Raw genomic sequence first — 57,671 nt, forward strand, 5'->3', positions numbered from 1 at the left:
ACACGTGGCTGATTCATCGCCGTCAACATACCGCCATACACGGTATTCAAAGCAGCCAGGTTCTTAGCCAACTTGTTCACTTCTTCCTTAAATACCTTCGAGTCATCTAGGGATTCATTGAAGTTTTTCATCGTATAACTTAAGCTTTCATAGAATTGATTCATGGATTGCAGATGGGATGCCGAATCACGTAATTCCCGCTCGTACATCTCGTTCAACGATTTCAGGTTGTTTGTGAGATTCTGTACCTGCTGGTGATAACCGGCGGTATCCATATTACTATTGGACATGGCTACGAGATTAGCCGATGCTTTGTCAAAAGCTATGCTGAGATTATCAAATTTTGAACTCGCATGCTTTAACTTTTCCGTAAACTCATTTGCTGCGAACGACACATCTGATATTTGGTTGATAGCCGAAACTTTATCACTGAAATCACGCAGGCCTCTTCCTAGATTTTCAATCATAACAGGCTCTATCTTCGCGTCGGCAAACATTTTATCTAATGTAGCTGTAGCTGACGGTCCCGCCACTTGATTTTTCTCAGCAAAAGACCGTTGCGGCAACTCTCCAGCGTAATTCTCATCCAACTCAGGATATACCCTCTCCCATGCGGGCTCTTTTGGAGGTGGATTGAACCCCATCAAGAAAAACAGAAAGGCTTCCACTGCCAAACCAATACCGATCATATAGTTGGCAAACGAGCCTCCTATATAAAGTATTTTAAACAGAACACCAACAATAACGATACTAGCTCCCCAAGAGATAGCAACGTGTAACCATCTTGAATTGTCTTTTTTCTTTACGCTCATATTTTTATTAATTTTTAGTAGCATGATATTGACACGATCCCAAAGTACTAGCAATAAAAATACCACAAATTACGAGCAGCGAGATTTAAGTATTTTTCACGACCTGCAGCATATCAGATAAAAACAGCACCTTATGTATCGTTAGAACGTACTCAATTTAATAGGTAATGTATATTTTACCCGAACATGGCGTCCATTTTGAACGCCCGGTTTCCATTTTGCTGCTTTTTTCAACACGCGGATAGCCTCATCTCCTGTACCGAAACCGATATCCCTCAAAATCGTAATATCCGTTAGAGAGCCATCTGTTTCCACGACAAACGTCGCGATTACACTCCCTTTAATCCCTTGTTCCAACGCTCTATCGGGATATGTGTAGTTCTTTCCTACCCAATTGACAAATGCAGCCATACCGCCCATGGGTTCTGGCATCACCTGCACCGACACAAAGGGCTCCCCATTATTTAACGCGCCACCATCAGGATCACCTGTAGCTGTTCCGGTGATGTTTCCTAGTTCTTTTGTCGGACCAAATTCTCCTTTTGCAACAAAAGAACCACCGTTTACTGGTTTAAGCGTAAGTCGGGCACTGACCTTATCTTTTAGATCATCTTGCGAAGCCACATCTTCGACGGCTCTATTACGATCTGTTACGACAGGTTCTACAAAACGGATCAGTTCCTGCGCAGGTGGGTCTTGTGCAATCTTTTGGATAGGTTGTTCTGCAGGAAGAATCACTTCCTCTTCTTTCGGCGTTTCGGGAATTGCCAATTGTTCAATTGTGACGGGCGTATGGTTTTCAATCATTGGAGCCGAGGTATTACCTGGCATTCGGTCGTAAGCATATTTTCCACCTACCAGTAAGGCAACAGCGAGCATAACTGTAAACAATGCCTTATTCGTAGCTGTCGCAGCATAGCGTCTTAATTCGTACGCACCATACGCTTGGTTCCGGGAAGAAAAAACAACGTCCAGCCATTCTTTCTCATAAATATCTAATTTGTTGTTCCACATAACGAAAAGTGTTAAGGTTTACATCTTTTCTTTTAGGATGACAACAAATAAAAAATTCCATAATTTATTTTGTAACGCTAAACATGCATCCGTGCCAAAGGTGCGATATCTTGACCGACAAATTCTTTGCGCAGATATTTATGATATCCCGCGATAGCAATCATAGCGGCGTTGTCAGTACAGTATTCAAATTTGGGAATGAATACGTTCCAATGGTGTTGTTTTCCCATGGCTAACAAGCCTTGACGAAGCCCTGAATTGGCAGATACCCCTCCTGCAATCGCTATATCCCGTACGCCAGTTTGTTTCGTTGCTTTCTTTAGCTTATTCAATAAAATCGAAACGATACGCTGTTGTACTGAAGCACATACATCAGTTATATTTTCCATTAAAAAATTGGAATTCTTCTTTTCTTCGGCCTGTACCATATATAAAATGGCGGTTTTGAGACCTGAAAAACTGAAATTCAATCCGGAAATCTGCGGTTCGGGCAATTTATATGCGTCTGGATTTCCCTCCTGTGCATATTTATCGATTAACGGTCCTCCGGGATACGGTAAGTTCAATATTTTAGCTGTTTTGTCGAAGGCTTCTCCGGCTGCATCATCGAGCGTCTGCCCAAGGAGCTCCATTTCAAAATAGTTTTTCACCAAGACAATCTGCGTATGTCCGCCTGATACGGTAAGACAAAGAAAGGGAAAACTGGGTTTCGGTTCCTCTATAAAATGAGCAAGGATATGTGCTTGCATGTGATTGACTTCAATCAGTGGAATCTGACGAGCCAGCGCAAACGATTTAGCGAAAGACGTCCCGACTAAAAGTGACCCTAAAAGTCCGGGGCCTCGTGTAAAAGCTACCGCATCCACATCATTTTTATGTATTTTTGCCTGTTGAATGGCTTCATCCACCGTCGGGATGATATGTAGTTGATGTGCACGTGATGCTAATTCGGGTACCACACCTCCATATTTTGCATGAATTGCTTGACCAGCAATAATATTTGATTTAATTTCACCGTCTATACAGATAGCGGCGGAAGTTTCATCACAGGAAGACTCGATACCGAGGATAACAGCCATTGTAGAATATTTAAATAGAACACAAAAATATCAAAAAAATACTTAAAATAACGGCGATTACCTTGCTTAGCATCATGTTGCTAACGGTATTGGCTATTTTCTTATTACGCTATCCTGCTATACAAACTTACGTTACGAAAAAGGTCGCAAACTACTTAAGTGAAGAGCTTCAAACGGACATTTCGTTAGAAAGCGTGTATTTCACACCCTTTCGCTCGTTGGAGCTGCATAATTTTTTCATCAACGATCGTAATGGTAAAACCTTGTTATCAGCCAAAAGTGCAACTGCCCGCATTTCCCTGGTAAAATTATGGAACAAGCAGATCGGGATTCAACATATCACATTGGACAGCGCCTTTATTAACTACGAAATATATAAGGACAGCACTAATGTTAGTTTCCTGATTAATTATTTCTCACCAAAGAGGGAGGACCAAATTTCGAAATCAACCAAAATGCAATTGGATTTGCAACGGGTCACCCTGCACGGCAACCATTTTAAACTAACCGATCATCGTTTTAATCACCATAACCGCGGTGTTGATTTTAGTAATCTGGATTTAACGGATATTTCGGGTGACTTTAGAACCATCCGTTATACAGATACAACCATACAAGCAGATGTTCAGGATTTTACATTCAAAGAAAAAAGTGGATTGTACCTCCAAGAATTCAGCGCGCAATCTTATATATCCAACACGAAAATGGAATTTATCGATCTCGTGTTGCACACCAATCGCTCCAAAGTAGGCGACTACCTCGCTTTCTATTACGATAGTTTTGCAGACTTCTCGGATTTCATCAAAAAAGTAAGCATTGAAGGCGCACTCAATGATGCATTCGTGGATTCGCGCGATATTGAATTTTTCGCACCTGATATGGAAAATGTTCGATTCACGACAGATGTGGTTCAAGCATCGGTATCTGGAACAGTCGAACACCTAAAGGCACGCGACGTGCACTTAAAGACAGGGATGCAAACCAGTTTGCAAGGGGACTTTACCATCGATGGTTTACCCAATATTGAGCAAACGAGATTTCGATTTGCCTTGGCAAATTTTCAAACCTCAGCAAAAGATGCCGAGGAGCTGGTATCCGCACTATCCAATCAATCTTCATTTTCTTTACCGGACCAACTTCACCTTTTGGAAACGGTGGGATATCAAGGCATACTTAGCGGATATTATTATCTATTTGATGTCAATGGAAGGGCCACAACAGCCCTAGGCGCACTTTCTACCGAAAGTACCGTCGTCATAAAACCCACATTGCAATATACTGGTACCGTCACAGCAACTTCCTTTGACTTAGGAACGTTCATACGTTCCAAAGAAATCGGGGCGACGGGATTCGACCTTCAATATGATGGTAAAGGAACAGATGCAAAATCATTACATTTAACCACACACGGTCATTTGTCCGATCTTCAATTCAAAAATTACCCTTATCGACACGTGGAATTTGAAGGCGAGATACTGGACGGTATTTTATTTGCACATGGCGAGATTGATGATCGAAACGCTGTTTTGGCCTTTAACGGGGAGGTTAATTGGCAAGATTCCATCCCGATGTACGAATTTAATTCTACGATAGCGCACCTAGACCTAAAAAGATTGCACCTCTATTCTAGAGATAGTATCGTCGTTAGTCAATCCAATATCCAGACAAGGCTACATGGAAACTCGTTGAATTCTTTAAATGGTCATATTACCGCTGACCATCTACAGTTTAGCACAACAAGAGGCGATTTTATGATGAACTATTTAGATTTTGAATCAGAAGGAGACGAGCAATCTAAAAAGTTGACCCTTAAATCCGATGTCGTCGATGGCGTGATGTCGGGGCAAATCGATTTATCCAGTATAGGTGCCTATTTTCGCTCTCTTGCTATGCGGTATGCTCCTGCAATCAATCTCGAAAGCCGACCTTATAATCCTCAAAACTTCGATCTACATATCAACGTGAAAACCTTTGCTCCCATATCCGCATTATTCGACCCCGACTTGGAACTGGAAAATGGTGCGCATTTAACAGCAAATTTTTCATCCGATAACTATACCGCAAACTTTGACGCTTTTAGTCCCGTAGTTTCCTACAAGGGCATGAAAATCACCAATCTCTCCCTTACGGAAAAAGCCGACAACCAAGCGTTTTCTTTAGATGTAACGGCCGACCGCTTTAGTTTCTCTGACTCTGCCTACGTGGACCAAATTGCCATCAACAACGTATTGGCAAATGACAGCTTGACCTTTCATGTCTCTCTTTCGGAATCAAACCGTCCAAACTATCTTAAATTAAATGGTAATATACATTTCGCCCATAATCAACCGGCCAATATCCGTTTTGAGCAGTCGGAAATTATTTTAAACAACGAATCATGGGCGATAAATAAAGACGCAGATCTCCGTGTCTCCAAAGGCAAGTTTTATCTAAACAACATGCGTATTGCTAAAGACCGTCAAGAGGTAACTCTAAATGGGATCCTTTCCAATGAAGACGACAAGCTTGATATTGCATTTAAAGACTTTAGCTTGGCCTCATTATCGGGAATTACGCGGCCGTTAGGCATTGACTTAATTGGACACCTAAGTGGGGAGATGCAAATCTATTCGGTTTTTGGCTCACCGACGCTGTCCGCAAACATTTCAACTACCCCAATTATTTACAACGACCTCCCTATAGGGAATCTACAGGTGAATGCTAATTTTGATCCGCAGACCGGGCTCATACAACTCCGTTCCCAATTATTGGATGTAGACGGCGACGGCATTACGGTTAGTGGTTCATATGACGTTAATTCCGAAGATGAAGCGCTACATCTAAAAGGAGCCGTCAAAAATATAGACCTTGGTATTGTGCAACCTTTCCTACGGACACTTGTTTCCAATTTATATGGAACCATGAGTGGCGAGGTGACGATAAACGGTACGATCCGGCAACCAAAAATCAGTGGAACAACCCATATCAAGGACGCGTCATTTCTTGTTAACTATTTACAAACTAGATACCATATTTCCGATCAACATTCCGTCATCCAACAGAATACAATCATTTTAGACAATTTGTTATTAAATGATATTCGAAATGCCACCGCGAGCGCAAACGGAGAAATCAATCTCAATATGCTGCGTGACCCAACATTGACCATCGATGTAACAGCGGATAACTTCCAGATCCTAAATACGGCCCGAAAAGATAATGAACTGTTTTTCGGCACGGCCTACGCCTCAGGTACTTTCCGTTTTAACGGTCCAACCAGCGCGATGGTCATGGATATTGACGCACGTCCAGATCCCAATACCGTTATTACCCTTCCTTTTAATACGTCGTTGAAAGTAAGCGATAACGACTTCATCTATTTTGTCAATCCGAATTCCGCTGAACAGGAAACACCTATCTCTAAACGGCTTTTTCAGGGTTTAACCATGAATATGAATATTACGGTTACACCGGATGCTGAAATTAATTTGGAAAACAACATTGGTTCCTTAACAGGCGTTGGCACGGGCGATATTTCGCTACGTATATCGAGTTTGGGTGACTTTGAGATGTTTGGTGATTACCATATCATTTCCGGAAAATTCCATTTTACCGCCCAAGATTTTTTTAACAAGTTCTTTGATCTAAAAGAAGGCGGAACCATTCGATGGGCAGGCAATCCAGCAGAAGCAATCATCAATCTGAGCGCAACCTATCAGCAACGGACGTCGATTGCACCTTTATATAATGCGGCTGGTCGAGCCGAAAACAATGACCGCATCTTGGCGCAAGCCGACATGATACTAAAAGGCACTTTATCACAGCCAGACGTTTCGTTCGATCTTAATTTCCCACAGACACCGTATATTAAAGATGAGCTTCAGGGCTATTTGAGTGACATCAACAACGTCAATCAACAAGCCATCAGTCTTATTGTTCGTAGAAGCTTCACGCCGGCATCGACACAAGAGTTTGGACGAGAAGTGAACAATACATTGTTATCGGCCGGAACCGAGATTGCGTTCAATCAGCTGAACAGCATCATCTCCCACTCGCTCAACATGAACTTTCTGGATCTCAATATACGGTCGTTTAACGATGCTTCTGCTTCTCTACGTTTTTTCGATGACCGTCTGGTATTTACGGGAGGGGTTACCGATCGCAGTCAAAGCCAGCTCAATGACCTCACACTCTTCTCAGACCAGATAGCCACCGATGCGGAGGTAACATTCCGCTTACGCCAGGACGGAAACCTCGTATTAAGAGCATACAATAGGCTTAACACCCGAAATTTCTTATTTACACCCTATAGCGACTACATCAGTGCGGTAGGTGTCGTTTACCGACAAGAATTCAATTCGTTATCCGAATTTTGGAGAAAATTATGGCTGTGGAATGAACGTAAAAAGCGCGAAGATGAATAAATATTATAATAACATTTTCACTAGCTGCTCCCACTCTTCCTTCAGACTACCTTTATATTCGGGTTGTTTAGCTTGGTTGTACCAATAACGGGCATTCCATAGATCCCCTTCCACACGATGTAGATAAGCATGTACATGCGCGGAGGTGACGTCCTCCAAATGATCAATCAAATCATGCGCAATTTTCCAATCTCCTTTTGCGTCATACCAAAGTGCCTGTAAATGGACGTTTAATTTATCCGGAACGCCATCTCTGTTCCCGATCGAAGATATAAATTCACTGTAGGTCATAGTTGTTTTACTTACAAATACACAATCACATACTATAGACAAGTTACATATTTCATCTAAAACTAATACTATTTCTGTCTAAAATGACGTTACTATTCTAAATTGTAACAAAAATATTATAAATCATAAACTTTTAAAACTAGTTGCGTGTTATACCAAAGAGACAGAAATAAACGTAAATAGATACTTTATATGAAACACATCCTGTATGCCATTCCCTTATTATTGTTTAGTCCCTATTGGGCCTTCACTTCAAACGATGCTCTACTCTCTTCAAAAAAAAAAATCGATAATCCTAATTTGTTTTCCGAAGCGGTTTTTAACTTGCAAGACTCCATGATCACCGTCCAAGGTTCCGTCAAAGACGAGCGCAACCAAGCCCTCCCAGGCAGTATCGTTTCCGTAAAAGGAGAAACCATCAATACCGTATCTGACGAGCAAGGTCTATTTACACTAGAGACAAAACCAGATGCCACTTTGATTTTTAATAAAACAGATTTTGCTCGGCACGAGGAACCTGTGAATAACCGAAGTGAGATACATGTTATATTAAAAATAGCGGAAGCGGATTCATCGGCTGCAATGGATTCCGTATCCCGCACTGCGGATGCCACCGTTACAGATACGACCGTTACGGATACTACTACCGCACAGCTGACATCCCCGGTTTCTCCGACAACACCCATGACATCAACTGATTCTACTGCGAATCCACAAAACGTCGTTCAAGGTACGGTAAGCGACAAAAATGGACCAATAGCAGGTGTTACGGTATCAGTAAAAGGACAACCGACTTCCGCAGCTACGGATGAACAAGGTCGGTTTAGCATCCCAGCCAATACCGGCGATATACTGGTGTTTAGTGTTGTTGGTTATAAGGAATATGAGGAACCGCTAAACAACAGAGAAAAAATAGATGTGCTGCTGCGTGAAGAATCAAAGACTATTGAATCTGTACAAGTGGTCGCCGTCGGTTATGGCACGATGGAGCGCGCTACCTTAGCCAGTTCGGTGTCCAGTATAGGAGCTGATGAAATCGAAAACGAAGTACTTCCCAGTATTCCGCAAGCTATCCAAGGAAAAGCCGGCGGCGTACATGTGACACAGAAATCCGGTTCGCCAGGGGGCGGGCTTAACATCCGAGTACGGGGTACCACTTCGATAAACGCTAGCTCCGATCCGCTGTACGTTGTAGATGGTATTCCGGTAAACAGTACAACGAACTTTACAGGTGGTTCAGATTTCAATTTTGGTGGAGGTACACAGGGTATCAACGTTCTTTCTTCATTAAATCCTTCCGATGTACAGTCTATCGAGGTATTGAAAGATGCCGCATCTTCGTCAATTTACGGCGCAAGAGCAGCTAATGGTGTCGTCCTTATCACCACAAAAAAAGGTGAAGCCGGAACAAGCAATTTTCATTTTAATATGTATGAGGGGTATTCGGAGATGCCATCCGAACGCAAGTATGAGATGATGAATACAGCTCAATACCAGGACTACATGCGGGATTATTATTTTTTTAGAGAACAGGACGACCCTACATCTACTATGCCCGGCCAAATTTTAGCTAATCCCGATATCAACACGGATTGGCAAGATGCCATGTTCCGGAAAGCCGGCACGAGAAGCTATGAACTTTCTGCTAGTGGGGGCAGTGAAAACACACAATATTACACCTCATTGGGCTATATGCGACAAGGGGGAATCATGCTCAACTCTGATTTCAACAGAATCAGCGGTCGCATAAACCTTAACCACCAACACAATGAAAAACTAAGGTTTGCAACGGCGATTAATGTGACACGTGCGGAAAATGATCGCATACAGGAAGAAAATTCAAAGGAAGGTCCAACGAAAACAGGTATTTTCTCTCCTCCCAATATACCCGTGTACGACAATAATGGAGATTACGCGTATGACCAAGTCAGCCTGTCACGGGAAAATCCCATAGCTATGCTCAATTTACCGGTAAACAATGCGCAGACCTGGCGCGTGTTGGCAAATGCAAGTGCGGAATACCAATTTGTCCCGTCATTAACATTGAAAACAAGTTTTGGAACCGACATCAGTTTTATCGACGAGACATTTTTTATGCCCCCGAATGGCATCCGCTCCTTTGCAAGTCAGGGGGGTATCGGTGCACGTCGCAATACACGCGACCAGCTTTGGATCAACGAAACAACGTTGACATTTGACAAGCTATTTGGCGACCACCAACTCAATGCGTTGGGTGGATTCTCTGTGCAGGAATCCCGACTGGAATTTGTCCATGGACAACGTTCCAACTTTCCCTCCAATGATATCGAGCATATCAATGCAGGTGGTGTTATCACACGGGCAGATGCGTATCCCGAAGAGTGGGCTATCGCCTCCGCTTTTACGCGTGTAAATTATAATTATAAAAAGAAATATATCTTAACAGCCAATTTGCGTACGGATGGATCATCCCGTTTTGGTAGGGATAACCGATGGGCGACATTTCCTTCTCTTGCCGCGGCATGGCGTCTATCGGAGGAAGACTTTATACAAAATCTTCCCGTTATTAGTGATTTGAAACTGCGGGCTAGTTGGGGTATTACCGGTAATCAAAATATCGGCAATTATGCCAGCTATTCCCTTTACGCGGGTGGAAACAATTACTTGGGGATGCCAGGTTTTATTCCATCGGTTCTAGGCGACAGAAACTTAAAATGGGAAACAACGGCGCAGACCGACGTCGGAATTGACGTTGGATTATTTGATGACCGAATTATATTTTTAGCAGACTATTACCATAAGAAAACTTCGGACCTTCTTATTGGTGTGCCTATTCTGACCAACTCTGGCTACATAAACCGATTTACTAACTCCGGCGACATTGAAAACAAAGGGTTCGAATTTGAGCTGACTACGCGCAACTTGGTCGGCGATTTTAAATGGACCACGTCTTTAAACATGACATTCAACCGCAACAAAGTTTTGGCGCTACCCGACGGAGTCGACCAAATTTTAGGAGGAGTAGGCAATCTGAATATCGCTATGGCGGGATTACCCTTAGGTTCTTTTTATGGATGGAAAATGATTGGTGTTAATCCCCAGACCGGTATGATCGACTACATGGGACAAGACGGTCAACCGACGACACCTACGAGTGATCAAGACAGACAGATCATCGGCAATCCGCACCCGGACTTCTTCGGGGGTATCACGAACACCTTCCAGTATAAAAACTTCGATTTTAGCGTGATGGGGCAATTTAGTTACGGCAATGAGATGTTCAACTATACGTTAGCTTCGGGACTGGAGGGCTATAATGCCAGTTCAAATGCTTTCATTGATTGGGTAGATCGCTGGCGTCAACCGGGTGATATTACTGACATGCCTCGTCCGAGCCCGGGTAGTTTCGATAACGGTGCCATCTCCGATCGGTTTGTGCAGGACGGTTCTTTTTTCCGTATACGTAACATCACCCTAGGTTATACGCTTCCCCAAGCGGTGACAGAACGGATGAAGGTAGACAGACTTCGGGCATACGTCACTGTGCAAAACGCGTATGTATTCACCAAATACCGCGGTTTCGACCCGGAAGTAAGCTCCAGCCATGGCGGAGCCAACACTGGTCTTATCTACGGATATGACTATGGAAGTTATCCGCAGCCACGCATATTTACTGCCGGCGTCAATTTATCTTTCTGATCTATTAAATGAAATATACTTATGAACACGATACATAAATTATTCTTATCCGCTTTACTGCTTTCTAGTTTTACATCCTGCGAAAGTTTTCTTGATCGGGAGCCACTTGCGCAAGTCACTCAAGACGATTATTTCCATTCAGAAACCAATGCTAATTCCGCTGCAATAGGGATGTACCGCACCATGACCAGCTCGTTTACCTATGGACAGACGATGGTTATTGTACCCGAGTTTTCAGCGGGCCATGTTTCCCATGCCGCGATATTTCCCGAATACGAAAATTTCAAAACACACGAGGTTACCGCAACCAACCCGTGGATCGCGAATGTATGGCAAGGAGTATACGCTACTATCAATGCGGCCAATAACATCATCGCTCGCGTAGCTGAAATGCCCGAAAACACCATTTCCGACGAAAAGAGAGCACAATTTATCGGCGAAGCTAAATTTGTTCGTGCTTTGAACTATTTCTTCTTAGTACGCGCTTTTGGTCGTGTGCCCTTAAAATTGACAGCGACTACGGAAGACGAAGATGTAGCTATTCCGCAGTCTGAACCTTCTGCCATTTATGAGCAACTGGTAAAAGATCTTGCCGAAAGCGTCACAGAACTTCCTGATACACACGAAACTACCGAAGCAACCAAAGGTAGAGCGACAAAGGCCGCGGCACAAGCTTTATTAGCTAAGGTTTATCTTTACCAAGCATCTATTACAAACGATTATGCCTTAGCTGCAAGTACAGCCGCGGAAATAGTTAATGCTGAGAACTTTCAATTGGCAGACGATTTCGGCAGTATTTGGGCTTCCGAAAATTCAGCCGAATCTATTTTTGAATTGCAATTTGATGATCAAACAACCAATACCCTGGCATCGGTAAGTAATGATAATGCCAGTATGCTTTTCTATGTAAAAGACGAGTCTATCCGAGAACTATTTGAAACCGGCGATAAAAGACAAGATTTCTCCATTTTTCAGGGATCAAATGATCGTTACTATATGGGAAAATTTCCTAATGCGACCCCACCCACTCAGAACCTGCCCATCATCCGTCTGGCAGAAATTTTACTCATTCATGCAGAAGCCGAAGCGAGGGTTAACAATAGTGTAAGCGATGCCGCATTCCATTCACTTCAGCGCGTATTGACCCGCGCGGGCGTACCAAGAAATAAGGGCGATTTTACTTCGGTAGATCGTTTCGTCAAGTTTGTACAGGAGGAAAAGGAACGGGAACTTCTCTTCGAAGGCGAGACATGGTTTGATTTCTGCCGAACAGGATTGGCGACGGAAAAGTATGAAACGTTAACAAACGAAAACCAGTTTGTTTATCCAATTCCTACAGCGCAAATCAATCTCCGTCCGGATATCCTAGAGCAGAACCCCGGATATTAGCAACAAAGGGCAGACACTCCTGTCTGCCCTTCTATGTTATGATTTAAACTTACTTGCCAATGCGGCTAATTTACTCGCCATATCGGTTTCGGGTGTTTTCGCTCTTTTTTGGTGATCATGGCGCTTGCGTTGCGTTGCCGGTTTTTCATCGGATTTCATCGACAAGCCAATGCGCTTTCGTCTTTCATCGATTTCAGTTACCGTCACCATAACACGCTGCTGCACCTTAACAACCTCATTGGGATCAGCTACGAAGCGATTGGCAAGTTGGCTTAGGTGCACTAAACCATCTTGATGGACACCAACATCCACAAATGCTCCAAAATTGGTGATATTCGTAACGATGCCCGGTAATTTCATACCAATACGCAAATCGCTAACGCTGTTCACACCATCTGTAAACTTAAACTCTTCGAATTGTTCACGTGGGTCACGCCCGGGTTTAGACAACTCTGCTATAATGTCGTTTAGCGTCGGAAGCCCCACTTCGTCCGAAACATATCTTTTTAGATCAATCTGTTTGCGCAACGCCTCATCTGTTAGCAAATCCCGTACATTGGCCCCGAGATCTTTTGCCATTTGCTCTACCAGCGCGTACCGCTCAGGATGTACAGCGGAACCATCCAACGGATGTTCGCCATGACGGATACGAAGGAAACCTGCTGCCTGTTCAAAGGCTTTATCTCCCAAACGCGGAACCTTTTTCAGTTCCTTACGTGATTTGAATGGCCCGTTCGCTACACGATAATTCACGATTTGCTGCGCAAGGGAGGGTCCAAGTCCGGAGACATATGCTAAAATCTGTTTAGATGCGGTATTCAACTCCACACCTACAGCGTTCACACAGGAAATGACCGTATCATCCAAGGAGCTTTGCAATTTGTTTTGATCGACATCGTGCTGGTACTGGCCCACCCCTATAGATTTAGGGTCAATCTTCACCAGTTCCGCTAACGGATCCATTAATCGTCGACCAATAGACACGGCTCCGCGAACCGTGACATCGTAATCCGGAAACTCTTCGCGGGCTACTTCCGAAGCGGAATAAATCGATGCGCCAGATTCATTCACCATGACGACTGTAACATCTTTTAATTCCAACTTGCGAACAAATTCTTCTGTCTCGCGACCGGCAGTACCATTACCAACAGCGATCGCTTCCACATCGTAGCGTTTCACCAACAATTCTACCATTTTTGCAGCTTCCGCTAAACCTCCTGCGCCATTGTGCGGAAAGATCGTCGTATTTTCCAATAGTGCGCCCTGGGCGTCCAATACCACCGTTTTACATCCGGTACGGAATCCCGGATCAATCGCCAATAATCGCTTTTGTCCCAAAGGTGCCGCCAGCAGTAATTGACGGACATTATCTGCAAACACCCGGATAGCTTCCTCATCTGCTTTTTGACGAGTCAATACCCGCACCTCGGTTTCCATGGACGGCTTCAACAGTCTTTTATAGCTATCTTGTAAGGCGAGCCGTACTTGCGCGGCAACATCATTATGGGCTTTTATATAGATTTTCTCCATAGCTGAAAGCACCACTTCCTCGTCTACGGCAATGTCAAGATAGAGCATTTCCTCTTTCTCGCCACGGCGCATGGCCAACACACGGTGAGATGGCGCATCTTGAAGTGGTTCCGACCACTCAAAGTAATCTTTGTACTTCAACGCTTCCTCTTCTTTTCCTGGAACGACACGCGAAACAAACTGTCCTTTATCCAAAAATATCTTCCGGGTTCTCGCCCGAACCTCGGCATCTTCGGCAATCTGTTCCGCGATAATATCGCGGGCACCCGCCAAGGCCTCTTCTTCCGATGCCACCCCCTTCTCCGAATCGACAAAAGCAGCGACCAATACCGATAAATCTGCTTTCTCCTGTAGAAGCAGCCTGTCAGCCAACGGCTGTAGTCCTTTTTCTCTCGCTACGGATGCACGGGTTTTACGTTTTGGTTTGAATGGCAGATAAATATCTTCGAGAATAGCCATCGTCTCCGCTTCTTGAATCTGTTGTTTCAGCTCGGACGTTAATTTCCCTTGATCTGTAATAGATTTCAGTACGGCGTCCCGGCGTTTGTCTAAATCACGTAGCTGCTGCACGCGGTCACGGATAGTTGTAATTTGCACTTCATCCAAACTCCCGGTCATCTCCTTACGATAACGAGCAATGAACGGAACGGTCGCACCTTCGTCCAATAAGCTGATGGTCGTAGATACCTGACGACTATTTACCCCCAGTTCTTGCGAAATAATAATTTCGTATGCCATATTTTAAGTAAAGTAAAAAAGAAAGCTGTAGGAATTTACCAACAGCTTTTAGAATAGTATTATACGATAAATAAATTTAAACGTTTTTAGGCTGCTCCGTATCGGAAGCCGATGTATTGGTTTGTGCTGCCTCTCCTTCCGGCGTGTCCGTGCTGCCCTCTTCCTGTGCAAAATGATCATTATACCCATAGGTGTAATGTTCATCGCCTGAAGATGGCTGCTCACCGGGATGGTGTTGTACTGTGTGTTCCGGTGTCGTAAACTTCGGAAACTCTTTCTTCGCATCCTCTTCCACGTCAACAGCATCTTTGTCTTCTTTTTGTTCCTGTTTAATCTCTTCCGAGATTGTCTGGGATTTGGTTTTGGTCGCAGGTGTATCCTCTACCGTAACATCTAAATCTTTTTCAAAATTATTTATCTGATCGGAAATTTCCCGCTTTATGCCATCCGATGCGTCTTTAAATTCGCGGATTCCGCGTCCCAACCCTCTCGCCAATTCCGGTAATTTCTTCCCGCCGAACAATAGCAGAATGACGATGACAATAAGCACCATCTCCTGTGTACCGATATTCAAGAATCCTAAAATCATTTTATCCTTCTCTTTAACTTTTTATCGAAAGATAAAGGTAAGTGTAAATTTATGTTCTCTCCAAATTTTGATGTAATTATTTAGTAACAAAAACGATTATCTTTGCACACGCGAAACACTATGTTACATCATTACTACAAACAAAACAAGCACTTCTACTGGAGCACCTTTGCGCTTGCAGGCCCTATTATTGTTTCTCAACTAGGGCATACATTGGTACAGACAGCAGATACCATAGTCGTCGGTAAATTTGTGGGAACGATACCTTTGGCAGCGGTATCTCTCGTACATTCTGTATTTATTGTTGTCATGGTTATTGGCCTCGGTATCTCTTATGGCCTTACGCCCCTTATCGCACAAGCACACGGACAAAAGGACGAAACGTCTTGTGGAATATTATTATCCAGCAGTTTTTGGTTGAATATAATGACCGCTTTCGTGTTGTTTTTTATCATTCAATTTGGCGCTACCTATGCTTTGGAGCACCTTGATCAAGACCCACGTGTGGTCGAAGCCGCAAAACCTTATTTATTGGTGTTGATGCTTTCGATTATTCCACTAATGGCGTTTAATGCATTCAAGCAGTTTGCGGAGGGGCTGGGGTTCACCCGTCAGGCGATGAATATCACAATTTGGGGCAATGTATTGAATATTATCCTCTCCGTGGTTCTGGCCAAAGGAATGTTCGGCATCCCGGCGATGGGAATTGTGGGCGTAGGCTATGCGACGCTGGTAGATCGCGTTTTGATGTTGTTTGCCATGTCCGTCTATGTCCTCCGATCTGAACGTTTTCGCACATACATAGCATCTTTCTCTTTCTTTCATATCGATTTGCGACGCGTCAAAAGTATTTTTAAGATCGGTGCCCCGATGGCCATGCAATATGTATTTGAGGTCGGTTCCTTTGCTGCTGCTTCCCTTATTGCCGGGAAAATTGGTGCTATTGAACAGGCTAGTCATCAGATTGCTATCACCTTGGCTGCAATGACATACATGATGGCCAGCGGTATTGCTTCGGCTGCGACCATCAGAACAGGCCATAGCTATGGAAAACGGAACATGATCCGCGTGACGAAATTTGCAACGGTGTCTTATCATCTTGTTATCGCATTTATGCTGATTTGTGCGGTTATTTTTGCTGTCTTCAACCAATATTTACCCCGGATAATCAGCGACGACCAAGCGGTTATCAGTATTGCTTCACAACTTTTAATTATCGCAGGGCTGTTCCAGCTGTTTGACGGCACACAAGTTGTCGGGCTGGGCGTTCTCCGCGGAATGGGCGACGTCAATGTTCCTACCTTGATCACCTTTATCGCCTATTGGGTGGTTGGTATTCCCGCAGCATATCTTTTGGGAATCTACTTTAACATTGGCGTGCAGGGGGTGTGGTATGGACTTGCTCTGGGTCTGCTGACTTCTTCTATATTGCTGTTTCTTCGTTACCGTAGCATTATCCGACAACGGATGGATCGGTTTGGGTAGATTATTTGCATTTGCTGGTTCGACAAGTTAAAAACAAATTCTCCAAAAATACGTTGTATTATAAAGAACTAAAACAAAATGTGATATGGACAAGTTGAAAAAATTCGATCTGATGGAAAAAATTGCCAGAGAGTTGGAAGACGTACGAAATAGTCAGCAGGCTGTTTTAGAAAAGATAGGCAAAATTGAAGTCGACAATATGGAGTTGGGAGATAAATTAATCGAATCTAAAATGCCGGATATCTATCAACGAACGGCAGAAAATGCCGACTCGATTCGGGAAATCTTGGAATCTTTTCAGGAAAAAACGGAAGAATATAGCGAAAAGAACAATATCGATAGATTGCGCGAACAAGACACTATTAACAATGTTAGATAACGAAAAATGGCGTGTGAAATACATGCCATTTTTCGTTATCTAAATCTCTCGATCTGAATCCCAGTTTTCTAAATAGTCCGCAACTCGTTTCAGGAAAGTACCTCCCAACGCGCCATCAATGACACGGTGATCATAGGACATAGACAGGTACATCATGTGACGAATAGCAATAACATCTCCGTGTTCCGTCTCCAGAACAGCAGGTTTTTTCTTAATGGTACCTACAGCCAAGATTGCGGCCTGCGGTTGATTGATAATAGGCACCCCCATAATATTCCCAAAAGCACCGATATTGGTAAACGTAAACGTTCCTCCTTGCGTATCATCGGGTTTCAACTGATTTTGCCGACTCCGGTGTGCCAAATCATTGACAGATTTACTCAATCCCACTAAACTCAGCTGATCGGCATTTTTGATAACGGGAACAATCAAATTGCCGGAAGGCAATGCTGCTGCCATACCGATGTTGATGTCCTTCCGCTTGATAATCTGATGTCCGTCAACGGATACATTAACCATTGGAAAGTCACGTAACGCTTTACTAATAGCTTCAATAAAAATGGGCGTAAACGTAATATTTTCGCCTTCCCGTCTTTTGTAGCTCTCCTTTATCTTATTTCTCCAATTGACTAAATTTGTTACGTCTGCTTCTACAAAGGAAGCCACATGTGGTGACGTTTTAACACTATGCACCATATGATCCGCTATAAGCCTACGCATACGATCCATTTCTACAATTTCATCACCGGGTGCTGCTACTTTCGAGGCACTTTTTTCTTCTGAAGGAGGCGTCGGTATGTGTTGATTCGATGACGTCGTTTTAGGGAGCGCCTCTGCTGATCCAGATCCGGTTATCGGATGATGTTTCGTCCGATTTGCAATATAATCGAGAATGTCCTGTTTGGTAACCCTGCCCTCCGCACCTGTGCCGCGGATATTATCCAATTCTGTTTGACTAAGCCCCTCTTCTTGGGCAATATTCTTGACTAAAGGAGAATAAAAACGAGAACCGGCATGTAATGCCGTCTTTTCACGCGCTTCTTGCGTTAATAGTTCTGTGCCGGGGATATCCGATGTCGGAACCTCTTCTTCCTTTACAGCTAAAAGAGCTTCTTCTACCGCCGTATGCTGCTCTGTTATATCTGGAGATATTTCTGACTGAGGCTCAGGAACGGCATCCTCCACTTCATCTGTTGCCGTCGAGCTCCCCCCGTTTTCGTCCAATTCTCCCTCTACTTCAATCCACGCGATGATCTCGCCTACTTGTGCTACTTGGTTTTCCTCAAAAAAAATCTTGGATAACTTTCCTGTCACCGGAGCGGGGACGTCAGAATCCACCTTGTCTGTTGCTATCTCCACAATTGGATCATCTTCCTCAATCGGATCTCCGATTGCTTTCACCCATTTCGTAATGGTCGCCTCGGAAACACTTTCTCCCATTCTGGGAAGCACCACTTTATATATACCCATATTGACCTAAGTTCATTGAATGATTTACTAAATTAACATTTAATCTAACAAATTCAATTAAACAAAACATAATATTTTATAATGAGGCAAAAATAAAATATTATTTCAATAAATTCCAAAGCATCGTTAATCCTGCGATAACGGTTCGTTCAATATTGATCGCTCTATCGTTTTTAAAATGGAACGTTTGTGTTCGTGTTTCGGATTTTCCCGAGACCGCTATACAAACTGTACCAACTGGTTTTGTTTCGGTTCCTCCACCGGGCCCGGCAATACCACTTGTAGCGATAGCATAGTCCGTACCGAATACACGCCTCGCCCCTTCTGCCATTTCCTTGACAGTCGACTCGCTGACAGCACCATATTGTGTCAGTGTATCGGGTAAAACACCTAAAACATCCATCTTTGCTTGGTTAGAATAAACAACTGCAGCGCCCTGAAACATCTGACTGGCACCCGGGACTGCTGTAATCTGTGCAGAAATGGAACCGCCCGTACAGCTTTCGGCAGTGGAAAGTGTGATACCGCTATCCGTAAAAGTTTGCACCAAAACTTCTTCAAATGAACGATTGTCTACCGAAACAACGTGATCTATTAAACGTTCCGCCACCTGTTCCTTAAAGCTATTGGTTATACTTGCCAAAGCTTCCATATCCCTTCCCTCACTTGTAAAACGCAAACGTACCATACCAATTCTCGGAAGGTAGGCCAAGGTAATAAACGGGGGCAGCGCGTCTTCGATATCGGCAATCTGCTCGGCCAAATGGGATTCTCCAATACCGACAGTTAATAAGTAGGTGTTATAAACAAATACTTCGCTTTTGTAGGTATTGCGCAACATAGGCAATACACGGTTTTCCATAAGAAATTTCATCTCAAACGGCACACCCGGCAAAAAAACGAAGTATTTACCGTTACGTTCGATTGCCATTCCCGGCGCTGTTCCGACGTCATTAAATAGAACGGCCGCATTAGCCAATACATCAGCCTGTCCGATATTCATAGCAGGCATGCTCTTTCTACCTCTACGACGGAAAATCGCCTCGACGTGCGCCAATACAGCCTCATTACGTATTAGCGTCGTCCCAAAATAATCTGCTACGGTGGCTTTTGTAACGTCGTCTCGGGTAGGTCCCAACCCACCAGTCATAATGATTACATCGGCTCGCTCTTCAGCTTGTCGCAAAGCATTTTTTATAGCATGATTTTTATCGGATATCGAAGCAATATGTACGACCGGAATATGCAACAATCCCAGATGTTGGGCAATCCAAGCGGAATTGGAGTCTACCACCTGTCCATTTAATAGTTCATCGCCGATCGTAATGATTTCTGCTTTCATTGATGGCTAGTTAATATCTATAATGACTCTCCCGTTTCGTCAATTTCAAATCTTGCAATATCGATGCTTTGGCACGAATAGTAATATTATAACTCTGGTATTGTCCAAAAGGCGTCCAACCCACTGACATATCCCAACAGTGCAAATCACGATAAATACTAAACCGTGTAAGCGAGAGGGCTTTTTGCCTAAGGTCATAGCCGGTATTGAACTGTACTTTCCACTTCGGTGTAACATTAAAATCGCCATTTATATTGACCGTCGCGGTGATGTTATTCCTCATCCGTCTTTCTTCGCGATTCCAGGCCTTATTATAGTTCATACTGAATGAACCATTTAAGTTCCATGGAATATTAAAATCGACAAACGCATTTGGGTTAGTACTGATACGCGCGAGGGCATCGGCCTGTTCTGCTGTCATATTGGGCATTTGGTTACGGAGAGAATCGAGATTATCATTCCGGCTTTTATTGGCGTTGGGGTTAAGGCTGTAATCAAACGACAAACCGAAATTAGTAAGTCGCGCCAGATTTCCATCTTGAATAGCAAACCTATTGATCTTTTGTCCCGTCTCTGGGTTAAAAGCATAAGGATCAAAAGTACCGTTAAAGTTTAAGTTTATCTTTTCTTTGAACAGGGAAGTACGCCCTGAGAAACTAATATTAGAAAGTTTTAAGGAGTCTGCCATAAAATTATAGTTGCCGCTAAAGGTCAGACCCTGTATAATTTTCACTTTTCGAAACGCTTCGTTGCCTGTTGTGTCGTTGTTGTTCCGGACTTTGGCTTCGATATTGTTATCTACCGAAAAACCGATACCCATAGATTTACCGGAACCAGGTCCTCCAAAAATACCACCTTCAAAAATAGAGTAACGTTCAACCACACCATTATCATTTACAAAATCCCGATAAAAACCATAACGAGCGTCCGAGAAATCAGGGCGATAGTTGAGGTTAACTGATGGTGTAATGACGTGTCGAATAGCTTCTACTTTTCCCATTTTAGGATACATACCATAAACCTTCGTCGAAAGACCTGCCGACATGGAGTAGTCATAGGCACGCTCGAAACCACTCACCGTATCACGCATTGCAGAAAAGCCGTTGACTTCGTTGATCAACCTTTTACGAACACTTTGCAAGTACCAACGTTCTGTATAGTTTATGGAAGTGTTGAACTGAAAGTATTTGAAAGCATTTAAACTTAAGCTGATCGGTATATTATGTTGAAATCCATTGGTAAAATCATTTAAGGCTTCTTTTTTAAAAAGTAGCGAATCCGCAGTAGATATCGTATTTCTACCTTGCAAACTATATCCCACGGTAATCCGCTGATACCATTTTTGATCACCTACGCGATCCTTTGAATCGAAAGGGTTAAATGTGGATACATTCAAACTAAAAGATGGTAGTTCCAAATCTACCTGACCTGACGCCATATCTTGCCGATGACTTAAATTGGCGGTAAAATTCACCTTCCCATCTGCAAACACTTTACCATATGCAATCGAAGACGACATATTGTTCCGTGTCAGGTCTTCCATTGAGTTTTGTTGGTTAAAACCGGTGTTCCGGTAATAGGAACTGGTACCAAAATTGACGGAAGCAGAAAAAGAAGTTCCTGGATTGGCTTCTTGTCGCTGCGTATGGTTCCACGTTACGTTAAAATCTCGGTTGACGCCATAATTCTCTGTACCCTCTACCCCCGATGGCGTAGAGGCATACCGGATGTTGAAACCGCCGCTAAACTTATAATTCACGAGATAGTTTGTGCGCACACTGCCTTCCCACGCACCCTTCGAGTATAAACTTCCTCTAATCTCGGAATCCCAATAATCATTAAATGCCAAGTACCATCCCATATCACGGATAGAAAAACCGCGTGTCGCATCCTCACCAAAAGACGGAAACAGAAGTCCGGATGACCTTTTATTGTTTTTAGGAAAAAACCCAAAGGGAATGGCAATAAATTTAAGTGGAATATTCTCAACAACCAGGAATGCAGGCCCCACTACAATATGGTTTTTCGCCAATAGACCTTTTGTAAACTGGATACCAAAATGCGTATGCGGATAAGGTAAATTACAAGTACTGTACATCCCTGTTTGCAAAGAGAGTTCATCGTATAAATTCTTTCGCACTACTCTTGCCTGAATATAAGCGCCATCTTCCTCTGTCATGATACCATACGTATTCCCCTCTCTCGTTTTATAGTCATATACTAATGAGTCGACCGATTTTGGGCTCTCCCCAGGAAATATAACTACTGGACGGCCGATGTATTTGCCGTTGTGGTCTGTGACTCCACTAGCGAACAACTGATTGGTATTTCTATCTAACCGAATATAGTCGGCAGCTAGTTCAAAGTCTTGGTATTTAACTTTCGCACCATTATATAGATGGAGAATATTTTTACTGACTTCATTCCAAGACGAATCATTGGCCACGATAGTAACCATAGTTTCCAGTCCACTATCGTCCTCCATGATCACCGTATCTTGTCCTTGTGTTTCCTTTAGGTGATTCTTCGTAGTATCCGATAACACGGTTGAATCTGCCGCAATTGTCGTGTCGGTTATACTTTTAATGGTGTCGGCAACAATTAATGAGGTGTCTTGAACGTTAGAAAGGGGGGCTTTTGAAGACGAAGCAATTTGTGCATCGGAGCCCGAGATGGCCACAAATAAGAACAAAATGCTACAGAAAAAACAAGTTAACGTCTTCAATGTTAATTATGAATGTTATTTTTGTGTGAACTTAAACTACTGTCGGCAAAAATAGTCAAAAAAGATTTAGAAAGCGTGACAGACAAACGTTAATAAAAAATAAATTTTACAGTACCTTTGTTGCAGATTTTAAACGAGGTAATATAAGGATATAAGACACATGACGAGAAATTTATATGTAAAAAGGCTGACTTTATTTGTGGCTACAGTTTTTACGTTAACGCTTACAACTTCATCCATTACTTCTCTCTCCTCTCCCGACTCCCCATCAAGACAGGATCCAAAAGCTACCGGACAACCGGTACGTACGATAGTGCTTGACCCTGGTCACGGCGGAAGAGATCCCGGCGCAAGAGGCATGAAATCTAATGAAAAAGATATTGCCCTTCAGGTTGCTTTAAAGTTAGGAAAAAAAATAGAAGATGAGCTCCCGGGAGTAAAAGTTGTCTACACACGTAAGACCGATGTATTCATCCCACTGTACGAACGACCGGCGCTCGCAAACAAACATAAAGCGGACCTTTTTATCTCGATTCATTGCAATGCTGCCGCAACTCGGCGATCACCCGCCAGAGGAACAGAAACACTAGTGTGCGGGTATAACCGCTTAGGACAACAAGACGCTGCTATTCGGGAAAATGCTTCGATTTTATTAGAAGACAACTACGAAGACAACTACGGTGGTTTTGACCCAAAGGATCCATCTAGTATGATTGTCTTCCAATTGATGAAAAACCAATACCGTAGGGAAAGCATCAAGTTAGCCTCCCTAATGCAGGATAAATTCTCCACATCCAATCGCCCCGACAGGGGTGTTAAGGAACAATCTTTGGCTGTACTTTCTACCGCGGGTATGCCGGCTGTGCTAACCGAGCTTGGTTTTATGAGCAGCTCTACCGAAGAAAATTATATGTTGTCAACCGCAGGTCAAAAAGAGATAGTACAGAACTTATTTGATGCAATTAAAACATACAAAACCGCAGCTGAACGATAAACATTTATTACATTCGTTTGTTGTTAAACATATAATGGATTTAATTTACCCAAGCTAGATATATTTTGAAAATATCAAACGAAACGAAAGTCGGTATTATTACCGTGGTTGCGCTCACCCTCTTGTTCATAGGTTATAATTTCTTGAAAGGAAATGATGTGTTTTCCCGCGAAAATGTGTTTTACACAGACTATGACAATGTGGATGGTTTAACCATCTCTAAACCTGTCGTCGTCAGCGGTTACCAAATCGGACGCGTATCGGAAATGAGACTTTTGGAAAATGGCAAAATTCGTACGCACTTTAAGATTAAAAATGAGTATGATATTCCTTCCAATACAGTTGCCCGCATTGTAAGTGCCGACCTTTTGGGTAGCAAGGCCATCGTATTCCAATTGGGCAATAGTAAAACCATGGCAAAAAGCGGCGATCCGCTCCTATCGGATGTACAAGCAAATTTATTGGAGAAGGTGGAGCCCTTGCAATTAAAAATAGAAAACCTCGTCGTCAAATTAGACTCCGTACTTTCAGCGGTTAACACGGCATTAGACGTGGAGTTTCAGCGCGATTTTAAAAGCAGTTTACGCAGTATTTCCGTTTCTCTACAAAACATGGAGAACATCACCCATGAGGTGGAAGGATTAATGGGATCGGAAAAGGTTAGACTCGCGAAGATCATGCAAAACCTTGAATCTATCACCAATAATTTCCAAAAAAATAATACCAAAATCAATAATATTCTTACAAATCTAGACAGCTTGTCCGATGATCTTGCCAAAACAGAAATTAAAGCAACCATCGATAACGCTACTCAGGTCATGAAAAATATCGAAGTTATCACCACTAAAATTAATAATGGTGAAGGTTCTATTGGATTATTATTAAACGACGACAATCTCTATAACAATCTGAATAATGCTTCCGAAGGCCTGGATAATTTAATTAGGGATGTGGAGGAAAGACCGGGTAAATATATCCGTTTAAGTATTTTCGGAAAAAAAGACACGAAATAGCCGTAAGAGAAAACGGTTCGAGCTTGTCACTCGAACCGTTTTCATTTATAATGTCTCCTTCAACCAACCAAAGAATTCCCGTTGCCATACCAGCGCATTGTGGCCGGATAGTACCCAATGGTTTTCTTCGGGGAGATAAACCAGTCGGCTTTTTATATTTTTTAACTGAGCCGCTTGGAACGCCGATAGCCCTTGCCCTATCGGAACACGGTAATCTTTCCCGCCCTGGAAAATTAAGATCGGTGTGTTCCATTTATCAACATGCGTTATGGGATTAAAATCTGTATATGTTTTCGCATTGTTTTTATCCCAATATGGTCCGCCTAAATCATGATTCGCAAAGAATAGTTCTTCTGTTGTTCCGTACCAGGACGTCATGTCAAACAACCCACAATGCGAAATAAAGGTTTTAAAACGCCCTTGGTGCACACCTGCCAGTTGAAATACTGAATATCCGCCGTAGCTCGCGCCAACCGCAGCGATGCGCGCATTATCTACGTACGGTTCCTTCGCTAAATCGTCGATAGCCGACAGATAATCTTTAATCGCCTGCCCCCCCCAGTCTTTAGAGATATCCTCGTTCCATTTCACACCCCAGCCTGGCATTCCCCGACGGTTTGGCATAATCACGATATAACCTTGCGAGGCCATCAGTTGAAAATTCCAACGGTAGGAATAGGTTTGTGTCAACGCGCCCTGCGGGCCACCTTGGCAATACAACAAAGTCGGATACTTTTTAGAAGGATCGAAATTTGGTGGATAGATAACCCACGAGAATAGTTCTTCACCATCCGTGGCCTTAGTAAAGCGTCCTTCTACTTTCGTTTCTGCTAAATGACTGTAAATATTGTCGTTTTCCTTGGTGATGCCTACCAAAGCTTTCTTTTTGAAATCGTAACGATATATTTCCGCAGCGTGTGTCATGGTGGTCAAAGTCACAATTAAACCGCCATCTACCTCTCCGACAACACCCCCAATATCAAATTTACCTTCACTGATTTGCGTTATTCTGGACAACGTATTCTGCGCAGAATTTTTCGGTAATTCCACTTCAAACAGTTGTACCGTGCCACGAACTGGAGCTGTAAAATATATCTTTCTGCCATCTTTACTCCATATGTAGGAATTAACCGTTCCATCCCAGTGTGCGGTCAAATTTTTGCGTTGTGTTGTTGCCTTATCAAAAAGGATAATATCATTTTTATCAGCTTCGTAGCCGTCAGTTTTCATGCTAAGCCAAGCTAGTTGCTGCCCATTCGGACTATATACAGGATGTGTGTCATAACCATCCATGCCCTCCGTAAGATTAGTGGTTACTTTGCTGGCTACATCGTATCGGTATATATCCGTATTGGTGCTGGAAGCATATTCTTTACCAAATCTCTTCTTGCAAACATATAGCACGGCTTTGCTGTCTGGCGTCCAGGTAAAATCGTCTGTTCCGCCAAAAGGTACCTGTGGACTATAAAATGGTTCACCTTCCAAAATATCCAACGGTTCTCCTACCTTACCGTTATCATAAGTGGCTATAAACGGATGATTAAAACGACCGTCATTAAAAGTATCCCAATGTCTATAATCTAAATCGTCATAAATATAGACATCTGACTTGGGCAAATCGCTGTATTTATCTTTACTGTGGTAAGAATGGATGAGCACTGTCCGGCTAAAGAGTATATGTTTTCCATCTGGTGATAGCTTTACGTTTTCCAAACCTCCTTCTATATCTGTCAGCTGTTTCGCTTCATCTCCCATTAACGGTTTTGACCATAGTTGACCTTTGAATAGATAGATGACATCGCCATTTTTATTTATCTGGACTACTGATTCACCACCTTCTCCCTGCGTGAATTGGACTGGTTCCCCTCCTTTTATTGGAATGACATAGAGGTTTTTTTCTGATTTATTCTCGCCGAATGTATAATTGGATACGCCGTACACTAACCACTTACCATCTGCCGATAATCCTTCTGCGGATACACGCCCCAGTTCCCATAGTTTTTCCGGGGTCATCACTTCTTGTTTCAAATGATATACTTTATTTGCTGTTACCGGTCTTTTTACTCTCATATTCGAGTTCTTCTGTCCGAAAGACAAGGTACTTACAATCATAGTACAGGCTAAAATTGAAATTTTATCCATAAGATGTGCTCTTTTTTGTTCCAAGATAGGAAATGTGGCTTCGATTTAAAAATCGAAGGTTTTCTTTAAATGTTTTTATGCCGCTCAAGCCGCGGCAGGGCTTATACGTTTTTTCTCTCAAAAAAGTACATAAAGATGTTATTTCCTTTCAAACTGGTACCAATTTACCCGTGTGGATAGCTTCATCAATAAGGCCAATATCACAAACACACCTATTGTACCGACAATCAGCGAATAATCCTGTAACTGCATCAGTGAATAAATAAAGATGTAGAAAGCGGAAAGAATACCGCTGAATATAAATGCAATCTTTTTGTCTTTTGTGATACCGAAGATAAATGACGAAATGAGCATAATCGTTGCTAGCGCAGCAATCAGATAACCCAAGTTAAACCCGATATGTTCACTTAACGCCAATAGCAATGAATAAAACAACACCATGGCACAACCAATCAACACATATTGGACAATATGAACACGTTGCTTTTTTATGACTTCGGTAAAGAACAATGAAGTAAACGTCAAGAGTACCACCAAAATACCATATTTAGCAACGCGCGTTGTCTTCTGATAATTATTTACAGATTCCAGAAAATTGACTTGTACCATATCCTGCTCTGTAGATAGCTGCACATTTGCTCCCGTAGAAGAAATTCTAGGTTCCGGTATAACAGCTACAGGATAATCTACATCTGTAACTTCATAGTTTGTCACTTGGTACATACTACCTCGCGCCCCTTTCCACTGCTGTGGAAATTTTCGGCTGAAACTTGGAATACGCCATTTGGCGATAAAATCTTGTTGTGAAATTGTTCTATCTTCCGGCAAAAATCCTCCGTTAAAGCTTGGGTTGTCCCAGATACCGGAGACGATTATACTCGTCTCGTTGCTTGTTGGAAAAACAGTCAGACTGCGCGAGCCCCGGATATCTAAATTTATCTCAAATTGATTTTTGGTTGATCTATCCGACAAATCTACGTTGGCAACCATGGTCTGTTCAAAGAGCGAAACATCAGTGTTGCCGACTTCAAATTCCGCGTTCACTTGCCCCATGTTTAATTTTGGAACGGCTTTTACTCCTTTCAGATCACTTAATCCAATAAATACTTTTGCTTTTTCCCATGCTAGATCCTCCGGATTCAAATCCAATCTGGTTAAGTCTATCTCATCGAATTCACCACGCAATGCCACCGTTGCATTATAAACTACCGTTTGATAGATTCCACGTGTCAAATAGGTAGGTTCCACTGTAGATTTCACATCTAGCTTTTTGGAAACGAGAAAGACATAATCTTTTTCGATGTGTTTTTCTACCTTAATCTCACCTTTTTCATCGGTTGTATTCACGTTGTACGAATAGGTATAGGGTATTCCAATAATAGGTCCGGAAACAACTTGTCTATTACCCCATTTGCTTGCTATTTCATTGCTGACAGCTTGATCCCTATTTTTACGTTCCCTTATTAAATCCTTTACGCTCTCCATAGGAATAAGCAATAGGAGGACTAAAAAGAGAATAATCCCTAATTTCAAGATGACAGAATTAACCAACCGCTCAAAAAAGGTAGGTTGAGACGGTGGTAATACCGGAGGAGTGTTTTGATTTTCCATGTTGTTAAAGTTAAAAGTACTTTGTTTTTCAAAGTTAATGAATAAAAAAATTATTTATATTGCCGTTTTATTAAATTTTCTAAGGCTGTTAAATGATTTTCGAAAGCCTTTGCACCTTTTTCAGTCCGTTTATATCGCGTATTAGGTTTTCTATCAACAAAACTTTTCTCTATGCTTATATATCCTTCTTTCTCCAACGTTTTCAAGTTGGATGCCAGATTGCCATCTGTAACTTCCAATGTTTCCTTGAGTGAACTGAAATCATACGAATCATTTGCCATCAACACGCTCATGATTTGCAGACGTATACGATTCTCGAACACTTTATCATATAGAGAAAAATCTAAACCCACTATTACTCGTATCTTTTATGTACAATGAAACCATAAATGATGTGCAATACGCCAAATCCAAGCGCCCAAAACCATAATCCATAGCCGGGAAACAATAACGCAAATAATCCCAACAAAATCTCCAATATACCTAGCCAACGTACTTCTTTAAAGGTATAAATACCACCAGATGTTAAAGATAGTCCATAAAAGATAAGAAGAGTTGCACCTATTAAACTAAAATAACCTCTTGAAAGCAGTATCAATGAAAACAGCCCTCCTGTGATCAATGGTATGCCCATAGCCAGGAGCATCGCTTTACTAGATGGATTCCAGATGTATTGACGGGCCTTCTTTGCTTTTCTACGTGCCATCCAAAGGCCTGTAATTAAAGAAGCAATTAAAACCGTCAGCGCGACACCGATGAGGTTGTTAATAACAGCTGGCTCGGTAACATAATGGTCTCGATAATCAAAACGACTATCAAAACCGTATACGACAACATAACCTGCCGTCGCTCCAAGCAATGCGTAAATGCCGATCAGCACTCCAGAAAGTCCCGAAATAGATAACACCTTGGACGATTTTTCCATCATCGAACGGATATGCCCTATTTCTTTTATTAAATCCTGTTGATCCATATATGAATAATAATGTATCTATTTATCTCCTTTTACAACTACATGCACAAAAAAATAAAGTACTTTGAAAAACAAAGTAAATGAATACAAAGCATTTATACAAGCATAAAATATGTTTTTTTTATTTTTATAAAATAATCTAAAAAAATCTTGCAAGATAACAGCAGGCTTACTATCTTTGTGCCACAATAAAAGTCCTAATAACTGCGGAAGTGGCGTAATTGGTAGCCGCACCAGACTTAGGATCTGGCGCCGAAAGGCGTGGGGGTTCGAGTCCCTTCTTCCGCACTTGATGTCCTCCCGAACTTAATAAACTCGGGAGGATTTTTTTTGTAAAATGCGTAAAAGCGAAACGAGAGTATGAATATTTCACACCAAACAGTTGACGATGTCAACGCGAACATTAAGGTTGAACTAGCGCCCGAAGATTACAACCCTTCGGTAGATAAAGCTATTAAAGAACAAGCAAAAAAGGCTAAGCTGCCAGGTTTCCGTCCGGGCATGGTTCCCCCGGGCCATATCAGACGTACATACGGGAAATCGATCTTATTCGATGAAATCAACAAGTTGGTCAACGATAAGATTTCGGAATACATCAGCGAAAACAAACTGGAAGTTTTGGGACAACCTCTTCCAGTAGAGAATGATGCCGATGCGAAATATAATTGGGATTTTAACGACACGTTTGCCTTTACATACGAAATCGGTATCGCGCCTGAATTTGAAACACCGTTTTCTAAAGAAACAGCGTTTACAACTTACGACATCAAGGCAGATGATGCTACCTTAGCCGAGCGTGTTAAAAATCTTCGCCGCAGCTACGGCAAAATGACTAACCCGGAAGTTTCTGAAGAAGGAGATGTGCTATACGCCACGTTGAAACAAACCAAAGAAGAGGGTATTGAAAAAACGACTTCTGTACGTACCGACATTGTTGAAGACGCGAAAACTAAAAAGGCTTTGACAGGGTTGAAACAAGATGATACCGTTAAAATCGACATCAAAAAAGCATTTAAAGTAGCTGATATTGCTCGTATCTTAGGCATTACTGAAGACGAGGCAGATAATCTGGATGTAACAAAGTTTGAATTGACAGTTAAAAACATCAACCGTTTAGAGGAAGCCGACTTAAATCAAGAATTCTTCGATAAGTTATTCCCTGCGGGTGATGTAACGAAGGAAGAAGAGTTTGAAGCGAAAGTGAAGGAAGAAGTGGAAGGTCTTTTCAAACAAAACGCCGATCAGAAGCTACGTAACGATATATATACGTATGGAATGGAGCAGGTGGATGTCAAATTCCCAGAAGCTTTCTTGAAAAAATGGTTGAAAGCTACCAATCCTAATATTTCTGACGAGGAGTTGGAAGAAGGGTTTGCTGATTTCTTAAGCAACTTAAAATGGACCATCATTGAAAACCGCATCGTTACGGCAAATAACTTGGAAGTTAAGTATGACGAAGTGATTAACTTGGCAAAAGAACGCATCTATGCGCAAATTAAGATGTATAACACCAATGATGAGCCCACAGATGAACAATTAGGTCAATATGCTCTTCAGTTGTTACAAGACAGAGAACAAGCAAACCGCCTTTTCGAAGAAGCAAAAGCCCTTAAAGTGTTTGATTATCTAAAAGAGAACGTAACGTTGAAACCACAGGAAATCGCTTATGTAGATTTCGAGAAGTTGGAAAAAGACAGTAAATAAACGTCTTAGAAAATAATAACCACAAACAAAGGCTACCTTTTTGGGGTAGCCTTTGCTATTTTTTTAAAACATGATACAGATTAGAAAGGCAAGGTCTACAGATGCGGAAGCAATTGCTCCTATCATGTTGACCGCGATGGAAGAAATTATTTATTATTTTATTGGTGAACAAGACCAACAGAAGGCGACTGCTTTTCTGACCTATCATATAGCGGAACCGGGAAATCAATATAGCTATGAACATATCATTGTTGCCGAAGAAGATGGAAACATCATCGGACAAATTTGTCTTTATCCGGGAAATAAGCTAGAACAATTGCGGGCACCCATCCTTTCCTATTTGCGCACACATTTTAAGAGGGAACCGAACTCGGGTAACGAAACACAGGCTGGGGAAGTTTATATTGACACCCTGGCAGTATCAATCGCCGCACAAGGGAAAGGCATGGGAAAAATATTATTGCTTTACGCCATTGACCTTTTCGTGCATCGACAAAAAGAAGCGCTTGGATTATTGGTAGACAAGGAAAACCCCAAAGCAAGGAAACTTTATTTAGACATCGGCTTTAAGCCTGTGAAGGAGGTCTCTATCTTCGGGAAGCAACTTGTGCATTTACAGTATTCGTGATTTGCCAAAGTGTGAAATTATAAAAGCTGGCGCTAGCTAAAACCTGACATTATATCCAATGGATAATCGTCCAAAGGGAAAGCTCCGGGCAAAGTCGGTATATTGCTCGTCTTCAAAATGTCCTTCCAATGCAAAATAACCGGAGCTTACATTTAAGGAGAAGTTCTTGATGATGCGTAAGTTGGCCTCTAGTGTAGCAGCGTGCAGAATATAATACGATTCGTTTCCGCTAACGGTAAAAAAAACACCACCGTTGTAGTCGCCTGTAATAAGCAAACGGTTCAGTATACTTAACTCAGCACGGTAGCGATACCCAGCCCCCGAACCGTAATTATAATTCCGGCTTGCACCATATAGTAAATAGGGATCTGGTACAGCTGCTAACAAAATTGCTCCGACACCCATACTCATATTGAGCCTATTCTGCTTTTTATATCGAAACGCCGAGTTCCAACTATACATCAAATTCTGTGCGCCGTAAAAAAAGGCATCATTATTATAAAAGTCGTAATTCGCACTCAATACGCCATAATGTTCCCCGCGCTTGGTTTTAAAGAACTTATTACCATACAAAAGTGCATGAACATTGACCGCATTAATAAATGTACTATCACCTTTTCCGAACTCCAGGTTTACGTAAAACTGGTCAAACGGACGTTTGATGTTTTCGGGACCATTACTATACCATAGTCGAAGTCTTCCATACGATCCATTCTTTCCTTTCTCCAAGACATCGCCCTCCCGTGCGTCGAATCGACGCACTCCTATATTGACTTCTGCCCATATCGTGGAAGAATCGACAGCATTGTATTCGTCAACCTTGCCCCATTTACCATCCAACAGCCGATTTAAACCATTCACCGGATTAACAAAAAATGCGCCTATTTCATTCGGAATTCTTAAATGGGAATGCCTACTACCTCTTCCCAAAATATTACGGGCAATCCGATGTGTCATTTCCCCCAGAATGATTCCACCATATGTGGTATTTACTAGATCATTAATAGAAGGTGCTTGGGTTTCACCACCAGTTTCCCAAATATAACTCCCGGCAAACGTAGCGATACTGGATTGATAAAAGTTGTAGCCATTACTTCTAAATGCGTTAAAATATAGCTGCCCATGGTAAGGATGATCTAAATGATTGGTCGTAAACTGGTTGTCGTCCCAATCCCATGCAGAGAATCGCTGATGGTCAATAAAATTTTTAAAACTGATATACGAATAAGGATCTTTCGTAATAAACCGATTGAATGTTGCAGGAAAAGCCTGTGTTAAAAACCATTCAACACCTGCTCTCCAAAATTTCTTTTCTCTTTTAGGTTCTTCTGTTGTACGAGTAAAGCGAGGTAGCGGATCAACCTGCACATGCTGCCCCCAACGCGCCTGCCGACTGGTATCCAGCAGCTGTATTGTTGTATCGATATGATGTAAGTTGCCAAAGTGTTGCGCATTCGCATTGATGCTATACAGTGCTAACACCGTCAACAAGAAACAATAGCGTAGTAACTTCATTATTATCTTAAAACCAACAAAGTTATAATTTGTGTGATGGAAAACTGAAAATTGAACAAAAAAACATGTTTCATGTTAATTTGTTATTTTTATATTGAACCAACATAGACATATCATGAAGAAATTAATTTTATCGGCTGTTTTGTTGTTTTTTGCTACATTGATTATGGCACAGACGGCGGCAAATCTTAAAGGTGTATATACAGCGAAAAAAGATGACGCAAATATCGTTTGGATGTTTATTGATGGATATTCTTCTCAAACGACCTATAAAAACAACGCTTATATATCAACTTTCGGTGGCCCTTACACGTATCAAGATGGAGCACTAAACGTTCAAGTTGAATATGATGATGCCGATGTCGGTGCTATTGGCCAAACAAAAAGCTGGGCTTTGACTGCAAATGCAGACGGTTTACAGGAACAATCTGGAAAGGCATGGAAAAAAGAAGCGGCTAAAGCTCAAGATTTGGATGGGTTATGGCGGATAACCGGAAGAAAACAAGGCAACGACCTCGTTCAAATACACCAAAGTGGTACCCGCAAAACCATTAAGCTCTTAGTGGATGGTTATTTCCAATGGATGGCTATAGATCCAGGAGCGAAGACTTTTTCCGGTACAGGAGGAGGACATTATACGTTTACTAGTGGCAAATATAGTGAACACATCCTATTTTTCTCACGAGATAATTCGCGTGTTGGTACTAGTCTGAGTTTTGACGGCGAATTAAAAGACGGAACTTGGCATCACAGCGGCTTGAGCTCAAAAGGTGACCCTATCTATGAAATTTGGAGTAGAGATAACAAATAAAGGGGATTAAAAATTAGTCAAGAATGTAAACACTAAAAAGGCGGTATAAAAACTGATATCTTTTTCTTTAAATATCAGACGTAAAGCTGAAAGGGCTTTTGACCTGGCAAAGTATACATTGCTCGCAGTAGTTCCTAAGGTTTCGCAAATTTCCAGTGTGCCCAGTCCCTCAAGATAAGACAGGCGAAACACTTCTGCCTGTTGTGTGGGGAGCGTGTCCAATTCTGCAACAATCTGATCAATCAGCTCTGTGTAGATGATATGCGTGAGTATATCTGTCCTCGTCTCTACCATATCCCCCAACAGCTCTTCCCGTAAATCAACTGTTTTATGATACGAAGAACCTATATGATTATAACAGGCATTGCGGACCGTCAGGTACAGAAAGGATTTGATTGCTTCTACAGATACGGCCTTTTCACGTCCTTGCCACAACTTATAAAATGATTCAGAAACAATCTCCTCCGAAGCCTCTCTATTTTTGGTAATTTTATATGCAAAAAAACGCAACTGTTCGCCATACTGCAACATAAAAAACAGCAGTCCGTCTTCTTCACCGGCTCGTAGCATATCAAGGTATTTTCTGCTCTCTAATAATTGCATTTCAGGTTTTTCATATCTAGTATAAAAACAGAAGCAAAATAACAAAAATAAATATGACTAGCTTGAGAATGAGCCGTTATGTTTTTGTTAAGAAAAGTTACTTTTCATCTAATCAATTTTCCATTCTTCCAAACCATCTGCTCGCCCCAAAAAGGCATAATCGTATTTTCGCAGTCTACGCCGGTAAGATGCTTCAAGGTCTGCGTGATAGACGCTTGCCCCTTTGGTTCATGTCGTAGTTCAATCAGATGCGATAATACTGCATATTTTGGATTAACCAATCCCTCTGCAGTGCCGATAATATCATTTTCCCTTGGCGCGCCCCAACGCAAGATCAGCATATCGACATCACCCTGTACATTACCGAAGCGATCGGATTCAAAACCAGAATCTCCACAATGTAATAGCGAGAAGCCTCCCCCATCGGCACCGCAATCTATACGCAAAGACATCACGAAATCGAGAAGTTTAGGACTTCTTAAATGACTGGAAATATCTGTTCGGACGGTAAACTTACCAATCTGATAACTTGTAGCCGTTGTTGACAAATACTCCGCACAGCCTTTATAGAAATTTGTAATGACTGGCTTACCGGCTTTTGTCATTGCTTCCATTAGCTTCACATGCGCGTGATCACCATGGTTATGCGTGATACAAAGAAAATCCAGATAAGGTTCCAATTGTTCGGCCAATCGGTGTTCTACATCGATACCAAAACAGCCAGAGGGGGTCTTTACAACAAATCCCATGTTATACAATAACCAAACCCGGGCTGTTCCCTTTTTTAACTTGGTCTTCTTCACCTCATCCAGCACTTTATCGAAAGCTTCCCGATAGCAGTAAATCATCGGAACTTCTTTTTCCATTTGCTCAGCTTCGTCTTCTGGCTTGGCTAAATAGGCTTTAAACGTACTAGCTTCCAAACCATCCGAATAGCGCTGAAACTGATGTAAAAAGGCTAAGCGTTTCTCATCCAAGCGCAAAGGCGATGTTTTGCGAAACGCCGCCATCGAGTCTATGGCAGTATTGGTGGCGCGTTCAAGTTTCTGCGCAAAACCGGATTGCACGATCATGATAAGCGCAATCAACGTGGTGAATATATTTTTCATCTTCAGTAGAATTTTATGGAATAACCGTCTCCAGATAGCTTGGCGTCACAAGTGTATCAATATCACTTTCATTAATTAGATATCGTGTTTTACTCCGCACGACCCCTCCGGGTTTAGCATCATGCAGCTCTAAGCGTTCTACGACACGCACCTCCTCCGTAAACTGACCGTTGCTCTGCTCGTAACTGACCAAATTATCGACAACCCCTACCCGATTATCGAATTCGATCGTTTGACCATCAGAAATAAATCGAGGCGTGGCGTGCAACAATGTTCCTACATAGTTCGGACCATACACAAAACCTCCTTGATCCGTCAGTAATGACCTGTTTCCAAAAGCATCCACATTCCAGGCCTCGATCAAAACATTCCCTTCAATACCGGACATATCCAATTCAGCATAATAACTGTCCAAATCTTCATCATAGTTTTCCGGCACATAATTCACCTTTACCGAATCCGGATTACCCGAAGCAGCGTTCCATCTCAACACACAGTGTGCTCTGTTCACATCCTCCACAGGTAGAATTCGAACGCCCACTTTTTCATAACCTGATCTCACTTCCAATTCTGCAATTTTCCCTGCATATATAATCGGTCCGTCTTTGATGTGCTGATTCAGCAATTCATCTGCGTCATCGCAGCTTATTCCCGTAAACACCAACAAGCTTATTGTCATTTGTTTTATATACCTATACATTGTCAACATTCTTTTTTGATTAATAATACTTCAATACCTCCCCAAACATTTTGAACTCATTGATGGTATAGAAGTTCTCGTTTGCCGTATAACTTTCCATAAGTTGAAGCCGCATATAACGGAACGACTCGGTAGGAATTGCTTCTAAGCTTACGTTGTCCTCGGAGATTGCGTATTCCTGTCTGTTATAAAAATAATCAGTCTCTTCCTGCGTGATACTTGCTGAATTGGCCGGCATCTTACCTTCGTATTCACCAATTAACGTCCACCCTTCCGGAAACTTAGACCAACGCGATGCATTGGCATCATCGGTTCCCCATATTCTGAATCGCTTTACACTCGACCGAGAATACAGGTAACTAGACGATGGACGTGGGTAAAGTTGCACACGACTAAGTCGTAAATCTTGGCGCAAGTCAAACGTTACGTAAACATCGTCGATATATGTACGTTGCCCATCCGAAGATTCCTCGTAAAACTTACGCGCCAAAAAGTTATTTGCGGTCGTTACGCCGTTAAACATGGTTATCGGCGCAAAGCCTGCACTATGGGTGGTGGCATCGTTTAGCAAACCTGTTACCGGATCAACTCCAAATTCTGCAAAATCTTTACTTGTTGTCCCATAAGTTGGATTGAAATAAGTAACCGCCTCTACCAAATTATAATCAATGATATCTTCCTTAAAAGGAGTGATCATTTCAATCAGGGTATCCGTCCGATTACCCCACTTATCCGACAACGCAAATCCAAAGGTTTGTTCCACATTATCGTATTGTCTCAAATAAGTAGCTGTATTGACGGAATCCGAACTATAAATCGTTTTAGAAGGGTCTTCAATCAACGTTTTCACCCCCAGTTGTATTTCATCTTCCGTCAACACATGGATCGCAAAAGGCAAGGCCTCTTTGTTGTCCCATTCCAGTTTTACACCACCAAAAGCAGGCGTAGCCAACAAACTTGCCCGAGCAACCTCCACCGGCGACAGCAAAGGCTTATCACGTACTTGCGTAATATCCGATCTGTTGCCGCTTTCATCCATGACCGCCAAATCCACCGTGACTTCATCGGTACCGGTAAAACCTTCCACCAAAATCGTATTGCTATAACGCGACACTTTGAATTCCACCTGATTGCCAGCCTTATTGATATAGGTAGCCACCACCTGTGCGTGATTCGGATTTCCCGCCGGCAAACTAAAATGAATTTCTAAGGCTCCGGCCATCGGCACCACACGATTCACCGTCAATTTTTCGGGCGTATCCGTACCAAAATCAGGTTGTTCTATTCCTAAATAGGAGTCCATGCAGGAGACCGCCATCATACTGATAATCAGCATTAGGATTGCATATATTCTATTGTTTTTCATTTTCACTATCAATTAATTACCATCCCGGGGTTTGTATAAGATTTCTATTCTGAAGTAATGTATTGGTTTTTATCGGCATGAGGTAGTCCTTCATCGAAAACCTCGGCTGCAAAAGCACTTTCAAGGTATAAAAATCAGCCTTATTTTCGCCTTCTTTATTCCAACCCAAAATAGGTTGATTGTACACTTCCTCTGCTATAAGCCAGCGACGCACATCATAATAATAATGCCCTTCAAAAGCCAGTTCATTGAGACGCTCCTGGCGGATGATCTGCCGCAGTCCGTTTTGGTTCTGCGGTTTAGATTTATACGGCCCTAAGGCATATTTTTGCCAGCTATCGACCACGCCTTCCATTCCCGAACGAGCACGAAGGACATCTAGGTAATGATAGGCGTCGTTTCCTTGGGAATCTGTCGCAGGAGGTCCATCGACCTCATTAAGACATTCGGCCAAGAGCAAATACAAATCTGCTAAGCGAATAATCGGAAAAGAATACGGTTCGTAAATTAATTCTACCCGCGTTGCGGTATACGTTGTCCTGAGATGCACCATTTTTTTCGCCAGATAACCCGATAAAGGATAAAAACCGTACTCTACCCCATATTTAAAGCCACTTCCCATGTGCCGCATAAAATTCGGAAAAGCCGGATTCGACAAGGGTTCAGAACGGCCTTCCCAAATACCACCGTCAAAACCTACGGAAGCATAAAATCGCAGGGAACGATTATGGTGTAACAATGCTGTTTCTTGTCCACTTTTTATCAAAAACTTGATATGATCTGCCTCCGGCAATTGCGTTGTATAACGATTCGTATACCAGCCATTTTGATCCCATTCGGCATCTTCCTCTATGGGTACTCCGTTAGCTGAATAAAAAGACTCCACCACATTCAATGTAGGTGCATGCCGTTGTCCTATATCCGGGGCACCGGAGCCGGCCATATTATCCCATTCGGAATTGCTTAACATACTGGCAAAGCGCTGCAACTGCCGTGTACTCGCATTCGTCGCCCAAATAATTTCCTGATTCCAAGGCTGGGTAACAGCCTGACGCAGGCTAATCATCGCTTTGGTCGTATCGTTAATATTGGTACTATTCACATCCGGAATAGCGCCTGAACCGGCATCGGCACTGATCAGTATACGATATCCGGCTTCCTCGGCAGAACGTACCGCCTCATCAGTCGCTGTCAAAGCTCGTTGCCATCTTTCCCGACTATCACCCTCCGGAAAAAGCTCTACTCCACGGTTATCGGTGTAGCCACGATAATAGTTGTTGTTGTTAAAAAGAGGGCTGGCAGCAAGGACCAGCGTCTTGGCTTTGATACTCCGCGCAATCGTTTTGGTAAAACGACCATATTCCGATGCCGGATCGATCTCCCCGACAACGGGTAAAGATTCAATCGCCTCGTCCAACAAATTGACGATATAATCCGCTACCTGATCAACCGGCTCTCGGTAAAAAGCTAATTCCTCGCCCTTTGCGGCAATAGGAATCACCTTATCCACAATTGGAATTGGGCCGTAGAGTTGAAACAAATAGAAATTAAGGTACGCTTTAATGGTTTTCACCTCAGCGATCCACCGTTCCCGTTCCATTTCATCCATATCTCTAGGGCCTCCATCTTCCTGACCAATATGCTCCAGAAATACGTTGCAATGCCGTATCCCTTGCCATATATTTTTGGTTGCACCATTCTCACCATCCCAGAAATTCATATAAGGGTTTGCCGTATTATTTCCGTTAAAGAATAGCAGGGTGGTGCTGGTAATATGTGCAGTATTCCCTCCAGGCGTATTCAACGGATCGTATACCACATCACCACCTCCGGAAAGGCCAAGCGTATTGATCGGATCTGCAACTACAGGAAGACTTCCATAGCAGGTAAACAAATATTTCTCTGCGTTATACCGATCTTTAAATGCGTCCTCCAAAACCGGTTTATCGTCCGGCAATATATCCAAGTATTTATTACATCCCACAGCGGTCAATAACAAGACTACTATCGCTGCGTATATTTTATTTTTGACTATCATATCAATGCGTTCTAACTTGTTATTAAAAATTAACCTGAACCCCTAAGTTAAATACCTTTTGTAAGGGATAAGAAAGTCCGTTCCCTCGCATTTCGGGATCCCACAACTTAAAAGCAGAAAGGGTAAAAAGATTCGTGCCACTGGCATATATCCGCGGGCTCAGTCCATAAAAATCATTTATTTTGTATCCCATTTCGACAGATTTCAAGCGAATATAACTGGCTGAGCGAAGCCAATAATTACTATTCACAAAATTATTAGCGTTACCTATCGCTTCATTTCCGGCATCTGGTGACAAGCGTGGCCATTGTGCATAGAGATCTCTATTTGTTTCAGTCCACAAACTCTCTTTAATAAAATTCAGCATCGCCCGATCCCCTCGCATTCCACCGGAGGTCACGGATACAAAAGGCGCCATGGCACTAGCATTCATAAAAAAGGAAAAACGGGAAGATCCCTGAATAAAGGCAGAAATATCAAAATTTTTAAATCCGAATGACCCACCTATACCATATTGGATTTCTGGATTTGTTGGATAACCCATGGGAACAATATCAAACTGGTCGATAACGCCGTCGTTATTGATATCTCTATATTTTATGTCGCCCGCCTGATATAATGCATTGCTGCCATTCACCATCTGCACTGGTGAATTCAACACCTCGTTGTCATCGATAAATAGACGTTCCGCAACATATCCTTGGGACTGACCTACTTTTCGTCCTACAACGGAGCGCCAAGGTGCAACACCGGAGTAATCCAACTCATCATACACGGTGATTTCCGAGGTTCCATAGGTAAAATTACCCCGCAGTATATACCACATCCCATTGAACAAGGATTTATTATAATTTAAGGTCAAATCAAGCCCCTTCCCCATCGCTTCCCCATAGTTAGTTCGCACATTGGACGTCAAGCCTACGATCGATGGAATATCCTGTCGTACCTGCACAATATTTGTCCGGTTTTCATGATACACTTCCGCAATCAATTCTAAGTCGTTATTGAATAACCCTAGCTCTAAAGCTAAATTCGTTTTGTAAGAAACCTCCCACGTGATATTTGGGTTAGCATAGCGCAACACCTCTATCGTTGGTCGACTAGTAAGCGAGTTAAAATTATTCCCGAAATAGCCTGCATTTGGCCCGTTTAGGTTGATGTTGGACGTAAAGAAAAAACGATCAGAATCAGACACAATGACGTCGTTACCGACTAAACCATAGGTACCACGAAGCTTCAATTTAGGTACGGCATTTCGTAAGTTGTCCCAAAAGGGTTCATCCGAAACTTGCCAGCCTAATCCGATGGAAGGGAAAAACCCCCAACGAAAACGCGGATCAAAACGCTCCGATCCGTTGAGCCCGAAATTAAGCTCGGCAAAATATTTATTCGCATAACCATAAGTAAAGCGACCTGCCAACGCTACATTCCTAGATGGCAACGACGAGTCTAAATTATTCGCACTGCCATCCAAACGATCTTTAATCGAGCCTACCAATAAGGAGCCCACATCATGCTTGCCAAAGGAACGATTATATAACAAAGCGCCCTCTGCATATCCTCTTGCTTCAACAAACTTACTTCCCGCCTGGTAATCAATGTAATCATAGCCATCCTCCGGATTTAATGCCGCCAATTGATAAGGAAAGCTGTTACTTGGATCATACGTTCCTCTTATATATTGATAATAAAAAGGGTCATAACTCCGCCGGAGACTAAAACCTGAATAGCGTGTAATACTACCGATAAAGCGGGCCTTTAAACCTTTTGTAAAAGAGCCTAAATCCTGGTGCAATTCTAACTGTGTAAGCAAGGTATTGTTTCGCACATCCTCATAGCCTCGCATAATATCTGCGTAGGGATTTAAATATCCCGGGCTGCCCTCTCCGAAGTCGTTGCCGGCATTATTACCAAACAAAATTCGATCAACATATTGTGTATTATAATCTGGCTCATAGTATGCAGGGAAGAGTACTGGATTAGCCAGTAAGGTTTTTCCATAGGTGTTCGCACCTCCACTCCCCGACTCACCGATAGGGCCAGTATAGTCATCGAAATTCGCACTCAAGCGGACTTTTGCTTCTAAGTTTTTCGTCAAATTCAAATTCACGTTGGAACGTACCGTATATTTTTTCAGGTTAATATTTGAATTGAAAGGGTTCTTATTATCGACCTTTAGGATACCGTTATCCTGCGAAAAAGATCCTGCCAGATAATATGTTGCGGCACTCCCTCCCCCTGTAAGATTGAGGTTTGTTCGGTGATTCAGTGAATAATCCCTCGTTAGCATATCCTTCCAATCTACAGCTGGATACACATTCGGGTTTCTATTCGGGTCGCGGGTGAAATCAATCTTGCTTTGTGGATACGTTAGTTCGCCGTGCCTTGTCATATTTGCGATATTCGCATATTCCATATAACTAATCGGATCGGCCATATCAACCTTCGTTGTTGGCGTAGAAAGGGAGCTTTCATGCCGGAAGGAAACCTTCACCTTTCCCCGTTCTCCCTCTTTCGTCGTCACTAAAACTACACCATTAGCCCCTCTCGCTCCGTACAACGCTGTTGCCGATGCATCTTTCAAAATCGAAAAACTCGCGATATCATCCGGATTTAATCGGGCGAGGTCTTTGGAGGTCATTTCAATATTATCAATCAAAATCAACGGAGATGTCAACCCACTCCCAAAAGAAGTAACACTACGCACAAAGAATTGTGCATCCTCTTCGCCCGGAGCGCCGGTAGATTGGTAGGCTACCAAACCCGCCATGCGACCGGCGAGCGCAGTCGTCAGGTTGCTAGACGGCGTACGCAACTCTTTCACGTTAACGGTGGTGATTGACGACACCACACTTTCTTTCTTTTGCTTACCAAAGGCAACAACTACCGTTTCCTCGAGCTCCTCAGTATCTTTTGAAAGACGCGTATTAATCAACCGAACCCGACCGACGACCACGGTATCCGCTAAATAGCCAATAGCCGAAAAGATCAGAGAATCGCCTTGATTGGCCTCGAGTTCATAAATACCGTCGGCATCTGTCATCGTGCCTAATTGCTGCCTTTGTACGGTGATCGTCACGCCAGCAATCGGCGTGTCGTCAAACGCATCCGTCACTTTACCGGTAATTTTATTTTGCTGATGGGGCGAAACGACGCGGACAGGTTCTCTTACCGGCACCAGAGGCTTGCTCCTCGCAACCGTGTTGGGGCGAGGTTTGATAACTATGGTATTGCCCTCAAGCAACCAGGTAGCGGCTTTGTCTTGCAGCAACACTTGCATAGTCTGGTTTATAGGCAGACCGTCAATATCAGCATGGACCTTGATCCTGCCCAGCTCTCTGCTCTTGATAAAAAACTCATATCCAGTTTGCTGTTGTATGGCCTTCATAACCTGCAACAAGGACATGCCATTCGTTTTCAAGGAAATGTCCTGCGCAACCCCCTCGGCCATTACGGTGGTCATATTCAGCAGGATAAGTGCAACGATCCATTTCATAATAAGGAGAAAACGGTTTACGGAAGACCCCTTCAGGTCTTCGGGTTTTGTGTTAAAATTCATACATTTGTACGGTTTAGATCATATTGTAATTTGTTAAAATGAAGAATTTCTCTTAAACCAGAGATAAATAATTACGATAGACCGCTAAAACAATGGCGGGCAGTGTTGGCGCACTGTCCGTTTTTTAGGACCTACTCTTCTATTGGCATTTGTGCTAATTCATCATGACTTTTGTGCTAGTTAGTTAAAAATTGTTAGTTTATTCTTTTCTCCCAAACGTTCTAATCTAAATTTGATTCCACTACTTTCGATAATTCTGAGCACCTCTTTTAGACTTTTACCTCGGCTGATACTGGCATATAGATAGGTGTGCTTCACGGTCTGATCAATCTGAAAATCAAAATCATACCAACGGCTCAGTATTTTCAGTGCTTCGCGTAACTCTAACTCTTCAAACATAAACCGGTTATCCTTCCATGCTATATATGAGCTGACATCCACCTTTTTCTTACTTAACGCCCGTCCATCGTTAAGCCCTTGTTCGCCCGGCATTAGTGGGAGGACGTTACCAGCTGCGCGCAACAACACCGCCCCTTTTACTAGGGTAGTACGGGTATCTCCTTCCTCATCAGCATAAGCCTTGATATTAAATTGGGTACCGAGTACTTCAATTTCTTGTTGTGCCGTTTTGACCAAAAAAGGGATTCTGTGACCTTGTGTAGTAAAGGGTTTTACTTCAAAATAGGCTTCTCCCTCCAACTCTACCATTCTTAATCCACCCGTAAAGTGTGAAGGATAGGTTAGCTTTGTCTCCGCATTTAGCCATACTTTAGTACCATCGGCCAAGGTAATCTGATACTGTCCCCCTCTAGGCGTTTGTATGGTGGAATATACGACCTCCTCATCACTAAGTCGTATTATGGATGTGCCGTCCTCGTAAGTCAGCTCCTCACCCAAAACTACTCCGTCCTGGTCGTCGCTCAATTCGATGAAGCTGCCATCCGAAAGGGTTATCAACGCTTTGTTCGTTCCCGGAGCTAGATCATGTATTTCAACATAGTGCTCTGTCAATACATGACTACGATAATATATAAAAATGAACGTCAATATCGTTAATAGCACCGCAACATAAGGTAGAAGTTTGCGGAAAATGGACATGCGGTATATTTGGCTGTTCTTACTGTCGGCATATATCTTATACAGCGTTTTGGATTTCAGTCGTTCATCCCATACACCGTTTCGTTCTCCATTTCTAAGTGCTAACCAATCCCGGATATCTTCTAAGACGATCTCTTCGTCTTCTGCTCTTTTTAACAATTCTGCATGCAATGGACTTTCCGTTACCCATTTTTCCAGAAAAAGCAGTTCCTGATCACTGATCGTGCCAGCCATCTTTTTCCTTATCAAAATTATAACGTCAGAAATGTCGTCCATCTTTTATATTCCCTTGGTAAGAGTATATACAAACGACTTGGAAAAACCTTAGTAAAAAAATGAAATATTTTTTGAAAAAATTTTTGGAGAGAGATTATCCAAATAAATCTGAGCTTAAATAACGATCCCCTCGGTCACATGCAATGAAGACAATAATACCTTCATCGATTTCGCTAGCAACTTTTAAAGCTGCGTGAAATGCCCCACCTGTACTCATTCCCACAAAAACTCCTTCTTTTCTTGCCAATTCTCGGGTGCGCTGGACGGCGTCCTGTTCAGCTATATCAATTACCCGATCTACCCGCGAAGCATCAAAAATCTTTGGAAGATAGGCTTCGGGCCACCGACGAATCCCGGGTATAGAAGATTTTTCCGTCGGCTGGCAACCAACAATCTGGATAGCTGGATTCTTATCTTTTAAGAACATCGAACATCCCATAATCGTACCGGTTGTTCCCATAGCACTTACAAAATGTGTAATCTTTCCTTCTGTATCACGCCAAATTTCTGGTCCCGTGGTCTTGATATGAGCTTTATAATTATCGGGGTTTGCAAACTGATTTAAAATAAAATATTCACCAGAAGCTGCTTTTTCCTCGGCATAATCACGACAGGTTTCCATATTATCCAATAGCGTTACCTTCGCACCGTACGCTTCCATCGTTAATGTTCGTTCGCGCGTAGATGTAGCGGGCATAACCAATTCCAGTTCTAGGTCATAAAGGCCTGCAATCATTGCCAAGGCAATACCTGTATTACCCGAGGTAGCCTCAATCAATCTCGATTCTTTTGTAATCGCACCTCTTTCTAGCGCCGAGCGGATCATATTCAATGCCGCTCTATCCTTCACCGAGCCAGCTGGATTATTTCCTTCCATTTTAGCAAAAATCTTGACGTTGGAATTGTCATGGAAGGAGGTAATTTCCACAAGAGGAGTGTTGCCAATGGCCTCTATCAAATTTCCCATTATGCGATAGGTTTTGAGTCAATAAATTTAGAATTAGGTTGATGGTACACGGTGGTATAAGGATCTACACTAGAAGTCAACCATACATTTCCGCCGATGACGGAGTGATGACCAATCACCGTTTGTCCTCCTAAAATCGTAGCTCCTGCATAGATAATGACATGGTCTTCGATCATAGGATGGCGTTGGGTGTCTACCATATTTTTCTCCACGCTTAATGCACCCAGTGTTACGCCTTGATATAGCTTGACATGATCTCCGATGATACAAGTTTCCCCTATCACCAGACCAGTTCCGTGATCAATATATAAATACCGGCCTATTCGGGCTCCCGGATGGATGTCGATTCCTGTTTTGGAGTGTGCATGTTCGGTTAATATACGTGGGATAAGCGGCACGTTTGATTTCCACAGTTGATGTGCCAGGCGATAAACACATATCGCTGTAAAACCGGGATATGTACGTATAACCTCCCGTAAACTGCGTGCAGCGGGGTCGCCATCCATAATCGCTTGCGCATCCGTGAGCATCACATCATAAATAGCCGGGAGCTCTTTCAAAAAACGGCGGGCAATCAGTTTGTTGTCACAATGCGAACATGCTTTTGTTTTCATCAACAATTCCAACAATTCTTCTTCGGCTTCTTCAAAAGCTTTACGGACGTCACCCGCATCCTGAAAATGAGACGATTGTCTTTCTGGAAATAGCAAATGGAGCACATGCATAGCCCAATCTGCGATACGGGCGTTGCTCGGCATGTCTTGGACTTCCATTTGCTTTTGATATATATGTTGATAAAATTCTTCCATTTTTTATCTGTGAGGTTTAGTGTTTTTTCAAATTTAAGATTCCTTTTAAAAAAATAGCGCCTTCTAAAGCACTAATTTTTCAAATAGTTCTTGATGGGTCTTCTCCGCCGAAACACATAGACCAGGATGTACAACTGAACATTGTATAATGGTACTTCGTTTTGCTGTTAGCCAACGGAAGCGTTCTGCTTGTTCTAAAGTGGCCAGTTTTCCGCCTCTTTTATCTCCAGTGCAAATACGTTGAAAAGAATCCAGATGCTTCATGATCAATTCTAAATCAATATCCGGATCAAGCGATCTACATTTAGCTTCGTTTATGTAAACCTTGACTTGTGCATATCGATGTTTTCGACAATAGAGTGCTACGCCAACGTTAATAAACTCATCACGTTCCACGCGAGGGACTACGCGTACGATAGCATACTCATACAGTGTTCTCTCGCTCATGTTGTATCTGTTTTATAAAGTTTGCCGAATGGGCCAATCTTCCCAACAAAAAAGATATATATACTCTGCGGGCATCGTCTGCACTCAATTCCCGATGCTCGTCTACCAACCATTCATCAGGCACAACCTGCAATATATTCCACAAATTTTCTTGTGTAAAAAGAGACCGGTACCGCGCATCGACTTCTTCTACCTTTGACGCAAACTTAAGCAGTACATGATCCTTTATTTGTATAAACGGCTTTTCCAACTGCTCTTCCCAATTATCCCATGCGTGATGAAAATAAAGTGACGCGCCGTGGTCTATCAACCAAAGCTCTTGATGCCATATCAACATATTGGTATTTCGTACGGTACGGTCTACGTTCATAAGCAGTGCATCTAACCAGACAATTTTGGAAGCTTCTTCTTCGCTTATTTCGTCGACATTCGGATCAAACGTAATCGCGCCGTTCAAAAAATGCATCCCTAAATTTTTTCCAATCGAGAAACGTAATAAGTCCTGTATTTCCTCATCCGGTTCCATACGTGCGAAGGATTCGTCGAGGTCTGCAAAGACCAATTCGGGCATACGAAGCCCCAAGAAACGACAAAGCTCACCTCCTATCAGCTCCGCTACCAGTGCCTTTTTCCCTTGCCCTGCACCGCGAAACTTAATGACATAGCTAAATCCATCGTCCGCATCCACCAAAGCAGGCAACGATCCGCCTTCTCGAAAAGGTTGGATGTAACGGATAATACGCACTTCACGTATCTCTGGTTTAAATATTTTCATCGGCCTGTCCTTATATCTAATTTTTCATACCTCAAAGAACGGAATTTTTTCGTTTATAGCAAATTGTACCTTTTTTTGACCTAACCCTTAAACATATTCTAATTATATTTGTAGTTCGTACAATGATCAAAAGAAAAGATAAGCAACGATGACGGACACGACTACCGAGTATAATAACGTTATAAAACATTGTAAGGATTTATTCCTAAAGAAAACAAAAGATTACGGTACTGCTTGGCGGATTATGCGTCCACCGTCTATAACGGATCAGATTTATATCAAAGCACAACGCATACGGACACTGGAGGTTAAAAAAGTTTCCAAAGTCGGGGAAGACATTTTAGGGGAATACATCGGTATCGTCAATTATTGTGTGATTGCGATGATGCAGTTGGAGTTAGCTGACGATGCAGATGAAAACCTGGCGTATGATGTTGTAGACAGACAGTATACCAACAAGGTAGATGAGACACGTGACTTAATGTTTGCCAAAAATCATGACTATGGCGAGGCATGGCGAGAAATGCGCATCTCTTCTTTAACAGACCTTATTCTGATGAAAATTCATCGGGTCAAACAAATTGAAGATAATGATGGACAAACCCTTGTATCGGAGGGGCTGAAAGCAAATTATCAAGACATGCTTAACTATGCTGTTTTTGCACTTATAAAACTAGGACTTGCCGAACAAAAATAGACTCATGGAAACGAACTTTACACCTACGCGAAAAAAAAATACGAGCACCGTTGATATTGCATTGGGATTTAGCCGGATATTTGTTGGTATACTTTTCCTTTTTTCGGGTTTTATCAAGGCCAATGACCCTACAGGTTTCGGTTATAAACTGGAAGAATACTTTCTTGTCTTCCAGTTGGATTTCCTCAACGATTATAGTGTCTGGATTGCTGTCCTTATTTGCGGTTTAGAAATCGTTCTCGGAGCCTTCTTGTTATTGGGATTTTACAGAAATAAAGTAGCATGGGGTATATTACTGTTGACGGTATTCTTTCTCTTCCTTACATTCTATTCCGCTTTTTTTGAGGTTGTAAGTTCCTGCGGCTGTTTTGGTGATGCCATCCCGCTGACACCTTGGCAATCGTTTATCAAAGATGTTATTCTATTGGTATTCGTACTTGTCATCTTCAAGTATAGGGCTCGCATACAGCCTATTCTTTCTAACCAGACTACGAGAAGTCTCGTCAGTACGTTGGTAATACTTTTATCTTTTGGAATAGGTGTCTATACCATTTACTTTCTTCCTTTTATAGACTTCCTTCCTTATAAAGAGGGAAATAATATACCAGAATTAATGGTACTTCCTGACGGAGAAGAAGGGGACATATATGAGCACCTCTACGAAATCAAACATCAACAAACCGGAGAGGTGAAAAAAGTGACCGATAAAGAATATATGGATGGCATCTGGGAAGATGACAACTGGGAAGTTGTTGGCGAGCCCACATCAAAGCTTGTCAAAAAAGGTTACCAAATCCCCATCCCGGATTTGTTAATATCAGATTCAGAAGGAAATGATGTAACGCAAGAAATCATAACGAACCCTTATTACAACTTTGTGGTGGTATGCACTTATGTAGACAAACTATCTTTAGCAGACATTATCGCGTTGGATCGTATTAATACCACGATTCGCGATTTAGCGACAGATTACAACCTCCGCGCACTATTATTAACCACCAGTTCGCCCGAAGTAGCAAGAGGTCTTCAGGATGAAATGGATCTCGTACTGGAAACGTTCTACGCCGATGCCATCCCTCTTAAAAGTATGGTTCGCTCTAATCCTGGTGTATTGTTATTGCAAAACGGAACGGTAATTAAAAAATGGTCAAAGATCACGTTCCCTTCAAAAAGAGAATTGGAAGAAGATTATTTAGCAAAATAATGGATAAACCCATTTTTATAATTGGCTTTATGGGTAGTGGGAAGACTACCTTAGGCAAGAAGCTGGCCGGCCATCTAAACTTAAAGTTTATTGATTTAGATCATTTGATTGTAGAGCGTGTCGGCATGTCGATACCCGAATACTTTACACACCACGGCGAACTGAAATTTCGCGAATTAGAAAGTCAGTTGCTCAAAGAGCAACAGGGAGAACGGGCGGTTATTTCAACAGGGGGTGGTAGTCCTTGTTTTTTTGATAACATGCAGTGGATTCTGGAAAACGGGATATCGATTTACCTATATCTCACACCCAAAGCGTTGTATAGTAGGTTGCAACAATCAAATATCGCTTCCCGTCCCGCTCTACATGGGTTGCGCGATGAGGCTCTTCTACAATTTATTGAAGAAAAATTGTCTGAAAGAGAGTCATTCTACAAACAGGCACATATCCATATTGATCAATTGAATACTTCTTTAGATACGATACGCCAATTCATTGAAACCTATGCAAAAAATAAATAACCACTATTTGCTTCTTGTGTTTTTGTTGTTTTTCTGTAGTTGTTTCAGAAGCAATACTGCAACAGATACTCTTGGAACCGGCAACATACAGCAGGTATTTAATTTTAAAGGAAAAGAAGATTTGTATCGTTTTCTCACCTATTCGGAAAACAGGATTCCTTTAGTTAGTGCACACCGGGGCGGACCGGATATCGACTATCCCGAGAATGCTATCGAGACCTTCCAACGGGTGGCCTCGAAAATGCCTGCCATTATCGAGTGCGACATAGCGCTCACAAAAGATTCTGTTCTGGTTTTAATGCACGATGAGACATTAGACCGCACCACTACGGGAAAGGGAAAGGTAAATCGACACTCCTTCGCAGATCTGCAAAATCTACGTCTAAAAGATCCGACCGGAACGGTGACCAACTACGGCATCCCAACTTTAGAAGAAACGTTACAATGGGGGTTAGGTAAGGTTATTTTCACATTAGATGTAAAAAAGAACGTGCCTTATCAGCTCGTCGTCGATGCCATTAGAAAAACGAAATCCGAAGCGTATTGCGTTATTATCACCTACAGTGCCAAACAAGCGGCCGTAGTACATAATCTAGCGCCGGATTTAATGATTTCAGCTTCCATAAAAAGTGTCGAAGACCTGATACGTTTAAATGACTTCGACATTCCGGATACCCGACTTGTTGCTTTTATAGGTACGTCGCAAGTAGATAAAAAACTTACCGATCTATTGCATCAGCACGGTATCCTCTGCATTTTGGGAACCATGGGAAACCTGGATCGCCAAGCGCAGCAAAGGGGGGAACAGGTTTACGCGGAATATATTGAAAACGGAGCCGACATATTGAGTACAGACAGGCCATTTCAAGCGGCGAAAACATTGGACTATTATAGTAAACAACGCGATCTGTCTTCTCCATTTATCAATTAGCGTTTTCATAGAAGACGTCGCTACTTCGCTACATTATTGTATGTTTATTAAATTACTTCAAACAATTATCATCATAGAACGTTATTAAATCAGATTAGAATAATTTTAACGTAATAGATCATAATATGAAGAAGTTTACATTTCTATGCCTCTTACTAGGAGGTTTCGCAATTAGCGCACAAGCACAACGTGTAGAGACCACACCGCAGACATCAGCCAACGTGGGTCTAGAGCCTATTAGACAAGGTAATTGGATGGTCGGTGGATCTATAGGAAATATCGGTTACAGCTTTGAAGGCGACGCATTCAATATCAACCTAAATCCACGTGCAGGTTATTTTGTAACAGACGGTCTGGCGATCGGTGCTCAAGCTAGCTTAGGATTAACCGCCGTAAAGGATGAAGACAATGTCTATAACTATGGGATTTCTCCTTTTGTACGCTATTACTTCCCGGGAGGGGCTAGCGCAAGCGGCCGCTTCTTTGGACAAGGTGACATCGGTATCGCCGGAAGTAAGCCGGGAAGTGATGTTTCCTTGGCATTAGGATTAAATGCAGGCTACGCACACTTTATTACACAAACAGTGGCATTGGAGGTGATGGCAGGCTATAACTACAGTAAAGCCAATATCAACGCTGGTGGTGGACAAAGCGGACTTGGTGTCAGTGTTGGTTTCCAGATCTATCTGCCAGGACAAAGATAAAAGCAATATATGTTGTAGTAGAAAAAGCACATCCTTAAACGGGGATGTGCTTTTTGTTTTAACACGTTAACAACCTATTTCTTCATCGTACCGGTTTCCAGTAGCCGTAAGTGCCAGCTGAAGGCCTCTTCCAGTAAATGAGGCGTATGCCCCCCTCTTTCACACGCCCTATCAAAATAGGATTGAAGCTCTTCTCTAAAATCCGGATGAACACAATTATCGATAATTTTTTGGGCGCGTTCCCTCGGAGCAAGTCCGCGCAAATCCGCTAGACCAATATCAGTAACCAAAATATCAACGTCATGTTCTGTATGATCCACATGCGACACCATAGGTAGCACATGCGAAATCGTATTATTTTTGGAAGCTGCTTGCGTCACAAAAATACTGAGGTACGCGTTTCGCGCAAAATCACCCGAGCCACCAATACCATTCATAATTTTTGAACCAGCGATATGCGTAGAGTTGACGTTTCCGTAAATATCAAATTCAATTGCCGTATTGATGGCAATAACGCCCAGGCGACGGATGAGACCGGGTGTATTGGAAATATTTTGGGGACGAAGTACGATTTTATCCCGATATCGTTGCAAATTACCGAATATCCGCTCGTAACAGGCTTCAGACACCGTAATAGACGACGCCGACGCAAATGACAATTTCCCACTATCAATTAAGTCGAATGTGCTATCTTGCAATACTTCAGAAAACATCGTTAAATCATAAAAATTACTATTTTTAAACCCCATCAATACAGCATTAGCAACTTTTCCAATACCTGCTTGCAAAGGCAGAAGCCGATCGCTAAGATGCCCTAGCTGGACTTCATTCTCAAAAAAATTTAAGATATGGGCGGCTATGGCTGTAGTTTTCGCATCCGGCTCAGCGATTTCTGCCGGACTGTCTTTTTTTTCTGTAAAAACGATTCCAACAATCTTATCCGGATTAAGAGCGATGGTCTTGCGCCCAATCTTATTCCAAGGAGCAACAATAGGTATTACATTGCGATGTGGATAGTTCTCCGGTTTATATATATCATGGAGACCATAAATTTCCATTGGAATAGCAGTGTTGATCTCAATAATGACTTTTTCTGCAAGTTCAGCAAATGTGGCTGAATTTCCGACAGAGGTGGTGGGCACAAGTCCACCATCTCGATCGATATAAGCTACTTCAATAATTGCGACATCAACAGACGGAAGATTCTTATTATGTAGCAATTCTGCACTCTCACTAAGGTGCTGATCGATAAACAATACTTCACCTGCATTAATTTTATTTCGCAGCGTACGGTCTACCTGAAACGGCATTCGCTTTTTTAAAGCTCCTGCTGCTGCAAGCTTTCCATCTGTATCATGACCTAACGATGCACCGGTCATTAGTGTAATTTTTATATTTTCCGTTTTCGCGCGTTCTGCCAAGGCCTCCAAGACAACTTTACTGTCTCCTGCTTTCGTAAAGCCACTGGCACCAATCACCATATCATTCTCAAAAAAACCGACAGCTTCTTGTACGGTCATTACTTTTTCTTTTAACCTTTCGAATTTTATTCTTTCCTCTTTCATACTAAGTTATTGTTATTCGTCAACAAGATGTAAGATAAGCAAATTTGCGTATGTCTTCTACTTTTTTGGTTATATCATTAAAAAACGAGAAATTTATGCCTCCTACTTAAAAAGAATAATGGACAGAACGCTTTACGTAGACAAATATTATATGACGGAAGTCGATACTTTCGAAAATAGTATTTATTGCCACCATGCACTTATGGGAGAAAGCTTCATTTCGGAACACAGCCATATAAAAGGGCAGTTTCTTTATACCGAAGGAGGAATTGTTTTTTTAAGAACTGAAGAGAAATCTTACTTTCTACCCGCACGTCACTACATATGGATTCCCGGCGGAATAAGACACAGCATTTATCCTAGTAGTCCAGAGGTCGTAATGCGAAATTTATATTTTCCCAAATTTGATACCGACACTGATTTTTATGACAACGTAAACATTTACCCTGTCAATGATTTTTTGATCGAGTTTATTATGTTTACCAATCGCTGGACAGGCAACATATTTCCTGACGAAGACGCTAAATTTTCTATTGCGAAAGCTTTCAAGTTAATCCTTCCGGAAATATCGCAAACCGAATTACCTTTAGCACTTCCCTATCCGAAGCATGAAAAACTAAAAGCGATTGTCAATTATTTGGAACAACGGATAGAAGAGAATATCAGCTTTAAAAACCTAGCGAACGAATTTGAGATTAGCGAGCGAACTTTAGCCCGTCTTTTTCAGCGAGAATTAAATATGAGCTTTATCCAATATTACACCATCCTTCGCATGCTGACTGCACTAAAACTGCTTTTGGACGAAAAAGCGAGCGTGAATGAGGTAGCCATGCGAGTTGGTTATAGCAGCTTACCAACTTTCAGTAATACGTTTAACAAAGTTATTGGGGTAAGACCCAGTGAATATGTCAAAAATAAAAATTTATTATTATAATCCTTAAACCAAACGCATGAACATCAAACTCAACCTTCTATCGGTATTAGCAACAGGAACCATTTTAGTCGCCTGTTCTTCGGCAGGAAGTAAAACGGCATCATCGGACGATGAAACGCCTCAACCAATTCAACTCTTCAATGGTAGCGACATTAACGATTGGACACCGAAAATCAGATTACATGAAGTAGGCGAGAACTATGCTAACACATTTCGTGTAGAAGACGGTTTGTTGAAAGTACGTTATGATAACTACGAGGAATTCAACAAACAATATGGCCACTTAGCGTATAATACACCCTATAGTTATTATTTGCTTCGGATTGAATACCGTTTCGTTGATGAACAGATTAAAGGAGGTGAGGGCTGGGCTTTTCGCAACAGCGGAGCCATGCTTCATGGGCAGGATCCAAACACGATGTTAAAAGATCAAGATTTTCCGATATCCATCGAAGGACAACTTCTCGGTGGAAACGGCAGCGATAAGCGCACAACATCAAACCTCTGCACCCCCGGAACGAATGTAATGATTCTCGATTCACTTTACACACCACACTGTCTCAGTTCAACCTCAAAAACTTATCATGGAGATGAATGGGTAACAGCTGATTTCTTGGTATTAGGCGACTCGCTTATCCAGCACATATTAGAAGGAGAAGTAGTACTGGAATACAATAAGCCACAAATCGGAGGAGGAAACGTAGAAAATTATGATGCGGCCCAAAAAACAGACGGTAAACTTTTAGATCAAGGATTTATTTATCTCCAAAGCGAGAGTCACCCAATCGATTTCCGAAAAGTAGAACTATACGATTTATCTTCTTATAAGGATAACGAGGCTAAGCTGAACGAGATTGTTCAAAAGCTCCTATAGCAGCGTTCTATTGCTAAAGCCAACAAGAAAAGGGATGTATTAATTTACATCCCTTTTTTATTCTTAACGAATAACTTTCAAATTAACCTAATTTGTTAACTAACTTAGTTAGCTTGGATTTGTTATTAGAAGCCTTATTCTTATGGATAACGTTTTTCTTAGCCAAACGGTCAAGCATAGAAACAACTCTCGGTAACAACGTTTTAGCTTCTTCAGCATCTGTTGTATTACGTAATTTTTTTATTGCGTTACGAGTAGTTTTTGCTTGGTAACGGTTTCTTAAGCGTTTTGCCGCGTTTGCTCTAATTCTTTTAAGCGCTGATTTATGATTTGCCATTTCTCTTAGCTAATTTTATTTTCTTTCTTATACCAATTTCGGAATGCAAAAATAACATATCGTTTCCAATATTCAAAATGTATTCGAAAATATTATGCTATTGTTCTTTTTTTAATCTTTCCTTTTTAATTTCGCTCATGCGAAAACTATCAATGGAAGAGCTGAATCGGGATGACATCGATTCTTTCAAAAATAAAGAAAAAATTCCGATCGTCGTCGTATTGGACAATGTACGCAGCATGCATAATGTCGGATCAACCTTCCGCACTGCGGATGGATTTGCGGTTGAGCGCATTATTTTATCTGGTATCACGGGTATGCCTCCACACCGAGAAATAGAAAAAACAGCGTTAGGTGCAACGCAGTCCGTTGATTGGGAATATTATCCAGACACGACAACTGCTATTAGACAATTGAAAAAAGAAGGTTATACGCTCCTTGCAGTAGAACAAGCTTCTGGAAGCATTGCATTGCAAAGCTTTGAAACAAATCCACAAACAAAATATGCCTTGATATTCGGCAATGAGGTACACGGCGTCTCTGACGAGGTCATGCCAGCCATAGACGGATGTATTGAAATCCCTCAATTTGGCACTAAACACTCTCTAAACGTATCGGTTACTATCGGAATTGTGCTATGGCAATTTGTCCAAAAATTCAAATTTTTGTAACCCTAGAAGGTACTGGGAAAATGAAGAAAAAAAAAGACGAATAGCATAAGCTTTAATTTTTAGAAGTCATTGCAAAATGGTAGATTTGCTTTGCAAAAAAACAGAAAAAATGAGTGTATTAGTAAATAAAGATTCAAAGGTAATTGTACAAGGTTTTACCGGAAATGAAGGTACTTATCACGCATCTCAAATGATTGAGTACGGGACAAACGTAGTTGGGGGCGTTACTCCCGGCAAAGGAGGGCAATCTCATTTGGATCGTCCGGTGTTCAATACGGTACAAGATGCGGTAGAAACAACGGGTGCTAACGTTTCCATCATTTTTGTTCCCCCTGCATTTGCCGCTGACGCGATTATGGAAGCAGCTCAAGCAGGTATTGAAGTTATTGTTTGTATCACAGAGGGTATCCCTACGAAAGATATGATTCAAGTAAAATCATATTTAAGCGATAAAAAATCCAGATTGATCGGACCAAATTGTCCGGGTATCATCACTGCGGAAGAAGCTAAAATTGGCATCATGCCTGGTTTTATCTTCAAGAAAGGAAAAGTTGGAGTAGTTTCCAAATCGGGAACATTGACGTACGAAGCGGTGGACCAAACGGTAAAAGCAGGTTTAGGTATCACAACAGCAATTGGTATCGGTGGAGACCCAATCATCGGCACAACAACAAAAGAAGCTGTAGAATTGCTAATGAACGACCCTGAAACAGAGGGTATCATCATGATCGGAGAAATTGGCGGCGGCATGGAAGCAGAAGCAGCACGTTGGATTAAAGAACATGGTACCAAGCCAGTTGTCGGTTTTATTGCGGGACAAACAGCGCCTCCGGGACGCCGCATGGGACACGCTGGTGCAATTGTAGGTGGAGCAGATGATACTGCTGCCGCGAAGATGAAAATTATGCGTGAATGTGGCATACGTGTTGTAGAATCTCCCGCAGAAATCGGTGTAGCTATCGCAGAAGAACTCACAAAATAACGTTAAAATTTTTTTATCCAAATAATAAAAAGGCTTGCGTTTATACACGCAAGCCTTTTTATTTTATCACATTTCCTATACGTTTCATAGCGAAGGTCTCCACATTCTTGATAAGCCAATTCGTCTTTCTTGTGTCATAACTCTAACATCACCTCTTGCTCCAAAGCAAAAGCCTCATCATCATCCAAC

General features: G+C 42.1%; 46 protein-coding genes and 1 tRNA gene (1 of these 47 running past the window's edge). 20 read left to right on the forward strand and 27 right to left on the reverse strand.

Annotation, left to right across the window (positions count from 1 at the left end; genetic code table 11):
• The 3 genes from porL to tsaD all read right to left on the reverse strand — a co-directional run.
• On the reverse strand, positions 1-812 hold the 5' portion of the coding sequence (gene porL / locus C5749_RS08955; protein ID WP_105725363.1) for a type IX secretion system motor protein PorL/GldL. 4 nt of this gene lie to the left of the window's left edge; 812 of the gene's 816 nt are visible here — the first part of the coding sequence; it begins with the start codon at positions 810-812; the stop codon falls past the left edge of the window.
• 141 nt (positions 813-953) lie between these two features.
• Entirely contained in the window at positions 954-1,826 is an 873-nt protein-coding gene (locus C5749_RS08960) for an energy transducer TonB (protein ID WP_105724961.1), read from the reverse strand.
• A 77-nt stretch (positions 1,827-1,903) separates the two neighbouring features.
• Positions 1,904-2,905, reverse strand: coding sequence for a tRNA (adenosine(37)-N6)-threonylcarbamoyltransferase complex transferase subunit TsaD (gene tsaD / locus C5749_RS08965; RefSeq protein ID WP_105724963.1), 1,002 nt, complete (start codon positions 2,903-2,905; stop codon positions 1,904-1,906).
• Between the two features lie 38 nt (positions 2,906-2,943).
• On the opposite strand from tsaD, the gene C5749_RS08970 reads away from it, so the two are divergent.
• The gene (locus tag C5749_RS08970) at positions 2,944-7,308 is read left to right on the forward strand and encodes a translocation/assembly module TamB domain-containing protein (RefSeq protein WP_281258058.1); all 4,365 of its coding nucleotides are present in this window, start codon (positions 2,944-2,946) and stop codon (positions 7,306-7,308) included.
• Between the two features lie 3 nt (positions 7,309-7,311).
• On the opposite strand, the gene C5749_RS08975 is transcribed toward C5749_RS08970, so the two are convergent.
• Positions 7,312-7,599: a hypothetical protein gene (locus C5749_RS08975; protein WP_105724967.1), complete on the reverse strand. Its 288-nt coding sequence runs from the start codon at positions 7,597-7,599 to the stop codon at positions 7,312-7,314.
• 192 nt (positions 7,600-7,791) lie between these two features.
• Between C5749_RS08975 and C5749_RS08980 the strand changes: the two genes are divergently transcribed.
• Together C5749_RS08980 and C5749_RS08985 are read left to right on the forward strand one after the other, a co-directional pair.
• Positions 7,792-11,277, forward strand: coding sequence for a SusC/RagA family TonB-linked outer membrane protein (locus C5749_RS08980; protein ID WP_105724969.1), 3,486 nt, complete (start codon positions 7,792-7,794; stop codon positions 11,275-11,277).
• Between the two features lie 21 nt (positions 11,278-11,298).
• On the forward strand, positions 11,299-12,666 hold the full coding sequence (locus C5749_RS08985; protein WP_105724971.1) for a RagB/SusD family nutrient uptake outer membrane protein: 1,368 nt from the start codon (positions 11,299-11,301) through the stop codon (positions 12,664-12,666).
• A gap of 36 nt (positions 12,667-12,702) precedes the next feature.
• Here the strand turns inward: C5749_RS08985 and C5749_RS08990 are convergent, their stop codons facing one another.
• Together C5749_RS08990 and tatA are read right to left on the reverse strand one after the other, a co-directional pair.
• Positions 12,703-14,934 carry a Tex family protein gene (locus tag C5749_RS08990; RefSeq protein WP_105724973.1) on the reverse strand — a complete coding sequence of 744 codons (2,232 nt, stop codon included), beginning with the start codon at positions 14,932-14,934 and terminating at the stop codon, positions 12,703-12,705.
• A gap of 76 nt (positions 14,935-15,010) precedes the next feature.
• On the reverse strand, positions 15,011-15,523 hold the full coding sequence (gene tatA, locus C5749_RS19890; RefSeq protein WP_105724975.1) for a Sec-independent protein translocase subunit TatA/TatB: 513 nt from the start codon (positions 15,521-15,523) through the stop codon (positions 15,011-15,013).
• A gap of 120 nt (positions 15,524-15,643) precedes the next feature.
• Here tatA and C5749_RS09000 point away from each other — a divergent pair, with 120 nt between their 5' ends.
• A complete protein-coding gene (locus C5749_RS09000; RefSeq protein WP_105724977.1) occupies positions 15,644-17,008 on the forward strand; it encodes an MATE family efflux transporter in 1,365 nt (454 codons plus the stop codon).
• Between the two features lie 85 nt (positions 17,009-17,093).
• Positions 17,094-17,387, forward strand: coding sequence for a hypothetical protein (locus tag C5749_RS09005; protein ID WP_105724979.1), 294 nt, complete (start codon positions 17,094-17,096; stop codon positions 17,385-17,387).
• 39 nt (positions 17,388-17,426) lie between these two features.
• On the opposite strand, the gene C5749_RS09010 is transcribed toward C5749_RS09005, so the two are convergent.
• The 3 genes from C5749_RS09010 to C5749_RS09020 all read right to left on the reverse strand — a co-directional run bounded on the left by C5749_RS09010 (position 17,427) and on the right by C5749_RS09020 (position 22,924).
• Positions 17,427-18,857 carry a dihydrolipoamide acetyltransferase family protein gene (locus C5749_RS09010; RefSeq protein WP_105724981.1) on the reverse strand — a complete coding sequence of 477 codons (1,431 nt, stop codon included), beginning with the start codon at positions 18,855-18,857 and terminating at the stop codon, positions 17,427-17,429.
• A gap of 100 nt (positions 18,858-18,957) precedes the next feature.
• Positions 18,958-20,199: a competence/damage-inducible protein A gene (locus C5749_RS09015; RefSeq protein ID WP_105724983.1), complete on the reverse strand. Its 1,242-nt coding sequence runs from the start codon at positions 20,197-20,199 to the stop codon at positions 18,958-18,960.
• Positions 20,200-20,209: 10 nt separating this feature from the next.
• Positions 20,210-22,924, reverse strand: a complete 2,715-nt coding sequence (locus tag C5749_RS09020; protein WP_245893668.1) for a putative LPS assembly protein LptD — start codon at positions 22,922-22,924, stop codon at positions 20,210-20,212.
• A gap of 160 nt (positions 22,925-23,084) precedes the next feature.
• Here C5749_RS09020 and C5749_RS09025 point away from each other — a divergent pair, with 160 nt between their 5' ends.
• Positions 23,085-23,918 carry an N-acetylmuramoyl-L-alanine amidase family protein gene (locus tag C5749_RS09025; RefSeq protein WP_105724987.1) on the forward strand — a complete coding sequence of 278 codons (834 nt, stop codon included), beginning with the start codon at positions 23,085-23,087 and terminating at the stop codon, positions 23,916-23,918.
• Between the two features lie 65 nt (positions 23,919-23,983).
• Positions 23,984-24,931: an MlaD family protein gene (locus tag C5749_RS09030; RefSeq protein ID WP_105724989.1), complete on the forward strand. Its 948-nt coding sequence runs from the start codon at positions 23,984-23,986 to the stop codon at positions 24,929-24,931.
• Positions 24,932-24,976: 45 nt separating this feature from the next.
• Here C5749_RS09030 and C5749_RS09035 read toward each other — a convergent pair whose 3' ends face one another.
• The 4 genes from C5749_RS09035 to C5749_RS09050 form a co-directional block, all read right to left on the reverse strand.
• The gene (locus C5749_RS09035) at positions 24,977-27,001 is read right to left on the reverse strand and encodes a S9 family peptidase (RefSeq protein ID WP_181151320.1); all 2,025 of its coding nucleotides are present in this window, start codon (positions 26,999-27,001) and stop codon (positions 24,977-24,979) included.
• A gap of 210 nt (positions 27,002-27,211) precedes the next feature.
• Positions 27,212-28,684, reverse strand: coding sequence for a cell envelope integrity protein CreD (gene creD / locus C5749_RS09040; protein WP_105724991.1), 1,473 nt, complete (start codon positions 28,682-28,684; stop codon positions 27,212-27,214).
• A gap of 50 nt (positions 28,685-28,734) precedes the next feature.
• Positions 28,735-29,037, reverse strand: a complete 303-nt coding sequence (locus C5749_RS09045) for a winged helix-turn-helix domain-containing protein (protein WP_105724993.1) — start codon at positions 29,035-29,037, stop codon at positions 28,735-28,737.
• Positions 29,038-29,039: 2 nt separating this feature from the next.
• Entirely contained in the window at positions 29,040-29,657 is a 618-nt protein-coding gene (locus tag C5749_RS09050) for a hypothetical protein (RefSeq protein WP_105724995.1), read from the reverse strand.
• Positions 29,658-29,863: 206 nt separating this feature from the next.
• Here C5749_RS09050 and C5749_RS09055 point away from each other — a divergent pair.
• The 3 genes from C5749_RS09055 (at position 29,864) to C5749_RS09065 (ending at position 31,989) form a co-directional block, all read left to right on the forward strand.
• A tRNA-Leu gene (locus C5749_RS09055) sits at positions 29,864-29,945 on the forward strand.
• 72 nt (positions 29,946-30,017) lie between these two features.
• The gene (locus tag C5749_RS09060) at positions 30,018-31,361 is read left to right on the forward strand and encodes a trigger factor (RefSeq protein ID WP_105724997.1); all 1,344 of its coding nucleotides are present in this window, start codon (positions 30,018-30,020) and stop codon (positions 31,359-31,361) included.
• 70 nt (positions 31,362-31,431) lie between these two features.
• On the forward strand, positions 31,432-31,989 hold the full coding sequence (locus tag C5749_RS09065) for a GNAT family N-acetyltransferase (RefSeq protein ID WP_245893669.1): 558 nt from the start codon (positions 31,432-31,434) through the stop codon (positions 31,987-31,989).
• 36 nt (positions 31,990-32,025) lie between these two features.
• On the opposite strand, the gene C5749_RS09070 is transcribed toward C5749_RS09065, so the two are convergent.
• Entirely contained in the window at positions 32,026-33,504 is a 1,479-nt protein-coding gene (locus C5749_RS09070; RefSeq protein ID WP_105724999.1) for a DUF3943 domain-containing protein, read from the reverse strand.
• Between the two features lie 115 nt (positions 33,505-33,619).
• On the opposite strand from C5749_RS09070, the gene C5749_RS09075 reads away from it, so the two are divergent.
• On the forward strand, positions 33,620-34,315 hold the full coding sequence (locus C5749_RS09075; RefSeq protein WP_105725002.1) for a hypothetical protein: 696 nt from the start codon (positions 33,620-33,622) through the stop codon (positions 34,313-34,315).
• Positions 34,316-34,321: 6 nt separating this feature from the next.
• Here C5749_RS09075 and C5749_RS09080 read toward each other — a convergent pair whose 3' ends face one another.
• From C5749_RS09080 to C5749_RS09130, 11 genes are all read right to left on the reverse strand, one after another.
• A complete protein-coding gene (locus C5749_RS09080) occupies positions 34,322-34,918 on the reverse strand; it encodes an RNA polymerase sigma factor (RefSeq protein WP_105725004.1) in 597 nt (198 codons plus the stop codon).
• 104 nt (positions 34,919-35,022) lie between these two features.
• Positions 35,023-36,027, reverse strand: a complete 1,005-nt coding sequence (locus tag C5749_RS09085; protein WP_105725006.1) for an MBL fold metallo-hydrolase — start codon at positions 36,025-36,027, stop codon at positions 35,023-35,025.
• A 13-nt stretch (positions 36,028-36,040) separates the two neighbouring features.
• Complete coding sequence (locus C5749_RS09090) at positions 36,041-36,706, reverse strand: DUF4998 domain-containing protein (protein ID WP_219847936.1); 666 nt, start codon at positions 36,704-36,706, stop codon at positions 36,041-36,043.
• 40 nt (positions 36,707-36,746) lie between these two features.
• Positions 36,747-38,093, reverse strand: a complete 1,347-nt coding sequence (locus tag C5749_RS09095; protein WP_105725010.1) for a DUF5126 domain-containing protein — start codon at positions 38,091-38,093, stop codon at positions 36,747-36,749.
• A 16-nt stretch (positions 38,094-38,109) separates the two neighbouring features.
• Positions 38,110-40,131 (reverse strand): RagB/SusD family nutrient uptake outer membrane protein, encoded by a 2,022-nt coding sequence (locus C5749_RS09100; protein ID WP_105725012.1) that lies wholly within the window; start codon positions 40,129-40,131, stop codon positions 38,110-38,112.
• A gap of 22 nt (positions 40,132-40,153) precedes the next feature.
• Positions 40,154-43,690 (reverse strand): SusC/RagA family TonB-linked outer membrane protein, encoded by a 3,537-nt coding sequence (locus tag C5749_RS09105; protein ID WP_219847937.1) that lies wholly within the window; start codon positions 43,688-43,690, stop codon positions 40,154-40,156.
• A 180-nt stretch (positions 43,691-43,870) separates the two neighbouring features.
• The gene (locus C5749_RS09110; protein WP_181151322.1) at positions 43,871-45,022 is read right to left on the reverse strand and encodes a FecR family protein; all 1,152 of its coding nucleotides are present in this window, start codon (positions 45,020-45,022) and stop codon (positions 43,871-43,873) included.
• 136 nt (positions 45,023-45,158) lie between these two features.
• Positions 45,159-46,031 carry a cysteine synthase CysM gene (gene cysM, locus C5749_RS09115; RefSeq protein WP_105725015.1) on the reverse strand — a complete coding sequence of 291 codons (873 nt, stop codon included), beginning with the start codon at positions 46,029-46,031 and terminating at the stop codon, positions 45,159-45,161.
• Positions 46,031-46,840 (reverse strand): serine O-acetyltransferase EpsC, encoded by an 810-nt coding sequence (gene epsC, locus C5749_RS09120; protein WP_105725017.1) that lies wholly within the window; start codon positions 46,838-46,840, stop codon positions 46,031-46,033. The genes cysM and epsC overlap by 1 nt, the downstream gene beginning before the upstream one ends.
• 63 nt (positions 46,841-46,903) lie before the next feature.
• On the reverse strand, positions 46,904-47,287 hold the full coding sequence (locus C5749_RS09125; protein WP_105725019.1) for a DUF3037 domain-containing protein: 384 nt from the start codon (positions 47,285-47,287) through the stop codon (positions 46,904-46,906).
• Positions 47,265-48,062 carry a HipA family kinase gene (locus C5749_RS09130; RefSeq protein WP_105725021.1) on the reverse strand — a complete coding sequence of 266 codons (798 nt, stop codon included), beginning with the start codon at positions 48,060-48,062 and terminating at the stop codon, positions 47,265-47,267. The genes C5749_RS09125 and C5749_RS09130 overlap by 23 nt, the downstream gene beginning before the upstream one ends.
• Positions 48,063-48,210: 148 nt before the next feature.
• On the opposite strand from C5749_RS09130, the gene C5749_RS09135 reads away from it, so the two are divergent.
• From C5749_RS09135 to C5749_RS09155, 5 genes are all read left to right on the forward strand, one after another.
• On the forward strand, positions 48,211-48,759 hold the full coding sequence (locus C5749_RS09135; RefSeq protein WP_105725023.1) for a DUF1599 domain-containing protein: 549 nt from the start codon (positions 48,211-48,213) through the stop codon (positions 48,757-48,759).
• Positions 48,760-48,763: 4 nt separating this feature from the next.
• Positions 48,764-49,963 (forward strand): BT_3928 family protein, encoded by a 1,200-nt coding sequence (locus C5749_RS09140; protein ID WP_105725371.1) that lies wholly within the window; start codon positions 48,764-48,766, stop codon positions 49,961-49,963.
• Positions 49,963-50,484, forward strand: coding sequence for a shikimate kinase (locus tag C5749_RS09145; protein WP_105725025.1), 522 nt, complete (start codon positions 49,963-49,965; stop codon positions 50,482-50,484). The genes C5749_RS09140 and C5749_RS09145 overlap by 1 nt, the downstream gene beginning before the upstream one ends.
• Positions 50,468-51,415, forward strand: coding sequence for a glycerophosphodiester phosphodiesterase family protein (locus tag C5749_RS09150; RefSeq protein WP_105725027.1), 948 nt, complete (start codon positions 50,468-50,470; stop codon positions 51,413-51,415). Before C5749_RS09145 ends, C5749_RS09150 begins: the two co-directional genes overlap by 17 nt.
• Positions 51,416-51,540: 125 nt before the next feature.
• Positions 51,541-52,119 (forward strand): porin family protein, encoded by a 579-nt coding sequence (locus C5749_RS09155; protein WP_105725029.1) that lies wholly within the window; start codon positions 51,541-51,543, stop codon positions 52,117-52,119.
• A gap of 74 nt (positions 52,120-52,193) precedes the next feature.
• On the opposite strand, the gene scpC is transcribed toward C5749_RS09155, so the two are convergent.
• Positions 52,194-53,684: a succinyl-CoA:acetate CoA-transferase ScpC gene (gene scpC, locus C5749_RS09160; protein ID WP_105725031.1), complete on the reverse strand. Its 1,491-nt coding sequence runs from the start codon at positions 53,682-53,684 to the stop codon at positions 52,194-52,196.
• 118 nt (positions 53,685-53,802) lie between these two features.
• On the opposite strand from scpC, the gene C5749_RS09165 reads away from it, so the two are divergent.
• Positions 53,803-54,618: a helix-turn-helix transcriptional regulator gene (locus C5749_RS09165; protein WP_105725032.1), complete on the forward strand. Its 816-nt coding sequence runs from the start codon at positions 53,803-53,805 to the stop codon at positions 54,616-54,618.
• Positions 54,619-54,634: 16 nt separating this feature from the next.
• The gene (locus C5749_RS09170) at positions 54,635-55,492 is read left to right on the forward strand and encodes a 3-keto-alpha-glucoside-1,2-lyase-like domain-containing protein (protein ID WP_105725034.1); all 858 of its coding nucleotides are present in this window, start codon (positions 54,635-54,637) and stop codon (positions 55,490-55,492) included.
• An 82-nt stretch (positions 55,493-55,574) separates the two neighbouring features.
• Here the strand turns inward: C5749_RS09170 and rpsT are convergent, their stop codons facing one another.
• A complete protein-coding gene (rpsT, locus tag C5749_RS09175) occupies positions 55,575-55,829 on the reverse strand; it encodes a 30S ribosomal protein S20 (RefSeq protein ID WP_105718454.1) in 255 nt (84 codons plus the stop codon).
• Between the two features lie 137 nt (positions 55,830-55,966).
• On the opposite strand from rpsT, the gene C5749_RS09180 reads away from it, so the two are divergent.
• The gene (locus C5749_RS09180) at positions 55,967-56,500 is read left to right on the forward strand and encodes an RNA methyltransferase (protein WP_105725036.1); all 534 of its coding nucleotides are present in this window, start codon (positions 55,967-55,969) and stop codon (positions 56,498-56,500) included.
• A gap of 109 nt (positions 56,501-56,609) precedes the next feature.
• Complete coding sequence (gene sucD, locus C5749_RS09185) at positions 56,610-57,482, forward strand: succinate--CoA ligase subunit alpha (protein WP_105718501.1); 873 nt, start codon at positions 56,610-56,612, stop codon at positions 57,480-57,482.
• The last annotated feature ends 189 nt before the right edge of the window (positions 57,483-57,671 follow it).

This window comes from Sphingobacterium gobiense (assembly GCF_002980575.1).
Lineage (GTDB): Bacteria > Bacteroidota > Bacteroidia > Sphingobacteriales > Sphingobacteriaceae > Sphingobacterium > Sphingobacterium gobiense.

Excerpts from the sequence above, each read along its gene's own strand:
- C5749_RS08960 (WP_105724961.1), bottom strand. The coding sequence starts at position 1,826 with ATGTGGAACAACAAATTAGATATTTATGAGAAAGAATGGCTGGACGTT.
- tsaD (WP_105724963.1), bottom strand. The coding sequence starts at position 2,905 with ATGGCTGTTATCCTCGGTATCGAGTCTTCCTGTGATGAAACTTCCGCC.
- C5749_RS08975 (WP_105724967.1), bottom strand. The coding sequence starts at position 7,599 with ATGACCTACAGTGAATTTATATCTTCGATCGGGAACAGAGATGGCGTT.
- C5749_RS08980 (WP_105724969.1), top strand. The coding sequence starts at position 7,792 with ATGAAACACATCCTGTATGCCATTCCCTTATTATTGTTTAGTCCCTAT.
- C5749_RS08985 (WP_105724971.1), top strand. The coding sequence starts at position 11,299 with ATGAACACGATACATAAATTATTCTTATCCGCTTTACTGCTTTCTAGT.
- C5749_RS08990 (WP_105724973.1), bottom strand. The coding sequence starts at position 14,934 with ATGGCATACGAAATTATTATTTCGCAAGAACTGGGGGTAAATAGTCGT.
- tatA (WP_105724975.1), bottom strand. The coding sequence starts at position 15,523 with ATGATTTTAGGATTCTTGAATATCGGTACACAGGAGATGGTGCTTATT.
- C5749_RS09000 (WP_105724977.1), top strand. The coding sequence starts at position 15,644 with ATGTTACATCATTACTACAAACAAAACAAGCACTTCTACTGGAGCACC.
- C5749_RS09005 (WP_105724979.1), top strand. The coding sequence starts at position 17,094 with ATGGACAAGTTGAAAAAATTCGATCTGATGGAAAAAATTGCCAGAGAG.
- C5749_RS09010 (WP_105724981.1), bottom strand. The coding sequence starts at position 18,857 with ATGGGTATATATAAAGTGGTGCTTCCCAGAATGGGAGAAAGTGTTTCC.
- C5749_RS09015 (WP_105724983.1), bottom strand. The coding sequence starts at position 20,199 with ATGAAAGCAGAAATCATTACGATCGGCGATGAACTATTAAATGGACAG.
- C5749_RS09025 (WP_105724987.1), top strand. The coding sequence starts at position 23,085 with ATGACGAGAAATTTATATGTAAAAAGGCTGACTTTATTTGTGGCTACA.
- C5749_RS09035 (WP_181151320.1), bottom strand. The coding sequence starts at position 27,001 with ATGAGAGTAAAAAGACCGGTAACAGCAAATAAAGTATATCATTTGAAA.
- creD (WP_105724991.1), bottom strand. The coding sequence starts at position 28,684 with ATGGAAAATCAAAACACTCCTCCGGTATTACCACCGTCTCAACCTACC.
- C5749_RS09050 (WP_105724995.1), bottom strand. The coding sequence starts at position 29,657 with ATGGATCAACAGGATTTAATAAAAGAAATAGGGCATATCCGTTCGATG.
- C5749_RS09060 (WP_105724997.1), top strand. The coding sequence starts at position 30,018 with ATGAATATTTCACACCAAACAGTTGACGATGTCAACGCGAACATTAAG.
- C5749_RS09065 (WP_245893669.1), top strand. The coding sequence starts at position 31,432 with ATGATACAGATTAGAAAGGCAAGGTCTACAGATGCGGAAGCAATTGCT.
- C5749_RS09070 (WP_105724999.1), bottom strand. The coding sequence starts at position 33,504 with ATGAAGTTACTACGCTATTGTTTCTTGTTGACGGTGTTAGCACTGTAT.
- C5749_RS09075 (WP_105725002.1), top strand. The coding sequence starts at position 33,620 with ATGAAGAAATTAATTTTATCGGCTGTTTTGTTGTTTTTTGCTACATTG.
- C5749_RS09080 (WP_105725004.1), bottom strand. The coding sequence starts at position 34,918 with ATGCAATTATTAGAGAGCAGAAAATACCTTGATATGCTACGAGCCGGT.
- C5749_RS09085 (WP_105725006.1), bottom strand. The coding sequence starts at position 36,027 with ATGAAAAATATATTCACCACGTTGATTGCGCTTATCATGATCGTGCAA.
- C5749_RS09090 (WP_219847936.1), bottom strand. The coding sequence starts at position 36,706 with ATGACAATAAGCTTGTTGGTGTTTACGGGAATAAGCTGCGATGACGCA.
- C5749_RS09095 (WP_105725010.1), bottom strand. The coding sequence starts at position 38,093 with ATGAAAAACAATAGAATATATGCAATCCTAATGCTGATTATCAGTATG.
- C5749_RS09100 (WP_105725012.1), bottom strand. The coding sequence starts at position 40,131 with ATGATAGTCAAAAATAAAATATACGCAGCGATAGTAGTCTTGTTATTG.
- C5749_RS09105 (WP_219847937.1), bottom strand. The coding sequence starts at position 43,690 with ATGAATTTTAACACAAAACCCGAAGACCTGAAGGGGTCTTCCGTAAAC.
- C5749_RS09110 (WP_181151322.1), bottom strand. The coding sequence starts at position 45,022 with ATGGCTGGCACGATCAGTGATCAGGAACTGCTTTTTCTGGAAAAATGG.
- cysM (WP_105725015.1), bottom strand. The coding sequence starts at position 46,031 with ATGGGAAATTTGATAGAGGCCATTGGCAACACTCCTCTTGTGGAAATT.
- epsC (WP_105725017.1), bottom strand. The coding sequence starts at position 46,840 with ATGGAAGAATTTTATCAACATATATATCAAAAGCAAATGGAAGTCCAA.
- C5749_RS09125 (WP_105725019.1), bottom strand. The coding sequence starts at position 47,287 with ATGAGCGAGAGAACACTGTATGAGTATGCTATCGTACGCGTAGTCCCT.
- C5749_RS09130 (WP_105725021.1), bottom strand. The coding sequence starts at position 48,062 with ATGAAAATATTTAAACCAGAGATACGTGAAGTGCGTATTATCCGTTAC.
- C5749_RS09135 (WP_105725023.1), top strand. The coding sequence starts at position 48,211 with ATGACGGACACGACTACCGAGTATAATAACGTTATAAAACATTGTAAG.
- C5749_RS09140 (WP_105725371.1), top strand. The coding sequence starts at position 48,764 with ATGGAAACGAACTTTACACCTACGCGAAAAAAAAATACGAGCACCGTT.
- C5749_RS09145 (WP_105725025.1), top strand. The coding sequence starts at position 49,963 with ATGGATAAACCCATTTTTATAATTGGCTTTATGGGTAGTGGGAAGACT.
- C5749_RS09150 (WP_105725027.1), top strand. The coding sequence starts at position 50,468 with ATGCAAAAAATAAATAACCACTATTTGCTTCTTGTGTTTTTGTTGTTT.
- C5749_RS09155 (WP_105725029.1), top strand. The coding sequence starts at position 51,541 with ATGAAGAAGTTTACATTTCTATGCCTCTTACTAGGAGGTTTCGCAATT.
- scpC (WP_105725031.1), bottom strand. The coding sequence starts at position 53,684 with ATGAAAGAGGAAAGAATAAAATTCGAAAGGTTAAAAGAAAAAGTAATG.
- C5749_RS09165 (WP_105725032.1), top strand. The coding sequence starts at position 53,803 with ATGGACAGAACGCTTTACGTAGACAAATATTATATGACGGAAGTCGAT.
- C5749_RS09170 (WP_105725034.1), top strand. The coding sequence starts at position 54,635 with ATGAACATCAAACTCAACCTTCTATCGGTATTAGCAACAGGAACCATT.
- rpsT (WP_105718454.1), bottom strand. The coding sequence starts at position 55,829 with ATGGCAAATCATAAATCAGCGCTTAAAAGAATTAGAGCAAACGCGGCA.
- C5749_RS09180 (WP_105725036.1), top strand. The coding sequence starts at position 55,967 with ATGCGAAAACTATCAATGGAAGAGCTGAATCGGGATGACATCGATTCT.
- sucD (WP_105718501.1), top strand. The coding sequence starts at position 56,610 with ATGAGTGTATTAGTAAATAAAGATTCAAAGGTAATTGTACAAGGTTTT.